At 69.4% G+C, this 56,588-nt stretch carries 52 protein-coding genes, 5 tRNA genes and 1 pseudogene (1 of these 58 running past the window's edge); 43 read left to right on the top strand and 15 right to left on the bottom strand.

The window, feature by feature from the left end; all coding sequences use genetic code 11:
- The 4 genes and pseudogenes from ACFYMC_RS12135 to ACFYMC_RS12150 form a co-directional block, all read right to left on the bottom strand.
- Window positions 1-155, bottom strand: a pseudogene (locus ACFYMC_RS12135) (ATP-binding protein); the annotation flags it as partial.
- Window positions 136-531 carry a DUF742 domain-containing protein gene (locus tag ACFYMC_RS12140; protein ID WP_388522718.1) on the bottom strand — a complete coding sequence of 132 codons (396 nt, stop codon included), beginning with the start codon at window positions 529-531 and terminating at the stop codon, window positions 136-138. The pseudogene ACFYMC_RS12135 and the gene ACFYMC_RS12140, both read right to left, overlap by 20 nt.
- Window positions 532-711: 180 nt before the next feature.
- Window positions 712-1,125 carry a roadblock/LC7 domain-containing protein gene (locus tag ACFYMC_RS12145; protein WP_388523073.1) on the bottom strand — a complete coding sequence of 138 codons (414 nt, stop codon included), beginning with the start codon at window positions 1,123-1,125 and terminating at the stop codon, window positions 712-714.
- Window positions 1,126-1,134: 9 nt separating this feature from the next.
- Entirely contained in the window at window positions 1,135-4,899 is a 3,765-nt protein-coding gene (locus tag ACFYMC_RS12150; RefSeq protein ID WP_388522721.1) for a nitrate- and nitrite sensing domain-containing protein, read from the bottom strand.
- Between the two features lie 573 nt (window positions 4,900-5,472).
- Here ACFYMC_RS12150 and ACFYMC_RS12155 point away from each other — a divergent pair.
- The 9 genes from ACFYMC_RS12155 (at window position 5,473) to ACFYMC_RS12195 (ending at window position 9,400) form a co-directional block, all read left to right on the top strand.
- Window positions 5,473-5,658, top strand: coding sequence for a hypothetical protein (locus ACFYMC_RS12155; protein WP_388522724.1), 186 nt, complete (start codon window positions 5,473-5,475; stop codon window positions 5,656-5,658).
- An 84-nt stretch (window positions 5,659-5,742) separates the two neighbouring features.
- A complete protein-coding gene (locus tag ACFYMC_RS12160) occupies window positions 5,743-6,528 on the top strand; it encodes a fumarylacetoacetate hydrolase family protein (RefSeq protein WP_388522727.1) in 786 nt (261 codons plus the stop codon).
- The gene (gene gltX, locus ACFYMC_RS12165) at window positions 6,521-7,996 is read left to right on the top strand and encodes a glutamate--tRNA ligase (RefSeq protein WP_388522730.1); all 1,476 of its coding nucleotides are present in this window, start codon (window positions 6,521-6,523) and stop codon (window positions 7,994-7,996) included. Before ACFYMC_RS12160 ends, gltX begins: the two co-directional genes overlap by 8 nt.
- A gap of 88 nt (window positions 7,997-8,084) precedes the next feature.
- The gene (locus ACFYMC_RS12170; protein WP_388522732.1) at window positions 8,085-8,819 is read left to right on the top strand and encodes an HAD family hydrolase; all 735 of its coding nucleotides are present in this window, start codon (window positions 8,085-8,087) and stop codon (window positions 8,817-8,819) included.
- An 85-nt stretch (window positions 8,820-8,904) separates the two neighbouring features.
- A tRNA-Gln gene (locus ACFYMC_RS12175) sits at window positions 8,905-8,976 on the top strand.
- A gap of 22 nt (window positions 8,977-8,998) precedes the next feature.
- Window positions 8,999-9,071 (top strand) — tRNA-Glu (locus ACFYMC_RS12180).
- A gap of 61 nt (window positions 9,072-9,132) precedes the next feature.
- Window positions 9,133-9,205 (top strand) — tRNA-Glu (locus ACFYMC_RS12185).
- Window positions 9,206-9,221: 16 nt separating this feature from the next.
- Window positions 9,222-9,293: transfer RNA gene (locus tag ACFYMC_RS12190), tRNA-Gln, on the top strand.
- Between the two features lie 34 nt (window positions 9,294-9,327).
- Window positions 9,328-9,400 (top strand) — tRNA-Glu (locus tag ACFYMC_RS12195).
- Window positions 9,401-9,558: 158 nt separating this feature from the next.
- Here ACFYMC_RS12195 and ndgR read toward each other — a convergent pair.
- Window positions 9,559-10,275 carry an IclR family transcriptional regulator NdgR gene (gene ndgR / locus ACFYMC_RS12200; RefSeq protein WP_388522734.1) on the bottom strand — a complete coding sequence of 239 codons (717 nt, stop codon included), beginning with the start codon at window positions 10,273-10,275 and terminating at the stop codon, window positions 9,559-9,561.
- A gap of 140 nt (window positions 10,276-10,415) precedes the next feature.
- Between ndgR and leuC the strand changes: the two genes are divergently transcribed.
- From leuC to ACFYMC_RS12220, 4 genes are all read left to right on the top strand, one after another.
- The gene (gene leuC / locus ACFYMC_RS12205) at window positions 10,416-11,840 is read left to right on the top strand and encodes a 3-isopropylmalate dehydratase large subunit (RefSeq protein WP_388522737.1); all 1,425 of its coding nucleotides are present in this window, start codon (window positions 10,416-10,418) and stop codon (window positions 11,838-11,840) included.
- A gap of 5 nt (window positions 11,841-11,845) precedes the next feature.
- Entirely contained in the window at window positions 11,846-12,439 is a 594-nt protein-coding gene (gene leuD, locus ACFYMC_RS12210) for a 3-isopropylmalate dehydratase small subunit (protein ID WP_388522740.1), read from the top strand.
- A gap of 125 nt (window positions 12,440-12,564) precedes the next feature.
- A complete protein-coding gene (locus ACFYMC_RS12215; RefSeq protein WP_388522742.1) occupies window positions 12,565-12,792 on the top strand; it encodes a hypothetical protein in 228 nt (75 codons plus the stop codon).
- 142 nt (window positions 12,793-12,934) lie between these two features.
- On the top strand, window positions 12,935-13,585 hold the full coding sequence (locus ACFYMC_RS12220; protein WP_388522745.1) for an HU family DNA-binding protein: 651 nt from the start codon (window positions 12,935-12,937) through the stop codon (window positions 13,583-13,585).
- A gap of 296 nt (window positions 13,586-13,881) precedes the next feature.
- On the opposite strand, the gene ACFYMC_RS12225 is transcribed toward ACFYMC_RS12220, so the two are convergent.
- Window positions 13,882-14,094: a hypothetical protein gene (locus tag ACFYMC_RS12225; RefSeq protein WP_388522748.1), complete on the bottom strand. Its 213-nt coding sequence runs from the start codon at window positions 14,092-14,094 to the stop codon at window positions 13,882-13,884.
- Window positions 14,095-14,201: 107 nt separating this feature from the next.
- A complete protein-coding gene (gene cofC / locus ACFYMC_RS12230) occupies window positions 14,202-14,924 on the bottom strand; it encodes a 2-phospho-L-lactate guanylyltransferase (protein WP_388522750.1) in 723 nt (240 codons plus the stop codon).
- A gap of 178 nt (window positions 14,925-15,102) precedes the next feature.
- On the opposite strand from cofC, the gene ACFYMC_RS12235 reads away from it, so the two are divergent.
- The 3 genes from ACFYMC_RS12235 to ACFYMC_RS12245 all read left to right on the top strand — a co-directional run bounded on the left by ACFYMC_RS12235 (window position 15,103) and on the right by ACFYMC_RS12245 (window position 18,331).
- On the top strand, window positions 15,103-15,855 hold the full coding sequence (locus tag ACFYMC_RS12235) for a lysophospholipid acyltransferase family protein (RefSeq protein WP_388522753.1): 753 nt from the start codon (window positions 15,103-15,105) through the stop codon (window positions 15,853-15,855).
- Window positions 15,852-16,907, top strand: coding sequence for an NAD(P)H-dependent glycerol-3-phosphate dehydrogenase (locus ACFYMC_RS12240; RefSeq protein ID WP_388522756.1), 1,056 nt, complete (start codon window positions 15,852-15,854; stop codon window positions 16,905-16,907). The genes ACFYMC_RS12235 and ACFYMC_RS12240 overlap by 4 nt, the downstream gene beginning before the upstream one ends.
- A gap of 266 nt (window positions 16,908-17,173) precedes the next feature.
- On the top strand, window positions 17,174-18,331 hold the full coding sequence (locus ACFYMC_RS12245) for a D-alanine--D-alanine ligase family protein (protein WP_388522759.1): 1,158 nt from the start codon (window positions 17,174-17,176) through the stop codon (window positions 18,329-18,331).
- 126 nt (window positions 18,332-18,457) lie between these two features.
- On the opposite strand, the gene ACFYMC_RS12250 is transcribed toward ACFYMC_RS12245, so the two are convergent.
- Together ACFYMC_RS12250 and ACFYMC_RS12255 are read right to left on the bottom strand one after the other, a co-directional pair.
- Window positions 18,458-18,949, bottom strand: coding sequence for a DUF3515 domain-containing protein (locus ACFYMC_RS12250; RefSeq protein WP_388522762.1), 492 nt, complete (start codon window positions 18,947-18,949; stop codon window positions 18,458-18,460).
- A 19-nt stretch (window positions 18,950-18,968) separates the two neighbouring features.
- Complete coding sequence (locus tag ACFYMC_RS12255) at window positions 18,969-19,202, bottom strand: Lrp/AsnC family transcriptional regulator (RefSeq protein WP_388522765.1); 234 nt, start codon at window positions 19,200-19,202, stop codon at window positions 18,969-18,971.
- A gap of 296 nt (window positions 19,203-19,498) precedes the next feature.
- Here ACFYMC_RS12255 and ACFYMC_RS12260 point away from each other — a divergent pair, with 296 nt between their 5' ends.
- Together ACFYMC_RS12260 and thiD are read left to right on the top strand one after the other, a co-directional pair.
- Window positions 19,499-20,476 carry a thiamine-phosphate kinase gene (locus ACFYMC_RS12260; protein WP_388522768.1) on the top strand — a complete coding sequence of 326 codons (978 nt, stop codon included), beginning with the start codon at window positions 19,499-19,501 and terminating at the stop codon, window positions 20,474-20,476.
- Window positions 20,473-21,273: a bifunctional hydroxymethylpyrimidine kinase/phosphomethylpyrimidine kinase gene (gene thiD, locus ACFYMC_RS12265; RefSeq protein WP_388522770.1), complete on the top strand. Its 801-nt coding sequence runs from the start codon at window positions 20,473-20,475 to the stop codon at window positions 21,271-21,273. The genes ACFYMC_RS12260 and thiD overlap by 4 nt, the downstream gene beginning before the upstream one ends.
- A 142-nt stretch (window positions 21,274-21,415) precedes the next feature.
- On the opposite strand, the gene rpmB is transcribed toward thiD, so the two are convergent.
- Complete coding sequence (gene rpmB / locus ACFYMC_RS12270; RefSeq protein ID WP_064070327.1) at window positions 21,416-21,601, bottom strand: 50S ribosomal protein L28; 186 nt, start codon at window positions 21,599-21,601, stop codon at window positions 21,416-21,418.
- 145 nt (window positions 21,602-21,746) lie between these two features.
- Here rpmB and ACFYMC_RS12275 point away from each other — a divergent pair, with 145 nt between their 5' ends.
- The 9 genes from ACFYMC_RS12275 to mutM all read left to right on the top strand — a co-directional run bounded on the left by ACFYMC_RS12275 (window position 21,747) and on the right by mutM (window position 30,995).
- Window positions 21,747-23,504: a DAK2 domain-containing protein gene (locus ACFYMC_RS12275; protein WP_388522773.1), complete on the top strand. Its 1,758-nt coding sequence runs from the start codon at window positions 21,747-21,749 to the stop codon at window positions 23,502-23,504.
- A 52-nt stretch (window positions 23,505-23,556) separates the two neighbouring features.
- Complete coding sequence (gene recG / locus ACFYMC_RS12280; RefSeq protein WP_388522776.1) at window positions 23,557-25,764, top strand: ATP-dependent DNA helicase RecG; 2,208 nt, start codon at window positions 23,557-23,559, stop codon at window positions 25,762-25,764.
- A 37-nt stretch (window positions 25,765-25,801) separates the two neighbouring features.
- On the top strand, window positions 25,802-26,419 hold the full coding sequence (rsmD, locus tag ACFYMC_RS12285; protein WP_388522779.1) for a 16S rRNA (guanine(966)-N(2))-methyltransferase RsmD: 618 nt from the start codon (window positions 25,802-25,804) through the stop codon (window positions 26,417-26,419).
- A 29-nt stretch (window positions 26,420-26,448) separates the two neighbouring features.
- Window positions 26,449-26,928, top strand: coding sequence for a pantetheine-phosphate adenylyltransferase (gene coaD / locus ACFYMC_RS12290; RefSeq protein ID WP_388523076.1), 480 nt, complete (start codon window positions 26,449-26,451; stop codon window positions 26,926-26,928).
- Window positions 26,929-27,057: 129 nt separating this feature from the next.
- Entirely contained in the window at window positions 27,058-28,128 is a 1,071-nt protein-coding gene (locus ACFYMC_RS12295; RefSeq protein WP_388523078.1) for a cell division initiation protein, read from the top strand.
- Between the two features lie 171 nt (window positions 28,129-28,299).
- Window positions 28,300-28,938, top strand: coding sequence for a YceD family protein (locus ACFYMC_RS12300; protein WP_388523081.1), 639 nt, complete (start codon window positions 28,300-28,302; stop codon window positions 28,936-28,938).
- Window positions 28,939-28,940: 2 nt separating this feature from the next.
- Window positions 28,941-29,114: a 50S ribosomal protein L32 gene (rpmF, locus tag ACFYMC_RS12305; protein ID WP_003965982.1), complete on the top strand. Its 174-nt coding sequence runs from the start codon at window positions 28,941-28,943 to the stop codon at window positions 29,112-29,114.
- Window positions 29,115-29,133: 19 nt separating this feature from the next.
- On the top strand, window positions 29,134-30,033 hold the full coding sequence (gene rnc / locus ACFYMC_RS12310) for a ribonuclease III (protein WP_388522782.1): 900 nt from the start codon (window positions 29,134-29,136) through the stop codon (window positions 30,031-30,033).
- Window positions 30,034-30,140: 107 nt separating this feature from the next.
- A complete protein-coding gene (gene mutM, locus ACFYMC_RS12315) occupies window positions 30,141-30,995 on the top strand; it encodes a bifunctional DNA-formamidopyrimidine glycosylase/DNA-(apurinic or apyrimidinic site) lyase (protein WP_388522785.1) in 855 nt (284 codons plus the stop codon).
- A 164-nt stretch (window positions 30,996-31,159) separates the two neighbouring features.
- Here mutM and ACFYMC_RS12320 read toward each other — a convergent pair whose 3' ends face one another.
- Window positions 31,160-32,005, bottom strand: a complete 846-nt coding sequence (locus tag ACFYMC_RS12320; protein WP_388522788.1) for a CAP domain-containing protein — start codon at window positions 32,003-32,005, stop codon at window positions 31,160-31,162.
- Window positions 32,006-32,219: 214 nt separating this feature from the next.
- On the opposite strand from ACFYMC_RS12320, the gene ACFYMC_RS12325 reads away from it, so the two are divergent.
- From ACFYMC_RS12325 to ACFYMC_RS12340, 4 genes are all read left to right on the top strand, one after another.
- A complete protein-coding gene (locus ACFYMC_RS12325; RefSeq protein WP_388522790.1) occupies window positions 32,220-32,501 on the top strand; it encodes an acylphosphatase in 282 nt (93 codons plus the stop codon).
- A 328-nt stretch (window positions 32,502-32,829) separates the two neighbouring features.
- Window positions 32,830-33,042 carry a hypothetical protein gene (locus tag ACFYMC_RS12330; RefSeq protein WP_388522792.1) on the top strand — a complete coding sequence of 71 codons (213 nt, stop codon included), beginning with the start codon at window positions 32,830-32,832 and terminating at the stop codon, window positions 33,040-33,042.
- 197 nt (window positions 33,043-33,239) lie between these two features.
- Window positions 33,240-36,914 (top strand): AAA family ATPase, encoded by a 3,675-nt coding sequence (locus ACFYMC_RS12335; protein ID WP_388522795.1) that lies wholly within the window; start codon window positions 33,240-33,242, stop codon window positions 36,912-36,914.
- Window positions 36,915-37,114: 200 nt separating this feature from the next.
- Complete coding sequence (locus ACFYMC_RS12340; protein WP_388522797.1) at window positions 37,115-38,539, top strand: sugar porter family MFS transporter; 1,425 nt, start codon at window positions 37,115-37,117, stop codon at window positions 38,537-38,539.
- Window positions 38,540-38,584: 45 nt separating this feature from the next.
- Here the strand turns inward: ACFYMC_RS12340 and ACFYMC_RS12345 are convergent, their stop codons facing one another.
- Complete coding sequence (locus ACFYMC_RS12345; RefSeq protein ID WP_388522800.1) at window positions 38,585-39,571, bottom strand: LLM class flavin-dependent oxidoreductase; 987 nt, start codon at window positions 39,569-39,571, stop codon at window positions 38,585-38,587.
- A 57-nt stretch (window positions 39,572-39,628) separates the two neighbouring features.
- On the bottom strand, window positions 39,629-41,077 hold the full coding sequence (locus ACFYMC_RS12350) for a cytosine permease (RefSeq protein ID WP_388522803.1): 1,449 nt from the start codon (window positions 41,075-41,077) through the stop codon (window positions 39,629-39,631).
- 142 nt (window positions 41,078-41,219) lie between these two features.
- Here ACFYMC_RS12350 and ftsY point away from each other — a divergent pair, with 142 nt between their 5' ends.
- Window positions 41,220-42,443: a signal recognition particle-docking protein FtsY gene (gene ftsY / locus ACFYMC_RS12355; protein WP_388522807.1), complete on the top strand. Its 1,224-nt coding sequence runs from the start codon at window positions 41,220-41,222 to the stop codon at window positions 42,441-42,443.
- Between the two features lie 157 nt (window positions 42,444-42,600).
- Here the strand turns inward: ftsY and ACFYMC_RS12360 are convergent, their stop codons facing one another.
- Window positions 42,601-43,266 (bottom strand): bifunctional DNA primase/polymerase, encoded by a 666-nt coding sequence (locus ACFYMC_RS12360; RefSeq protein WP_388522810.1) that lies wholly within the window; start codon window positions 43,264-43,266, stop codon window positions 42,601-42,603.
- A gap of 408 nt (window positions 43,267-43,674) precedes the next feature.
- On the opposite strand from ACFYMC_RS12360, the gene ACFYMC_RS12365 reads away from it, so the two are divergent.
- From ACFYMC_RS12365 to ffh, 5 genes are all read left to right on the top strand, one after another.
- A complete protein-coding gene (locus ACFYMC_RS12365) occupies window positions 43,675-45,156 on the top strand; it encodes a hypothetical protein (RefSeq protein WP_388522812.1) in 1,482 nt (493 codons plus the stop codon).
- A gap of 289 nt (window positions 45,157-45,445) precedes the next feature.
- On the top strand, window positions 45,446-46,789 hold the full coding sequence (locus tag ACFYMC_RS12370; protein WP_388522814.1) for an ammonium transporter: 1,344 nt from the start codon (window positions 45,446-45,448) through the stop codon (window positions 46,787-46,789).
- Window positions 46,786-47,124, top strand: coding sequence for a P-II family nitrogen regulator (locus ACFYMC_RS12375; protein WP_388522817.1), 339 nt, complete (start codon window positions 46,786-46,788; stop codon window positions 47,122-47,124). The genes ACFYMC_RS12370 and ACFYMC_RS12375 overlap by 4 nt, the downstream gene beginning before the upstream one ends.
- A gap of 40 nt (window positions 47,125-47,164) precedes the next feature.
- Complete coding sequence (locus ACFYMC_RS12380; RefSeq protein WP_388522820.1) at window positions 47,165-49,615, top strand: [protein-PII] uridylyltransferase; 2,451 nt, start codon at window positions 47,165-47,167, stop codon at window positions 49,613-49,615.
- Between the two features lie 169 nt (window positions 49,616-49,784).
- On the top strand, window positions 49,785-51,347 hold the full coding sequence (ffh, locus tag ACFYMC_RS12385) for a signal recognition particle protein (protein WP_388522823.1): 1,563 nt from the start codon (window positions 49,785-49,787) through the stop codon (window positions 51,345-51,347).
- Between the two features lie 61 nt (window positions 51,348-51,408).
- On the opposite strand, the gene ACFYMC_RS12390 is transcribed toward ffh, so the two are convergent.
- Window positions 51,409-52,131 carry an SAM-dependent methyltransferase gene (locus ACFYMC_RS12390; RefSeq protein WP_388522826.1) on the bottom strand — a complete coding sequence of 241 codons (723 nt, stop codon included), beginning with the start codon at window positions 52,129-52,131 and terminating at the stop codon, window positions 51,409-51,411.
- A 146-nt stretch (window positions 52,132-52,277) separates the two neighbouring features.
- On the opposite strand from ACFYMC_RS12390, the gene proS reads away from it, so the two are divergent.
- The 6 genes from proS to trmD form a co-directional block, all read left to right on the top strand.
- Complete coding sequence (proS, locus tag ACFYMC_RS12395; protein WP_388522829.1) at window positions 52,278-53,690, top strand: proline--tRNA ligase; 1,413 nt, start codon at window positions 52,278-52,280, stop codon at window positions 53,688-53,690.
- A 137-nt stretch (window positions 53,691-53,827) separates the two neighbouring features.
- On the top strand, window positions 53,828-54,424 hold the full coding sequence (locus ACFYMC_RS12400) for a hypothetical protein (RefSeq protein WP_388522832.1): 597 nt from the start codon (window positions 53,828-53,830) through the stop codon (window positions 54,422-54,424).
- A 196-nt stretch (window positions 54,425-54,620) separates the two neighbouring features.
- Window positions 54,621-55,058, top strand: a complete 438-nt coding sequence (gene rpsP / locus ACFYMC_RS12405; RefSeq protein ID WP_388522834.1) for a 30S ribosomal protein S16 — start codon at window positions 54,621-54,623, stop codon at window positions 55,056-55,058.
- 2 nt (window positions 55,059-55,060) lie between these two features.
- The gene (locus ACFYMC_RS12410; RefSeq protein WP_042810017.1) at window positions 55,061-55,300 is read left to right on the top strand and encodes an RNA-binding protein; all 240 of its coding nucleotides are present in this window, start codon (window positions 55,061-55,063) and stop codon (window positions 55,298-55,300) included.
- Between the two features lie 80 nt (window positions 55,301-55,380).
- Entirely contained in the window at window positions 55,381-55,941 is a 561-nt protein-coding gene (rimM, locus tag ACFYMC_RS12415) for a ribosome maturation factor RimM (RefSeq protein ID WP_388522837.1), read from the top strand.
- A protein-coding gene (gene trmD / locus ACFYMC_RS12420; protein ID WP_388522840.1) for a tRNA (guanosine(37)-N1)-methyltransferase TrmD crosses the window boundary here: on the top strand, window positions 55,941-56,588 show its 5' portion. 174 nt of this gene lie beyond the right edge of the window; only the first 648 of its 822 coding nucleotides appear in the window; the start codon lies at window positions 55,941-55,943; the stop codon falls past the right edge of the window. The genes rimM and trmD overlap by 1 nt, the downstream gene beginning before the upstream one ends.

The raw sequence follows: 56,588 nt of genomic DNA on the forward strand, positions 1-56,588 counted from the left end.
GCTTCGGTGCGCAGCGGGTTGATCTCGGACACGGCGCCGACGAATGTGGTCTTGCCGACGCCGAAGCCCCCGGCCACCACGATCTTCGCGGAGGTGGTCTGCGGTCTGTCGACGCCCGACCGGGCGCCTGCGCCGTCAGAGCTTGCGAAGTCCACTGAGCACCCTTTCGAGCAGTGTCACATCCGGCGTACCGCCGGTCTCTCCATTGCCGGGCTGGTGGATCGCCACCATGCCCGCCTCCGCCAGGTCGGCGACGAGGATCCGCGCCACACCGAGCGGCATGGACAGCAGGGCCGATACCTCGGCCACGGACTTGACCTCGCGGCACAGCTGGCAGATCCGCTGGTGCTCGGGAAGCAGGGTCGCCAGGTGGGCGGGGTCGGCGGTGGTGCTGACCAGGGCCTCGATGGCCAGCTGGTAGCGCGGCCGGGTCCGGCCGCCGGTCATCGCGTAGGGACGTACCAGCGGCTGGTCGCCTTCCGAGTACGACTGGTCGCCGTACGAATCGGGGTAGGCGGGGGGCGGGGTCATTGATCCTCCGGGCTGGACAGCAGTGGTCAGTGCCGTCTGATGGGGCCGGTGGGGGGCGGTGGCTCGGCCGGACGGGGGTACTGCTACCTCTCCTGCGGATCCTGACCGGAGGAAAGGGCGGGGACGGGGAACCCCTCGGTCCCCCGGCCCGCAGTACCGGCCGGCCGGGGGAGGTGACGGTTACATGAGAAGACTTCCTTGCAGTTCCGCGCGGAGGTCCGGGGTGAGGACGTTTCCGGCGCGGTCGACGAGGAGGGCCATCTCGTAGCCGACGAGGCCGATGTCGCACTCGGGGTGTGCGAGTACGGCCAGCGAGGATCCGTCGGAGACGGACATGAGGAAGAGGAATCCCCGGTCCATCTCCACCACCGTCTGGTTCACGGGGCCGCCCTCGAAGATGCGGGAGGCTCCCGCGGTCAGCGAGGTCAGTCCGGAGGCCACGGCCGCCAGCTGATCAGCGCGGTCGCGCGGGAAACCCTCGGACATCGCCAGAAGAAGGCCGTCGGCGGAGACCACCACCGTGTGGGACACCCCGGGGGTGTTGTCCACGAAGTTGGTGATCAACCAGTTCAGGTTCTGCGCCGCCTGGCTCATCGGGCTCAACTATCGCTCCTGCTGGTGAGAAGGGCCGCCGATGCGGTAACTACCGGTCGCCGGGCCGCCGTTGCCGGCCTGACGGCCCTGCTGGATGCCGCGACGGAGATTGGTGAGCCGGCCACGTACGTCATCGGGCGCACGCGATACCTGCGGACCTGACTGGGCTGCCTGCTCCTGTGCGGTTCCAGCGACAAGGTTGGCCCGCGGAACCCGCTTGGGCAAACCGGAGGTGGTGATACCGCCAGCTGCGGGCTGGCGGATCCGCTCGGCCTGACGGCCCAGTTCGTCGTTGGGCGACTGGCGCCAACTCACGGTCTGGGTGCTGCCCGTGGCGGTCAGCGCGTCACCAGCGGGCTCCCGGCGGGCCGGGGGCTGTGCAGCCGGTGCCGTGTGGGGCGGCGTCGGCTGTGGTGCGGACGGGGCCTGCGGTGCGTACCCCTGCTGGCCCTGCCGGGCGGCCGGACCACGCTGCTGGGCCGAACCTCCCTGGCCGTGCTGCCAGTCTGACTCCAGGCCGTCGAAGAGCGGCGTGCGGCCGTCTCCGGTGTTCTGGGCCGGCGGTAGTGCCTCCGACTGACGGGCCGGCACGGGAGCGAAGGACGAAGACTCCTGCGGGGAGCGCTGAGGCGCCTGCGGCAGGTCCGGCTGGTTGCCCTGGCCCTGCTGGGGGTAGCCAGCACCCTGGCCCGCCGCGGGGCGCGGGGCTCCGAAGTCCGGCCGGGCGAAGTGCCCGGTGGCCGCCGGGTCCTGGGCTCCGAGGTCCGGCCGGGTGAACTGCCCGCTCGTCGAAGGATCCAGCGGACCGCGTACGTCCGGGCGTTGGAACTGACCGGTGGTGCTGTTGCCCTGCGGGGCGGGCGCCCCGTACTGCGGGCTGGGGAACTGTCCGGTGGTCGAGGGGTCCAGCGGACCGCGTACGTCCGGGCGTTGGAACTGACCGGTGGTGCTGTTGCCCTGCGGCGCCGGGGCGTTGAAGTCCGGACGCGGGAACTCCGCAGTGGCTGCGGCCTCCGGGCGGTCGTCATGGCCGCGCGGAGCGTCTGCCCCAGTGCCCCAGCTGGTGGTCTGCGGAACCTCACCCGGCAGTTCGGCACGCTGGCCGCGCGGCGGCAACTGCCGCTCCTGCGGAGCCTCGGGGGCCGCAGCCTGAGTCGGCACCGGTGCGGCCGGCGCCTGCGGGCGCTGGAAGGCGTTCGGGTTGGGGGCGCCGAAGCCGCCGCCCTGCCCGTCGGGGTGCTTCCCGCCCTGGCCGGACTGACGCCCGCCAGCCGGGGCCGGGGACTGGCGGTCCTGGGGGGCGTTGAGCGGGCTGTCGGCGCCGAAGGCGTTGCCGCCGCCGAACCCGCCCTGGCCGCCGGGTCCCTGCGGACGGGCCCCGCCGTCACGGCCGGGCAGCGCGGCTCGCTGCCCGCCGCTGGGGACCTGGCCGCGTGCGGCGCCCGCGCCGGCGGCGAGCCTGCTGGCCGCCGAACCCTGCGGCGCGCCGCCGGGCCGGGGACCGGCCGGCGCCGGCTGCTGCCCGCCGGGAACGCCGGCAGCCGGGGTTGCGGGACGCTTGCCGCCCTGTGCCACGTCCACGGGGAGCATGACGAGTGCGGTGGTGCCGCCCGAGTCGGAGGGACGCAGCTGGATTCGGATGCCGTGTCGCAGGGACAGGCGGCCGACCACGAACAGGCCCATGCGTCGAGAGACGGACACGTCCACGGTGGGGGGCGAGGCGAGCCGCTCGTTGATCGCGGCGAGGTCCTCGGGGGAGAGGCCGATACCCGTGTCGTGGATCTCCACCAGGACCCGCCCGTCGGGCAGGGCGTGGCCGGTGACGCGCACCTTGGTCTGGGGGGAGGAGAACGAGGTGGCGTTCTCCAGCAGCTCGGCGAGCAGGTGCACGAGGTCGTTGACGACGCGTCCGGCGACCTCGGTCGCGGGGACCGAAGCCAGTTCGATGCGCTCGTACTGCTCCACCTCGGAGGCCGCGGCGCGCAGCACGTCGACGAGCGGCACGGGGCGGGTCCACCGGCGGCCCGGCTCCTCGCCCGCGAGGACGAGGAGGTTCTCGCCGTTACGGCGCATGCGGGTCGCGAGGTGGTCGAGCTTGAAGAGGGACGACAGCTGGTCCGGGTCGGCCTCGCGCGATTCGAGCTCGGAGATGAGCGAGAGCTGACGCTGGATGAGGCCCTGGGAACGCCGCGAGAGGTTGGTGAACATCGCGTTGACGTTGCCCCGGAGCAGGGCCTGCTCGGCGGCCAGTCGGACCGCCTCGCGGTGCACGTCGTCGAAGGCCGCGGCCACCTTGCCGATCTCGTCCCGGGTGTTGATGCCCACGGACTCCACGGAGGTGTCCACGTCCTGCGGGTCTGCCTCGGACAGCGCCTTGACGAGCTCCGGCAGCCGGTCCTGGGCGACCCGGGTAGCGGTGTCCTGGAGACGGCGCAGCGAACGGATCATGGAGCGGGCCACGACGAAGGCACCGACCAGCGAGACGCCGAGGACGAGCAGGATCAGCGCACCGTTGATGAGCGCGTCCTGCTGGGACTCGTTCTTGAGCTTGCGGGCTTCGATCTCCATGTCATCGAGCAGTTGGAGCTCGATCTTCTGCATGGCCCGGATCTTGTTGTCGTCCGCGTCGTACCAGTCCAGCCAGGAGCGGTCCTTCTCGCGAGGCAGCTGGCCGGTGTTGCTGAGGACACGCTTGGCGTACAGCTCGGCGCTGGCGATCTCGGTGTTGCCGCTACCCAACGTGTTGGTGAGGTCCTCGGCCCGGCCCTGATAGACCAGTTCGAAGGTCTGCATCGCCTGCTCTTCGTTCTCGTAGGCCGAGAGACCGTAGAGGCGATCGTTGTCGGAGAGGCTGCCGACCCGCTTGTCGTCCTTGGGAAGGGCGGCGGCGATGACGGCGCGCTGGATGGAGGCGTACTCCTTGGCGGCGGAGAACGCGGCCAACGCTCGGGTCCGCTTGATCATCTCCGGGCTGGAGGTGGCCTGCGCCATGTCCTGGGAGAGGCTGAGCAATGAGGTGATCAGGGAGTTGTACTCGCTGACCGTCCGCTGGGAGCCGCCCACGTAGGCGTTCTTGCGGGTTTCCTCGATGGTGCCGAGCTGGCGGGTGATCTGGACGATGTTTCCGCGGATGGAGTCGAGGGTCTCATCGCTCTCATCGCCGCCGTCGATGCCGTCCGTGGCACTGGTGAAGGAGGAGACAGCATCGTCAGTGGACGTGCGTACGCCCTTGACCAGGCTGGTGGAGGCGTTGCGAGTGTCGTTCGAGAGCGGTCCCGCGGTCCGGTCGCGCTCCTCCTGGAGCGCCGCGGCGAGCGCGGTGGCCTGCTTGGTCATCGTTGTCAACAGCTGCATGTGTTCCAGCTGCTGGATATCGCTCAACGACTCGCTGATACGGAAGCCACCCAACGTGGTGGCCGCCACCACCGGGAGCGCCAGCAGCGACACGAGTCGCGTGCTGATGCGCCAGTTCTGCATGGCCAGCCGGGAGCCGGGCCCTGAGGGGGCCTTGGGTATGGACTCGTCCTTACCCTTCTGCCCCTTCGCCTTGTCGCCGCCCGGCGCCATCTCCTGGGATCCGCCGGCGTTCTTGCCGGATTTTCCCTTGAGCCGGTTCTTGGCCTTGGGCTTCGCGGGTGTGATGTCGCTGTCGTTCGCGCCATTCGCCGCCGGCCCGTGGTTCTGGGCGTGCTGGGGCGAGGAGCCACGGTCGATCCCGCCGCGCGGCTCCTGATCCGCCGCAGCGCTGCCATCCCTCTTAAAACGTCCCTGCACTAGCGTCGCAACCTCTGGACCAGGCGCCTCCGCCGGGGCGGAGACGGAGTCGAGTCGTGGGGCACAGACGGCCCCTGGATGTGGTCGTCGGTGACCGGCGCGTCTCCCCCTGTCATCCGCCGCTTGGCGCGGAATTGCGCCCCCTGCGCGCCGGCTGATTTCCCGCGGCGGTTCCGAGGAATTCCAGCACAGTGCCGGATCTCCAACAAGGTCCGGGTATCGGCCGCGCCGAATTGTGACCGGTTGTGATCGCAAAGCTACCTGGCGTAGAAGGTGATCATGGATAAACCGGACCTTTTCTTACGAATCGCTTATGCGGGGTGGGTGTCCCAGTCGAGATGATCAGGAGCGGAATCGGGCATTCAGTGGCGCATTGTCCCTTTCCTGATGGTCGATCGACTGCCCGAAACGCCCGTAATGCCGGCGACGTCGTGAGCAAACTCACATCACTGGGGCCACTGGTTCCTCCTACCCGTCGGGAATCGGGTGTTTAGCCTGACGCTTTACAGCGACTCCCCATCCGACAACCGGCACCACCCCGGTGCCCGCATCCGACAAGGTCCCACACCTCAGATGAAGACGACGATGATGTTCCGCAACATAGCCAACCCGCGCCGCACCACCCTCGTCCACCTCGCGGACGCCGAGTCGCTGCAGTCGACGGAACAGCGGGATCACTCCGTCGAACTGCCCACCCAGACGGCCAACCCGCGCCGCACCGTGCTGATGCACGCCCCCGCCGCGCCGCAGGCGCAGTAACGGGGGAGCGGGGGCGGCCCCCTCGCCCGGGATAGCCTGGAGCGACCAGACTCCGGCCAGCTCAGTGAGGGGCAGACGCAACCCGTGCGCATCGCCAGGTTCTCCATCGACGGCAATGTCGCGTTCGGCGCGATCGAGGGGCAGGCCCCCGACGACCTCGTCATCGACATCATCAAGGGCATCCCGTTCGCCGACTTCGAGCTCTCCGGCACCAAGGTGCCGCTGAACAAGGTCCGGCTGCTGCCGCCCGTGCTCCCCAGCAAGGTCGTGGCCATTGGCCGCAACTACGCGGAGCACGCGGCGGAGCTCGGCAACGAGGTCCCCGAAGTGCCGGTCGCCTTCTTCAAGCCGTCCACTTCGGTGACTGGCCCCGGTGACCCCATCACCTACCCCAGCTTCTCCGAGGAACTCCACCACGAGGCGGAGCTCGCCGTCGTGATCGGGCGGATGTGCCGGGACGTGCCACGTGACCGGGTCAAGGACGTCATCCTCGGTTTCACCTGCGCCAACGACATCACCGCGCGCGACGTCCAGCGGCGTGAGAAGCAGTGGGCCCGGGCCAAGGGCTTCGACGGTGCCTGCCCGCTCGGCCCCTGGGTCGAAACGGGCATCGACCTGGCCACCGCCAACGACCTGGCCATCCAGTGCACGGTCAACGGCGAGCAGCGCCAACTAGGGCGCACCAGCGAGATGGTGCGACCGATCGAGGACCTGATCGTCCACCTCACCGAGGCCATGACGCTGCTCCCCGGCGATGTGGTCCTCACGGGCACACCGGCCGGAGTCGGGCCCCTCAACGTCGGCGACGAGGTCGCCGTCAGCATCGAAGGCATCGGCACTCTCACCAACAAGGTGATCACGCGTGGTTAACGGACCCGTCCGTGTACGTTTCTGTCCCTCACCGACCGGCAACCCCCATGTGGGCCTGGTCCGCACCGCCCTGTTCAACTGGGCGTTCGCCCGCCACCACGGCGGCACCCTCGTCTTTCGCATCGAGGACACCGACGCGGCCCGTGACTCCGAGGAGTCCTACGGTCAGCTGCTCGAAGCGATGCGCTGGCTCGGCCTGGACTGGGACGAGGGCCCCGAGGTGGGCGGTCCCCACGCCCCGTACCGGCAGTCCCAGCGCATGGACACCTACGCCGAGGTTGCCCGTAAGCTCCTCGACGCCGGTCACGCGTACCACTGCTACTGCACCACCGAGGAGCTCGACGCGCGCCGTGAAGCGGCTCGCGCCGCCGGCAAGCCCTCCGGCTACGACGGTCACTGCCGCGACCTGAGTGCTGAGCAGAAGGCCGGCTACGAGGCCGAGGGGCGGGCCGCGATCGTCCGCTTCCGGATGCCCGACGAGCCGATCACGTTCACCGACCTGGTGCGCGGCGAGCTGACCTTCACCCCGGAGAACGTGCCTGACTACGGCATCGTCCGGGCCAACGGAGCTCCGCTCTACACCCTGGTCAACCCGGTGGACGACGCCCTGATGGAGATCACGCACGTGCTGCGCGGCGAGGACCTGCTGTCCTCCACCCCGCGCCAGGTCGCGCTCTACAAGGCGCTGATCGAGCTCGGCGTGGCCAAGGCGGTACCCGAGTTCGGGCACCTGCCGTACGTCATGGGGGAGGGCAACAAGAAGCTCTCCAAGCGTGACCCCCAGGCCTCGCTCAATCTCTACCGCGAGCGCGGCTTCCTGCGCGAGGGGCTGCTCAACTACCTCTCCCTGCTGGGTTGGTCCTTCTCCGCGGACCAGGACGTCTTCTCCGTCGAGGACATGGTCGCCACGTTCGAGATCGCCGATGTGAACGCCAACCCAGCCCGCTTCGACCTGAAGAAGGCCGAGTCGATCAACGGTGATCACATCCGCATGATGGACGTGAAGGCATTCGCAGATGCCTGCACGCCCTGGCTGCGGGCTCCGCACGCCCCGTGGGCGCCCGCGGACTTCGACCAGGCCGCCTGGGAGGCCATCGCTCCGCACGCCCAGACCCGTCTGACCGTCCTGTCCGACATCACGGCCAACGTCGACTTCCTGTTCCTGCCCGAGCCGGTCTTCGACCAGCCTTCCTGGGACAAGGCGATGAAGGGCGACTCCGCGGCGCTGCTCGCCACCGCCCGCGAGAAGCTCGAAGCCGCGGACTGGAGCAGCGCCGACTCCCTCAAGGAGGCCGTCCTGGCGGCCGGCGAGGTTCACGGGCTCAAGCTGGGCAAGGCGCAGGCTCCGGTCCGGGTAGCCGTCACCGGACGCACGGTCGGCCTGCCGCTCTTCGAGTCCCTGGAAGTCCTGGGCAAGGAGCGCACTCTCGCTCGTATCGACGCCGCCCTCGGACGGCTCTCGGCCTGAGCTCCGAGGGCCCGTCAGCGGTCCCCACCAGCACCGAAGCGCCCGGAAGCCTGCTCGCCTCCGGGCGCTTCGCCGTATCGTCGAGTCCATGGCGATCCGCGCGGTGCTGTGGGACATCGACGACACCCTCTTCGACTACACGGGGGCCGACCGGGCTGGTATGACCGCGCACCTGGCGGCCGAGGGGCTGGCGGAGCGCTTCACCGACGAAGAGCAGGCGTTGGCGCTCTGGAGGGCTCACACCGAGGTGCACTGGGCCCGGTTCGCTGCCGGCGAGGTGTCCTTCGTGGACCAGCGGCGTGAACGGGTGCGGGACTACCTGGACCGCCCGGGCTGGTCGGACGCGGCGGCCGATGCGTGGTTCGACCGTTATATGGCCCGATATCGGGCCTCATGGGCGCTCTTCCCCGATGTGCTGCCCGCCCTCGACAGGCTCTCGCCGCTCTACCGGCACGGTGTGCTGAGCAACTCCAGCGCCACCAACCAGGATCCCAAGCTGCGGGCACTGGGGTTGCGGGAGCGCTTCGAGGTGCTCGTGTGCGCTGCCGAGATCGGCGTGAGCAAACCCGCAGCCGCCGCGTTCCTGGCCGCCTGTGAGGCCCTTGCACTCCCTTGCACGGAGGTGGCCTATGTGGGAGATCGCCTGGAAGTGGACGCACAAGGGGCCAGTGCGGCGGGTTTGACCGGGATCTGGCTCGACCGGGAGGGCGCGGGGGAGCGCGAGGCGGTGCCGGCGGGTGTACTGCGGATCACTGGACTCGCGCAGCTCCCCGGCCTGCTGGCCGGGGATACCCGTTTTGGAGCTCCGTCACCCATCCGGTAATGTTCTTCCTGCGCCGCCGGAGCGGGCCGAGAGGCCGGACGGAGGCGCCGCCCGAATAAGACCCCCGCAGGGGGTTGAATTTTGGTGGGGTATGGTGTAATTGGCAGCACGAGTGATTCTGGTTCACTTAGTCTAGGTTCGAGTCCTGGTACCCCAGCGCAGTGCTTTTGCAGTGCTTTGCCCCCGTTGTGTAGCGGCCTAGCACGCCGCCCTCTCAAGGCGGTAGCGCCGGTTCGAATCCGGTCGGGGGTACAGATCCTTCCCGCGAGATCTCCTGGGTCGCACCCGGATGCCTCGATGCAGGATCGCTAGGGCCCCCGTTGTGTAGCGGCCTAGCACGCCGCCCTCTCAAGGCGGTAGCGCCGGTTCGAATCCGGTCGGGGGTACTGGTCTAAACCACCATGGGCTATGGTGTAATTGGCAGCACGAGTGATTCTGGTTCATTTAGTCTAGGTTCGAGTCCTGGTAGCCCAGCGCAGTCGAGATCCTTTCGATCTGCACCCAGCAAGCCCCCGTTGTGTAGCGGCCTAGCACGCCGCCCTCTCAAGGCGGTAGCGCCGGTTCGAATCCGGTCGGGGGTACGCGTCAAGAAGGCCTTCCGTGATCACCACGGAGGGCCTTCTCGCTTTCCTTATGCGGGAGTTGCGGCCGGGACAGCAGAAGCGGCCAGGGGTGCCTGGGTGGACGGTTGCGGCGTCGAGGCACCCCCGGCCGCTGAACGCGGGCCAAAGGGGTCGGGTCAGCTAGGGCGGCGCAGGGCCTCGCTCAACCGACCGGCCGCGTCGATGACCGCTTGGGCGTGCATCCGTCCCGGGTGCCGGGTCAGGCGCTCGATGGGACCGGACACGGAGACGGCGGCCACCACACGGTTGGAAGGGCCGCGCACCGGAGCGGAGACGGAGGCTACTCCCGGTTCCCGCTCGCCGATCGACTGGGCCCAGCCGCGGCGGCGCACCCCGGACAGGGCGGTCGCGGTGAACCGCGCGCCCTGTAGGCCCCGGTGAAGTCGCTCGGGCTCCTCCCAGGCCATCAGGATCTGGGCGGCTGAGCCCGCCTTCATCGGAAGGGTGGAGCCCACCGGGACGGTGTCCCGTAGGCCCGAGAGTCGCTCGGCCGCTGCCACGCAGATGCGCATGTCGCCCTGGCGCCGGTAGAGCTGGGCGCTCTCGCCGGTGACATCGCGCAGGTGGGTCAGAACCGGTCCCGCCGTGGCCAGCAGTCGGTCCTCGCCTGCCGCGGCGGCGAGCTCCGCCAGCCGCGGGCCGAGGATGAACCTGCCCTGCATGTCCCTCGCCACCATCCGGTGGTGTTCCAGTGCCACAGCCAGTCGGTGGGCCGTGGGTCGTGCGAGCCCTGTCGCCGCGACCAGCCCGGCGAGGGTGGCCGGACCGGACTCCAGTGCGCTCAGTACCAGAGCTGCCTTGTCGAGAACGCCGACGCCGCTAGAGTTGTCCATGAAACGATACTCACGTCTCACTCTGTGAAACGCAAGTTCAATTTTCCCGCGAACTTGCGAACCTGGTGGGGCGGGCGCTGGGCAGCCCGTGAAAAGGGTCTCTAGTTGTGTCGGCAGTGCTGCCGGCCGGAGGGAAAGCGATGGGTAGGACACTCGCGGAGAAGGTCTGGGACGACCATGTCGTCCGGCGCGCCGAAGGCGAGCCCGATCTCCTCTTCATCGATTTGCACCTGCTGCACGAGGTGACCAGCCCGCAGGCCTTCGAGGGGCTGAGGCTCAGCGGACGCAAGGTCCGTCGCCTCGACCTCACCATTGCCACCGAGGACCACAACACCCCCACCCTCGACATCGACAAGCCCATCGCGGACCCGGTCTCACGGGCCCAGTTGGAGACCCTGCGTCGCAACTGCGCCGAGTTCGGGGTCCGGCTGCACCCCCTGGGCGACGTCGAGCAGGGCGTGGTCCACGTGGTGGGACCGCAGCTCGGGCTGACCCAGCCGGGCACCACCGTGGTCTGCGGAGACTCCCACACCTCCACGCACGGTGCCTTCGGCGCACTGGCCTTCGGTATCGGTACGAGCCAGGTCGAGCACGTCCTGGCTACCCAGACGCTGCCGCTGGCCCGCCCCAAGACCATGGCGATCACCGTGACCGGCGCCCTCGCCGAGGGCGTGACGGCCAAGGACCTGATCCTGGCGATCATCACCAAAATCGGTACCGGTGGCGGTCAGGGATACGTCCTGGAATACCGCGGCGAGGCCATCGAGAAGCTGTCGATGGAAGCCCGAATGACCGTCTGCAACATGTCGATCGAGGCCGGTGCCCGCGCCGGCATGATCGCTCCCGATCAGACCACCTTCGACTACCTGCACGGGCGGGACCACGCGCCCAAGGGCGCAGACTGGGACGCCGCCGTCGCCTACTGGTCGACCCTGCGCAGCGACGAGGACGCGGTGTTCGACGCCGAGGTCGTCATCGACGGCTCCGCACTGACCCCGTTCGTCACCTGGGGCACCAACCCCGGCCAGGGCGCACCGCTGTCCGCCAATGTCCCCGACCCTGCTTCGTACGAGGATGCTTCGGAGCGCCACGCTGCCGAAAAGGCCCTGGAGTACATGGGGTTGACTGCTGGCCAGCGGCTGCGTGACATCAAGGTCGACACTGTCTTCGTAGGTTCCTGCACCAACGGCCGCATCGAGGACCTCAGGGCCGTGGCCGAGGTCGTCGGGGGTCGCAAAGTCGCCGATGGCGTACGGATGCTGGTCGTTCCCGGTTCCGTACGGGTCGCCCTGCAGGCCGTGGAGGAGGGGCTGGACAAGGTCTTCAAGGAGGCCGGCGCCGAATGGCGGCACGCGGGTTGCTCGATGTGCCTGGGTATGAACCCGGACCAACTGGCCCCCGGCGAGCGCTCGGCGTCCACCTCCAACCGCAACTTCGAAGGCAGGCAGGGCAAGGGCGGTCGTACCCACCTGGTCTCCCCCCAGGTGGCCGCCGCCACTGCCGTGCTGGGGCACCTGGCTTCCCCCGCCGACCTGTCCGACACCCCTGTCACCGCCGGAGTCTGAGAACCATGGAAGCTTTCACCACGCACGTCGGCCGGGCGGTCCCGCTGCGTCGCAGCAACGTCGACACTGACCAGATCATCCCAGCGCACTGGCTGAAGAAGATCACTCGCGACGGGTTCGAGGACGGCCTGTTCGAGGCTTGGCGCAAGGATGCCGAGTTCGTCCTGAACCACCCCGAGCGCGCGGGTGCCACAGTGCTGGTCGCTGGCCCGGACTTCGGTACCGGATCCTCCCGTGAACACGCGGTCTGGGCACTGCAGAACTACGGCTTCAAGGCGGTCATCTCCTCCCGCTACGCCGACATCTTCCGTGGTAACTCACTCAAGAACGGCCTACTGACGGTGGTCCTGCCGCAGGAGACCGTCGACCGGCTGTGGGAACTGGTCGAGTCCGACCACACTGCGGAGATCACTGTCGACCTGGTGGCGCGACAGGTTCGAGCAGAAGGAATCGAGGCGGAGTTCGAGCTCGATGAGAACGCCCGCTGGCGACTGCTGGAGGGGCTGGACGACATCTCCCTCACCCTTCAGAACGAAGCCGAAATCGCCTCCTACGAAGCCTCCCGACCCGGCTTCAAACCGAGCACGACTCAGGCCTGATCAGCGGTTATCAGCCATTGGCCGACATCTGAACTACCCTGCACCCCCTGCCTTCCGGTAGGGGGTGCAGTCGTTTGTTGAGGCCCCATGAGGCGACAACTCGCCCCAGATGGCACAATCTGTGCATGGACCGCGACAGTCAACTCGACCTATACGAGCTGGTCGCGGACCGGCTGAAAGAAGCACACGCAAGGGTGCGCTCACTGCAAGTCCCGGAGGCGGTAAGGATGGCGCTGTCCCGGAAGCTGTTGGTCGTCACGTCCGCGGCGAAGCACGATCTCGCCGACGCGGCAAGGCGCCTGGACAGGTTGATGAAGGACCTCGATGAGGGTCGATTCCCTGAAGGCGACTGATGCGAAGGAACTGCGCAACGGCCTACGTCGTTGCGGCACTAGGGTGATTAGCCCGTTTCGTATTTGATTTGCGGTATATATCCGCCTAACGTGCGAAAAAGCTTGAACACATTGTTCTGGCAATGTCTCCGAAGGGGAAGACGTGAACAAGGCGCAGCTCGTAGAAGCGATTGCCGACAAGCTCGGTGGCCGTCAGCAGGCCGCAGACGCTGTCGACGCGGTACTCGACGCGATGGTCCGCGCAGTGGTCGCGGGCGACCGGGTCTCGGTCACGGGCTTCGGCTCGTTCGAGAAGGTCGACCGCCCGGCCCGGTACGCCCGGAACCCGCAGACGGGTGAGCGCGTCCGGGTCAAGAAGACCTCGGTACCTCGCTTCCGTGCCGGTCAGGGCTTCAAGGACCTGGTCGCCGGCACGAAGAAGCTCCCCAAGGGCGGCGAGGTCTCCGTCAAGAAGGCCCCCAAGGGCAGCCTTTCCGGTGGTGCTTCCGCCACTCGCACCACCACCAAGGCCGCGGCGAAGAAGGCCACCGCCAAGAAGGCGACCACCGCCAAGAAGGCCACCACCGCCAAGAAGGCGACGGCCAAGAAGACCACGGCGAAGAAGACCACCGCGACGGCCAAGAAGACCACGGCCGCGGCCAAGAAGACGGCGGCGAAGACCACCGCGGCGGCGAAGAAGACCACGGCGAAGAAGACCGCCCCCGCCAAGAAGGCCACCGCGAAGAAGGCGCCGGCGAAGAAGACCACGGCCCGTAAGACCACGGCCAAGAAGACCACCGCCAGGAAGAAGTGAAGAAGTAGCGCGGCCGGACATTCCGGCAGGGCCCCTCACGCGCCGGGCCGGGCTCCCCCTCGAACCACGGGGGTACCCGGCCCGCGGCGTGTGCAAGGCCGTTCTTGGGTACTCCGCCTCAGCTAAGGGCTGTCCCGTAATCCCCGGCGGGCGCACGGCGACAGCTACGGCACTTCGCTGCGTTGTCGGAACGCCCGAATACGCCCAGTATGGGGACGCCCCTCCGCCTTGCGATGCACCGCATCTGACGCCGTGCGCTGATCCACCGGGGATTACGGGACAGCCCTTAGTCGCCCTCACAGCGTCTGCAACGTGATCAGCGTGATCCGACGGTCCGCCGCCCAGGTGCCGGGGCCGTCGAGTTCGATGCGCACGCGCTGGCCGGGCCGCAACAGCCGCAGGCCGCCCGCGTCGAAGGCCGCGGCGTCGAAGGGCACCGGGGTGCCGTCGTCGAGCAGCACGCTGCCGCTGCGGGTCTCGGGATCGTACGTGTACGCGGTCGCCTGCATACCCGCAGCTTAAGGGCTCTTGGGCCCGCTCCGAGGGGCGTACCGTCGCAACGGCGGCGCCGCACCGTGCGACTGGAGCGCGGACCGGGGGGCGCCGTGCCGACGGCTCACCCCTCCGGGGCGACCGGAGCCTTCGGGAGCAGCGGGACGTCCGCGCCGCGGGCCACGGCGATCCGCTCGAACGCCGGGAAGAGGGTCGCGGTATGGGGGCCGAGGCCGAGGCGGGCCGCCGCGCTGAGGTCGCTACCGGTGTCGACGTCCCGGCGCACGCTCGCCACCCCCACACCAGGCAGTTCCACCGCGCCCGAGGCGCCGTGGCGCACCCGGGACGGCCCCCCGAACGAAGGTCCCAATGCGGAGCCGACGGTGGCGCACAGCAGCGTCGTGCCGATTCCCGCCGCATCCGGGAGGAAAGAGCGGCAGAATGTCGCGGCGCCATCGAGTGCGCGCTGCAATTCCGGGGGGCGAAGTGCCGGAAGATCCGCGTTCAGTGCCGCCAGTGCGCTACCCGGGCGCTCTCCCCGGACCCTTTGTGCCCCGTGAGTCAGCGCAGCGTTGAGTCCGGCCCCCGGCGTGTCCGCGAGGATGCGTGCCCCCAGCCGGGAGAGTTCCGACCCAGCCAGCGGATCGTCCGTGACGACCACCACATCCCGCACGCGGTCGCAGGCCAGCGCCGCGCTGACGGTGTCCTGTGCGAACGCCAGGGCCAGCAAGGGGCGGAGACGTTCACCCGCCGCCGCAGTCAGGCGACTCTTGGCCAGAGCGAGCGGCTTGAGCGGGATGACCAGGGTCCATGCGGTGTTCGTAGCGGCTCCCTTCCTCTTGGTCACGCTGCGGGCGCACGGGCCCCATTGTCGCCCCCGTGCTCTCCCGCCCCGTCAGGCCCCCGGTGGTGGCCGAGGCGTACGGTGTTCTCGACAGGGCGCGGGCCTGGGGCGAAACTTGTCCACCTGGTCCGGTCGGCCAGGCGCCCAAGGAGGGCGCCGGTCACAGAGGAAAGGTGTCCGAGTGTCCCGCCGCAGAATCGGCTTCTGGTACCGCCTGGCAGCGGCCATCGCTAAACCGCCGCTCGTGGTTCTGTTCAAGCGGGACTGGCGCGGAATGGAACACATTCCGGCCGACGGGGGGTTTATCACCGCCGTCAATCACAACTCGTATCTGGACCCGCTGTCCTATGCGCACTTCCAGTACAACACCGGTCGTGTTCCGCGTTTCCTCGCCAAGGCAGCCCTCTTCAAGGCGCCTTTCGTGGGCATGGTGCTGCGCGGCACCGGCCAGATCCCGGTCTACCGCGAGTCCACCAACGCGCTGGACGCGTTCCGGGCGGCCGTCCGCGCGATCGAACAGGGGGAGTGCGTCGCCTTCTACCCCGAGGGCACCCTCACGCGTGACCCCGACGTGTGGCCGATGCCGGGCAAGACCGGAGCGGCGCGGGTTGCCCTGATGACCCGCGCACCGGTGGTGCCGGTGGCCCAGTGGGGTGCCAACCTCGCGATGCCCCCCTACGCCCGGGAGAACAAGCTCCAGCTCTTCCCCCGCAAGACCCTGAAGGTGCTCGCCGGGCCCCCGGTGGACCTGTCGGCCTTCTACGACCGTGAGCCGAACGCGGAAGTCCTCAAGGAAGCCACCGAGGTCATCATGACCGCCATCACCGAGCTCCTGGAGGAGTTGCGGGAGGAGAAGGCGCCCGCCGAACCGTACGACCACCGCCGAGCCCGCTCGGAACAGCGACGCAAAGCCGCAGAAGAGGGCACCTCATGAGTAGTTCCCACTCCCCGTCCCGCCCGGTGCGGGCCGCCGTGTACGGAAACGGCTCCTGGGGCACCGCCTTCGGCATGGTGCTGGCGGACGCCGGTTGCCAGGTGACCCTCTGGGGCCGGCGCCCGGAACTCGTCGACGCCATCAACAGCGAGCGGACCAACCCCGACTACCTGCCGGGCCTTGAGCTGCCTGACGGGTTGCGGGCCACCACCGATCCGGCGGAGGCCGCCGAGGGGGCGGACTTCACCGTACTGGCCGTGCCCTCGCAGAGCCTGCGCACCAACCTGGCCAACTGGGCGCCGCTGATCCCGCAGGACAGCGTCCTCGTCTCCCTGATGAAGGGGATCGAGCTCGGCACCGCTAAGCGGATGAGCGAGGTGATCGAGGAGGTCGTAGCGAAGAGTCCGTTGGGCGGCACGCCCGATGAGGTCAGATCGCGGGTCGCCGTCGTCACCGGCCCCAACCTCGCCCGGGAGATCGCGGCCCGGCGCCCGGCGGCGTCGGTGGTCGCCTGCGCCGACGGGGAAGTGGCCCGGCGGCTCCAGGCGGCCTGTCACACCGCCTACTTCCGCCCGTACACCAACACCGACGTCATCGGCTGCGAACTCGGGGGAGCGGTCAAGAACGTCATCGGTCTGGCCGTGGGCATCGCCGACGGCATGGGGCTCGGGGACAACGCCAAGGGCTCTCTCATCACCCGGGGCCTGGCCGAGACCACCCGACTGGGCCTGGCCATGGGCGCCGACCCCTTGACGTTCTCCGGTCTGGCCGGGCTCGGGGACCTCGTGGCCACCTGTTCCTCGCCGTTGTCCCGCAACCACACCTTCGGCACCAACCTCGGTCGCGGCATGACGCTGGAGGAGACCATCGCGGTCACCCGGCAGACCGCCGAGGGCGTCAAGTCCTGCGAGTCGGTGGCGGATCTGGCCCGCAGGCATGGGGTCGACATGCCCATCACCGAAACCGTGGTCGAGATCGTGCACCAGGGCAAGCCGCCCGTGGTGGCGCTGAAGGAGCTGATGTCGCGCAGCGCCAAGGCCGAGCGGCACTGAGGGGCGCCGGCGCGCCCGGCGCCCGGGGTCTGACGCACCGCGTCCAAGGACGGAGGGCCCCTTCGTCCTTGGACGCGTGAAGGCCGCTCCTACGACGTGGCGGGGTGGCGCGGCCGTCGTCGTTGGTCCGCCGTTGAGGAAGGCAGGGCGCTCGGTCCGGGCGGAAGGCACCGCACGCGGTGGGCGGTACGGGCCGCTCCTTAGGCGGAATTCCCCCTTCCGGGAAGTGTCTGATCAGGCGTACGACCCGGTACCCTCGTGGCGATATGAGCAGCGAGAACCTCACCCAGAGCCCTGAGCAGCCGCACCACAAGCCGCGCGTGGCCGTCGTGTTCGGCGGGCGCAGCTCCGAACACGCCATCTCGGTCGTCACCGCCGGTGCCGTGCTGCGGTCCATCGACCGCAGCAAGTACGAGGTGCTGCCCATCGGCATCACGATCGACGGCCGCTGGGCCCTGACCGCCGACGCTCCCGAGCAGATGGCCATCGCCGACCGGCGACTGCCGAGCGTGGAGGACCTCGCCGAATCCGAGGACGGCCGAGTGCTCCTGCCGGTCGACCCGGCCAGTCGGGAGGTCGTCTACACCGAGCCCGGCGCCGTGCCCAAAGCCCTCGGTGACGTGGACGTCGTCTTCCCCGTCCTGCACGGCCCCTACGGCGAGGACGGCACCCTCCAGGGCCTCCTTGAGCTCTCCGGCATCCCCTATGTCGGCGCCGGTGTCCTCTCCTCGGCGGTCGGCCAGGACAAGGAGTACATGAAGCGGATCTTCACCTCCTTCGGCCTGAAGGTCGGGCCCTACCTGGTGATCCGCCCCCGTGAGTGGGAGCACGACGAGGCCGGGGCACGCAGGAGGATCGTGGACTTCGCAGGCGAGCACGGCTGGCCGCTGTTCGTGAAGCCCGCCCGCGGCGGTTCCTCCATGGGCATCTCCAAGGTCGAGGGCCTGTCGGACCTGGACGAGGCCATGGAAGAGGCCCGAGGGCACGACCCCAAGATCCTCATCGAAGCGCTGGTGCGTGGCCGTGAGATCGAGTGCGGGGTGCTGGAGTTCGAGGACGGCCCACGGGCCTCGGTCCCGGCTGAGATCCCGCCGGTCAGCAGCCACGACTTCTATGACTTCGAGGCCAAGTACATCGACTCCGCCACCGGGATCGTGCCGGCGCCGCTCACCGCGGAGCAGACCGCGCAGGTGCGCCGCCTCGCGGTCGAGGCCTTTGAGGCGGCCTCCTGCGAGGGCCTGGTGCGCGCGGACTTCTTCCTCGACGAGGAGGGCGAGTTCGTCATCAACGAGATCAACACGCTCCCGGGGTTCACCCCGATCTCCATGTACCCCCGGATGTGGCAGGAGAGCGGGATCGAGTATCCGGAGCTGGTGGACCTGCTGATCCAGGCGGCGTTGCGGCGTTCCACGGGGCTGCGCTGAGGGGCGCTCCGACGCCGTGACCGCCAGGTGCGTCGCCGATCGCGATGGGCCCGAGCGCGCCTGAGGTCACGGCGCGGCCTCCCCTGCGACCAGGGCGAGGAATCCGGTCCCGTCCAGCCGTTCGTCTCAGAGGCTGGACGGGACCGTCTTCTTGACGGCTTCCGCGAGGTAGGTGAGCGCACCCGCGTCGGTTGACCCCCTTGGCAAGGTGACCTCGACGTACGCCTCGCGATATGTGCTGGTGAAACGGTGTGTGCCGGCCGGCTGCCGCTCGACGAGCCACTCGACCCCGTTGACCGCGACGGCGTCGGCGTTCGGATCGCCCATCTTCTCGGGCCGAGTCACCCCACAACGCAGTACGATCGCCGGATCACCCCACCCGGCGGTGAGGTCGGACACCGGCTCGGGGTCACGCTGCTCCTTGCCGGCAATGCTCCTCGGTAGTTGCTTGTGCAGCGCGGCACAGATCTCGACGATCTCGGCCGGCGGGTCCAACGGAGGCTCCACATGGGCGCGCGCCGCCGTGGTGGTGCCGCCGCCGCAACCCGTGAGGGCGAACAGTGTGCAGACGACGGCAAGGGCAGGCAGCTGGAACGGCCGGCGGCGAGATGGAGTCACCGGCCCAGACTAGACGGGGCTAGAGATGGACGACCGGGCAGGTCAGGGTTCGGGTGATGCCCTCCACCTGCTGCACCCTGGCCACCACCATGCGGCCGAGTTCGTCGACGGTGTCCGCCTGTGCGCGCACGATCACGTCGTACGGTCCGGTGACGTCCTCCGCCTGGATCACCCCGGGGATCTTGGAGATGGTTTCGGCGACGACCGACGCCCTTCCCACCTCCGTCTGAATGAGGATGTACGCCTGTACCACGGAACCTCCAGGGCGGCCACAAGGATCATTTCCCCTACCTTGGTCCCCTACCTTTGGTGGGGGAAACCCAGGCACACCAGGGGATGCCTCCGGGGAAGGAAGGGACGCCACGGTACCGCGTCGCCGAGCTCCTGGGGGAGACCCTTCCCGGCTCCGGGGCGGGGATATGCCACGGGCACGACCCAGGAGGTCGGCCGGGTGTACGGAGAGCAGAAGTTGACTTGTCTGTTGACGGTACCTACAGCAGTGACCGCTCGCGACCGCAAGCGCACTGGGGCAGAAGGGGCACAGCGATCATGAAGGGCACTGTGGGTGAGCTGGGGGAGTTCGGGCTCATCAGGGAGCTCACCTCCAGGCTCACCTCCACGCCGGCGGTGCGGCTGGGACCGGGTGACGACGCCGCGGTCGTGACCGCGCCCGACCGCCGGGTCGTGGCGAGTACCGACATCCTGCTCGAAGGCCGGCACTTCCGCCGGGACTGGTCCACGGCCTACGACGTCGGGCGCAAGGCCGCCGCTCAGAACCTGGCCGACATCGCCGCCATGGGCGCGGTCCCGACCGCCCTGCTGCTCGGCCTCGTCGTACCGGCCGAACTGCCGGTCACCTGGCCCACCGAGCTCATGGACGGGCTCCGCGACGAGTGCCAGGTAGCCGGCGCCGCGGTGGTCGGCGGCGACGTCGTGCGCGGGGACACCATTACCGTGGCCATCACCGCGCTCGGTGACCTGCGTAACCACGAGCCGGTGCTCCGCTCCGGTGCCCAACCCGGCGACGTGGTGGCCGTCACCGGCTGGCTCGGCTGGTCCGCGGCAGGCTTCGCCGTGCTCTCCCGCGGGTTCCGCTCGCCCAGGGCCTTCGTCGAAGCGCACCGCCGGCCGGAACCGCCGTACCACGCCGGCCCCGCCGCCGCCGGCCTCGGAGCCACCGCCATGACCGACGTCAGTGACGGCCTCGTCGCCGACCTCGGACACATCGCGGAGGCCAGCAAGGTGCGGATCGACCTGCGGTCTGCGGCCATCGACATCCCCTCGCAGATGAACGACATCGGCCAAGCCGTCGGAATCGACCCGCTCCAGTGGGTCCTCACCGGAGGCGAGGACCACGCGATCGTGGCCACCTTCCCGCCGGAGGTGAAGCTGCCCGCGCGCTGGAAGGTGATCGGCGAGGTACTCAACCGCTCCGCCCTGCCCCAGGTGACCGTTGACGGCGCACCCTGGACCAGTACCGGAGGCTGGGACCACTTCGGTGAGGAGATCGAGGACGGTAGGACGTGAGCCGGGTCCCCCCGCGGTGCCTGACCGTGGCCGGCTCCGACTCCGGTGGCGGAGCCGGCATCCAGGCCGACCTGAAGACGATGCAGGCCCTTGGTGTGCACGGGATGAGCGTGATCACCGCCGTCACGGCGCAGAACTCGACGGGCGTGTACGGCGTATGGGAACTGCCGACCGAGGCCGTGACCGCCCAGTACCGCGCTGTGGTCGACGACATCGGCGTAGGGGCGGTCAAGACCGGAATGCTCTCCTCCGCCGCGCTCGTGGAAACCGTGGCCGCCCTCGTGGCCGGCACCCAAGCCCCCGCGGTCGTCGATCCGGTGGGGGTGTCCAAACACGGTGATCCGCTGCTCGCGACCTCAGCGGTGGAAGCGGTCCGCGCGCTCCTGCTGCCCGCGGCCACCATCGCCACCCCCAACCTGGACGAGGTGGCGCAGTTGACCGGCGTACGGGTGGATGCCGAATCGGACATGCGGCGGGCAGCCGAGGCGATCCTGGGCCTGGGCCCGCGCTGGGCGCTGATCAAGGGCGGCCACCTCGCCGCTCACCACCAGGCCGTGGACCTGCTCACGGACGGAGACACCGAACACTGGCTGCGAGCCCCCCGCCGGGACAACCGCCACACCCACGGCACGGGCTGCACACTGGCCAGCGCCATCGCTGCCGGACTGGCCAAGGGCAGTTCGGTGCCCGAGGCGGTCGCCGGGGCCAAGGAGTACGTCACCGGCGCCATCGCGGCGGGCTTCCCCCTGGGTTCGGGCATCGGACCCGTCAACCACGCCTGGCAGTGGGAGGCCTGACCCCAGGAGCGGCGCGGAACCCGTAGGTGGAGACTGTGCCCCAATCGCCGCGGACGGTGGGCCGGACAGGAAAAAAGAGCCGGCCCACCGAGGTGGACCGGCTCTTTCGGCAACCGAGAAGGGCTGCGCTACGACGGGAGCGTCAGCGCGAGACCTTGCCGGCCTTGATGCACGAGGTGCAGGCGTTGAGGCGCTTCGGCGTCCCACTGACCACGGCACGAACACGCTGGATGTTGGGGTTCCAGCGACGAGACGTACGGCGGTGCGAGTGCGAGATGTTGTTGCCGAAGCCCGGCCCCTTGCCGCAGACGTCGCAGTTGGCAGCCACGGGTCACTCCAAAGACTTCAGATGCACTTACAGTGAATTCCCGGCACGCCGGGATCGAAATCGGTGGCTTGCCGGGGGTATGACCCGGCGAGAGCCGGGCAACCGGAGCAGCATACAACGCCTGCTCCTGTTACTAAAAACTACCATGGCTCCTCCGGCCCCCGCCCCAGCAGCCAGTCCACCGTCGTTACGCTGCGGTGCAGACCAGCCGACGCGAAGACGTAGAAGTGAGGAACGCCCGGTGCCGCACGCCCTGGACGCCGACGTGGTGCGAGAGTGGACCGCCCTGGCGCTGGTGGCGCTCGGCCGGGCCCGCGGTGAGATCGACGCCATCAACGTCTACCCGGTCGCGGACGCGGACACCGGAACCAACCTCTACCTGACCCTTGAATCGGCCGCAGCCGCCGTCGAGGCCGTCTTCAGCGCCCAGCAAGCCCCGCGTGCACCCGGTGTTCCCTCGCCCGAGGAGGCAGTGGGGGCTCTGGCCCACGGCGCCCTGATCGGCGCCCGCGGGAACTCCGGCACCATCCTCGCCCAACTGCTGCGCGGCATGGCCGAGGAACTCGCCGTCGAGCCCGAGAGCCCCGACCCCGCCCCGCAACTGGCCCGCGCCCTCAGCCGGGCCGCGAAGTCCGCCTACCGGGCGGTCGCCCACCCCGTCGAGGGAACCGTGTTGACCGTCGCCCGGGCCGCCGCCCGGGCCGCCGAGGCCGAGGCGAGCGCGGGTGCCGTCACCCCGGCACAAGTGGCCCGCGCCGCCTTCGACGGCGCTGAAGAAGCCCTGGCCCAAACCCCCTCCCAGCTCGCCGTACTGGGTCGGGCGAACGTGGTGGACGCCGGGGGCTACGGACTTCTCGCGGTGCTCGGCGCCCTCGTGGAGGCGCTCACCGGACAGCCACCGCAACTCCCCTCGCTGGCCGGTGCCCGCACCCGACCCTTGCGCGAGCCCGAGTCCGAGGGCTGTGGGACACAGGAGACCACCGAGCCAGACGGCGGCCCCGCCTTCGAGGTGATCTACCTCCTGGAGGCCGCCGACGAGGCCGTCGACCGGCTCCGCAACCGGCTCGACGACCTCGGCGACTGCTTGGTCATCGTGGGCGGCGACGGGCTGTGGAACGTCCACGTCCATGTTGACGACCCCGGTGCGGCCGTCGAAGCCGGAATCGAGGCGGGTCGGCCGCACCGCATCCGCATCACCCACTTCGGGGCCGCCGCCCGGCTCCGGCCGCCGGCCGAGCGGGTCCAGCGCGCGGTCGTCGCCGTGGTGCGCGGAGAAGGCCTCTCCAGCCTGTGCCGGGAGGCCGGCGCGACCACGGTCCCGGCCCGCCCCGGGGAGCAGCCGGCCAGCGGAGAACTGGTGGACGCGATCCGCCGGGCGCACGCCCGTGAGGTCGTCCTGTTGCCGAACGACCCCGAGCTGCGTCACGCCGCCGCAGCAGCTGCCGAGCAGGCCCGTTCCGAAGGAATACGGGTGGCCCTCATCCCCACCCGGTCCGCCGTACAGGGCCTCGCCGCGCTCGCCGTCCACGATCCCGAGGGCAACTTCGACGAGGACGTGGTCACCATGACCGCCGCCGCCGGCGCCACCCGCTACGCCGAGCTGGCCGTGGCCGAACACCGCTCCTTCACCTCGGCCGGCATCTGCCAGGCCGGCGACGTCCTCGGGCTGATCGACGGTGACGTGGCGGTGATCGGTGCCGGCCTCGCCTCGACCGCCGAGGCCGTACTGTCCCGGATGCTGGGCTCCGGGGGGGAGCTGGTCACCTTGGTGCTGGGTCCCCAGGCCCCGCAATCGCTGGCCGAACGCCTGGAGCGGTACGTACGGGCCGGGCACCTGGCGGTGGACACCGTCACCTACCGGGGCGGACCGCATTCAGCGCCGCTGCTCATCGGCGTCGAGTAGGACCCGGCGGGGCCGCTGGCCGTGGCCCCGCGGCATCCCGATTGTCGGCGTCATGGTGTGGAATGAACCCGTGCCCGCGCTCGACGAACCACTCCACAAGTCGCTCGGCCCCGCTACCGCCAAGGTGCTGGCCGAACACCTCGACCTGCACACGGTCGGTGACCTGTTGCACCACTATCCCCGGCGGTACGCGGAACGCGGTGAGCTGACTCCCTTGTCGGAGCTCCCGCTGGACGAGCACGTGACCGTGGTCGCGCAGGTCGCCGACGCCCGGATCCTCACTTTCAACCAGGGCCGGGGCAAGCGTCTGGAAGTCACCATCACCGACGGCAGCGGTCGCCTCCAACTGGTCTTCTTCGGCAAGGGCATCCACAAACCCCACAAGGACCTGCTGCCCGGCAGCCGGGCGATGTTCGCGGGCAAGGTCTCGAAGTTCAACCACAAGCTCCAGCTCGCCCACCCCGCTTATGAGCCCCTGGGCGCCGAGGCCAGTGCCGCCGATGCCGTGGACGCCTTCGCGGGACGGCTGATCCCCATCTATCCGGCCTGCAAGCAGCTGGAGTCCTGGAAGATCTCCAAAGCCGTCGACGCGGTGCTCGACCGGGCCGGCGAAGCCCTCGATCCGCTGCCGCCGGCTCTGCGGGCCGACCGGGGCCTGGCTCCCCTCCCCGAGGCCCTGCGGAAGATCCACCGGCCGCGCAGTCGGATGGAGGTGGAGGAAGCCCGGCACCGGCTCAAGTGGGATGAGGCCTTCGTCCTACAGGTGGCCCTCGCCCGGCGTCGGTTCGCCGACGGCCAGCTCCCGGCCGTTGCCCGACGCCCGCAGCCCGGTGGGCTGCTCGACTCCTTCGACGCCACGCTGCCTTTCACCCTGACCGAGGGGCAGCTGAAGGTCTCCGGGGAGATCTTCGAAGACCTCGCCACCCCGCACCCGATGCACCGTCTCCTCCAGGGCGAGGTGGGTTCGGGTAAGACGATGGTCGCGCTGCGGGCCATGCTGGCGGTGGTGGACTCCGGCGGGCAGGCAGCCATGCTCGCCCCGACGGAGGTTCTCGCCCAGCAACACCACCGGTCGATCACCGAGATGATGGGCGAGCTCGCCGAGGGAGGCATGCTCGGCGGTAGCGAACAGGGGACCAAGGTCGTCCTGCTCACCGGCTCGATGGGGGCGCCCGCCCGCCGGCAGGCGCTCTTGGACCTGGTCACCGGCGAGGCGGGGATCGTCATCGGCACCCATGCCCTGATCGAGGACAAGGTGCAGTTCCACGACCTCGGCCTGGTGGTCGTCGACGAACAGCACCGCTTCGGCGTGGAACAGCGCGACGCACTGCGGGGCAAGGGCAAACAGCCCCCGCACCTGTTGGTGATGACCGCGACTCCGATCCCGCGCACCGTCGCCATGACGGTCTTCGGAGATCTGGAGACCTCCGTTCTCGACCAGTTGCCTGCCGGACGCTCACCGATCGCCACCCACGTGGTTCCGGCCCAGGACAAGCCGCACTTCCTGGCCCGTGCATGGGAACGGGTCCGCGAGGAGGTGGACAAGGGGCACCAGGCGTACGTGGTCTGCCCCCGCATCGGCGACGGCGAGGACGAGCCGAAGAAGAAGGCGCCTGCCGGAGCCGATGCGGACGAGGGCGAGAAGAGGCCACCCCTGGCCGTGCTGGAGACCGCCGCCCGACTGGCCGGAGGTCCGCTGGCCGGGTTGAGCGTGGAGGTGCTGCACGGTCGGATGGACCCGGCGGACAAGGACGAAGTGATGCGCCGCTTCGCCGCCGGTCAGGTGCAGGTGCTGGTCGCCACCACCGTCATCGAGGTCGGGGTGAACGTCCCGAACTCCACCGTGATGGTGATCATGGACGCGGACCGCTTCGGGGTCTCCCAGTTGCACCAGTTGCGCGGACGGGTGGGGCGCGGTTCCGCGGCTGGCCTGTGCCTCTTGGTCAGCGAGATGCCGGAGGCCAGCCCCGCGCGGGCCCGGCTGGCGGCGGTCGCCGCCACTCTCGACGGCTTCGAGCTCTCCCGGATCGACCTGGAGCAACGCCGTGAGGGAGACGTGTTGGGCCAGGCCCAGTCGGGAGTGCGCTCCTCACTGCGGATGCTCGCCGTCATCGCGGACGAGGAGGTCATCGCCCAGGCCCGGGAGGAGGCCGTGGCCGTGGTAGGCGCCGATCCGGAGCTGGTGCGACTTCCGGGCCTGCGGACGGCACTGGCCGCACTGGTCGACGCCGAGCGAGAGCAGTACTTGGAGAAGGGCTGACGGATACGGCCTATCGTTGACATGCCCGTACTCCTGCGTGCGGTTCCCGACCCCTCAAGCGAAGGACCACCCCATGACCCGCGTGATCGCCGGTGCGGCCGGCGGCCGACGCCTGGCCGTCCCGCCCGGCACCGGCACCCGGCCCACTTCGGACCGGGCCCGCGAGGGGCTGTTCTCCACCTGGGAGTCCCTGTACGGGCCGCTGGGCGGGGCCCGCGTGCTGGACCTGTACGGCGGATCCGGGGCGGTGGCGCTGGAGGCGCTGTCCCGGGGAGCGGGCCACGCGCTGATCGTGGAGGCCGACGCCCGGGCCGGGCGCACGATTCGGGAGAACATCCGCGCCCTCGGCCTGCCGGGGGCGGAGTTCCGGGCCGGCCGAGCCGAACAGGTGGCCAAGGGGCCCGCCGCCGGCGCTCCTTACGACATCGTCTTCCTCGACCCGCCGTACGTGGTCGGCAACGGTGATCTTGGCGAGATACTCCTCACACTCGGCGCTCAGGGCTGGCTCACGGCAGACGCAATCGTCACCGTGGAGCGCAGCACACGAGGCGGCGAGTTCCGGTGGCCCGACGGCTTTGAGCCGCTCAGGTCCCGGCGATACGGCGAGGGGACCCTTTGGTACGGTCGCGCCGCCTTCAGCAGCGAAGACTCATGATGACCGGACCGGAGAGCGAGGGAGTTCAGTTGCGCCGCGCCGTCTGTCCGGGGTCGTTTGACCCCATTACCAACGGACACCTCGACATCATCGCCCGCGCCTCCAAGCTGTACGACGTCGTACATGTGGCCGTGATGATCAACCAGTCGAAGCAGGGACTGTTCACGGTGGAGGAACGGATCGAGTTGATTCGCCAGGCCACTGCCGACTACGGGAACATCGAGGTCGAGGCCTTCCACGGTCTCCTGGTCGATTTCTGCAAGCAGCGGGACATCCCCGCCATCGTCAAGGGCCTGCGGGCCGTCAGCGATTTCGACTACGAGCTCCAGATGGCCCAGATGAACAACGGACTGTCCGGGGTCGAAACGCTGTTCGTCCCCACCAACCCCACGTACAGCTTCCTGTCCTCCTCTCTGGTCAAGGAGGTCGCGGCCTGGGGCGGCGACGTCTCCCACCTGTTGCCCGCGATGGTCCATGAGGCGCTGATCGAACGGCTGGGGCGGAAGTAACGTCCCTGCGCCGACGTGGGAGGAGCGGCGGCGCAACTGACGCTCCTTCAGCTGGTGTCGGGTGGGCAGTCGGAAGCCGTACAGTCGTCCCGTCCGTCTCTTCAACAGCCGAGAGAGTTGCGAGTCCAGGTGGACGTGCAGAAGAAGCTCGACGAGATCGTCAAGACCGTCGGCAGCGCCCGGTCCATGCCCATGTCGGCCTCGTGCGTGGTCAACCGCGCCGAGCTGCTCGCCATGCTCGAAGAGGTGCGCCAGGCCCTGCCCGGCTCCCTGGAGCAGGCACGGGAGCTCATCGGGGGCCGGGAGCAGATGGTCCAGGACGCCCGTGCCGAGGCCGACCGCATCATCGAGTCCGCACACAGCCAGCGCGGCTCGCTGATCTCCGAAACCGAGGTCGTGCGGCAGTCCCGCGGCGAGGCCGACCGGGTCCTCACCGAGGCCCGGGCCGAAGCCGAGGAGATCCGCGCCGAAGCCGATGACTACGTCGACAGCAAGCTGGCGAACTTCGAGGTCGTCCTCACCAAGACCATCGGGTCCGTTGACCGGGGGCGGGAGAAGCTCCTGGGCCGTGGCCCCGGCCTTGACGACCACGGTTTCGCTGACGAGGACGCCCCGGAGCGCAGCCAGGACCCCCAGACCCTGCGCCAGGACGCCGATGCCTATGTGGACGCCAAGCTGGGGGCCTTCGAGGCGGTGCTGAGCAAGACCCTGGAAGCGGTCGGTCGCGGCCGGCAGAAGCTCCTGGGGCGGGTGGCCACCGACGACCTCGGTGCCCATGTGGCGGCCCAGGACGCCGCCGACGGGGGCGGTCGACCCGCCAGCGATGCGGATTTCCTGGCCGGCCTCGCCGAGCCGGCGGCGCCCGTGCCCCCGCAGCAGCCGGACTACCAACGCGATACGTACGCGTACCAGCAGGAGCCGGCGCAGCAGCCCGACCCCTACGCCGGCTACCCGCAGTACACGCAGCCGGAGCCCTATCCCGCTACCGGCGGGGTGGCCGTGTCCGGCGGGTACCAGGGCCAGTACGACCCGCGGCAGTCCGCGGACCCCTACGCCTACCAGCCGCAGCACCAGGACGCCTACGGCTATCCGCAGCAGCAGGCGGTCCACCCGGCGCAGCCCGCCCTGGACGAGACCAGCCTCTTCGACACCAGCATGATCGACCTCGACCAACTCCGGTCCTACGAGCAGGGCCGCTGACTCGGGCACCGGGTCCGCGTCCCGTCCCGGGCCCGGATTGGGCCTGAGGCGGAGCGGCGGGTATCCTGGCTCTTCGGTCGCGCGTGTGCGACGCGATCACTGCTGCCCGTACACGTCTTCTCGCGGAGACGATCCGGCAGCGCCCCAGCGAATCCGAAAGCAGGAACGGCCCTGAGCACCCGCCTCGACCACCGCAAGCCCCTCGTGTTCGAAACGCGCGAGCTGGGTCGGCGTCCTGGTGCGCAGCAGAAGGTGTCCCGCACCGTTCCGGCGCCGGCGGACTTCGGTCTCGCCGGTGTCATCGCAGTGCCGGAAGGCGCCTCGATGCAGATCGGGCTCCGTCTGGAGTCGGTCATGGAAGGGGTGCTTGTCACAGGCATCTCCGTGGCACCGGCTGTGGGCGAATGCGTAAGGTGTCTGGAGCCGCTTGAGCTGGAGCTCAATGCGCGCTTCCAGGAACTGTTCTCGTACCCTGACGCCGATGCCCGGGGCCGCCCGAAGGCGGAGCCGGCCGACGACGCCGAGGACGACGAGGACAGGTACTACGTCGAGGACGACCTGTTCGACCTCGAACCTGTGCTGCGGGACGCGGTGGTGCTCGCACTGCCGTCGCAGCCGGTGTGCCGGGAGAACTGTCTCGGGCTGTGCTCCCAGTGCGGGGCCAACCTGAACGAGGACCCGGACCACCACCACGACGCCGTCGACATCCGTTGGGCGGCACTGCAAGGACTCGTCGTAACCGATCAGGGCGACGAGAAGGACAACATGAGCGGCGCCGAAGCGGGCGTCGACGAGAAGCAGGAGAAGTAGCCGTGGCTGTTCCGAAGCGGAAGATGTCGCGCAGCAACACGCGCCACCGCCGGTCGCAGTGGAAGGCTGCGGTCCCCACCCTGGTTTCGTGTGAGCGTTGCCAGGAGCCGAAGCTGCAGCACATCGCGTGCCCGAGCTGCGGCACCTACAACAAGCGCCAGGTCCTCGAGGTCTGAGCGGTTGGTGAGAGGCGCAATGTCTGAACTGTCCAGCGCCAAGAAGCAGGCGGACAGTAACAACGCGGCCTCGTCCCACACGCTTCTGGAAGGGCGGCTCGGGTATCACCTTGAGTCCGCCCTTCTGGTGCGTGCGCTGACCCATCGTTCGTACGCGTACGAGAACGGCGGTCTACCCACCAACGAGCGCTTGGAGTTCCTCGGGGACTCCGTGCTCGGCCTGGTGGTCACCGACACGCTGTACCGGACCCACCCCGACCTTCCAGAGGGCCAGTTGGCCAAGCTGAGGGCCGCTGTGGTCAACTCTCGTGCGCTCGCGGAGGTGGGTCGCGGTCTCGAACTCGGCTCCTTCATCCGGCTCGGCCGGGGCGAAGAGGGCACGGGCGGCCGGGACAAGGCGTCCATCCTCGCCGACACCCTTGAAGCGGTGATCGGTGCGGTCTACCTCGATCAGGGACTCGACGCGGCCTCGGAGCTGGTTCACCGGCTCTTCGACCCGCTCATCGAGAAGTCCTCGAACCTCGGTGCCGGACTGGACTGGAAGACCAGCCTCCAGGAACTCACCGCGGCCGAAGGCCTTGGCGTACCGGAATACCTGGTCTCCGAGACAGGCCCGGATCACGAAAAGACCTTCACGGCTGCCGCCCGCGTCGGTGGTGTCTCGTACGGCACCGGCACTGGCCGCAGCAAGAAGGAAGCGGAACAGCAAGCGGCGGAGTCCGCATGGCGCGCGATCCGTGCGGCTGCGGACGAGCGGGAAGCCGCGGAAGCGAAGGCGAAGGCTTCGGCCGAAGCCGGTGCGACCAAGGCCGCACCGGTCGACCGCGCCACGGGTGACCCCGCTGGTGAGGACGCCTCCGCGGGCCGGGCCGGTACTGACGGCGGGGCGCCGAAACCCGCCGCCGACACCACCACCTGAACCGTTCCTTCAGGCACTTTCCCGCCCCGGCCCCACACCACTGGGACCGGGGCGGGGCCTTTTGGCACCGAGGTACCCTGCCACCCCCATACCACCGGAGGACTGACGTGCCCGAGCTGCCCGAGGTCGAGGTCGTCCGGCGTGGGCTGGAGCGCTGGGTCGCCGGCCGGACGGTCGAGGGCGTCGAGGTGCTCCACCCCCGCGCGGTGCGTAGGCACCCGGCTGGCGCTGCGGACTTCGCCGCTCGGCTGGTCGGCCAACGGTTCGCAGCGGCATGCCGGCGCGGCAAGTACCTCTGGGTACCTCTGGAGGACAAGGGCGTCTCCGTGCTCGGGCACCTCGGGATGAGCGGACAACTCCTGGTCCAGCCCGAAGGCGCCCCCGACGAGAAGCACCTGCGTGTCCGTATCCGCTTCGCCGATGCCACGGGCACCGAGCTCCGCTTCGTGGACCAACGGACCTTCGGGGGACTGTCCCTCCACGACAACACCTCCGAGGGGCTGCCGGACGTCATCGCGCACATCGCCCGTGATCCCCTGGATCCCGCGTTCGACGAGGCCGCCTACCACCAGGCCCTGCGTGCCAAGCACAGCACTCTCAAACGTGCCCTCCTGGACCAGTCGTTGATCAGCGGAGTCGGAAACATCTACGCCGACGAGGCGCTCTGGCGAGCCCGACTGCACTACGAGCGGCCCACGACCACCTTGCCCAGGGCGCGCAGCGTCGAGCTGCTGGGTCATGTACGCGATGTCATGAACGCCGCTCTCGCGGCCGGCGGCACCAGCTTCGACAGCCTCTACGTCAACGTCAACGGCGAATCCGGCTACTTCGACCGGTCGCTCGACGCCTATGGGCGAGAGGATGAACCGTGCCGCCGCTGCGGTACGCCCATGCGCCGGCGTCCTTGGATGAACCGGTCGAGCTACTACTGCCCGCGCTGCCAGCGAGCGCCGCGCCCGTAGCAGGCTTCCCCCGCCGTGGGACAGGAACCGTCCGGGGCCAGGGCCCCAGTCCCGGCCCCGGACGCGACGGTCGATCCAGCACCGTCGTCCCGTGTCTCCGCCCTCTTAACGCGCGGCACCCGTGGGGGAGTTCCCGCGGGGCCGGGGCTGTGGACCAGGGCGTCTTAGAAACCGAAGTTCTGCGTCCACCAGGGGCCGCCGTCAGCCAGGTAGGCGCCGACGCCCAGGGTGCGGTACTCGCAGTTGAGGATGTTCGCGCGGTGGCCGGGACTGTTCATCCAGGCGGTCATGACGGCTCGGGCATCGGCCTGGCCCCGGGCTATGTTCTCCGCGGCCATACCGGATATCCCCGCCGCCTCGGCCCGGTCCCACGGCGAGCGGCCGTCGGGATCGGTGTGGTCGAAGAAGCCCCGGATGGCCATGTCCTTGCTGTAGGCGCCCGCGAGTTCAGCGAGGGCGGGATCCATGGTCAGCGGCCGGCAACCAGCTGCGGCGCGTTCCTGATTCACCAGCGCCAGGACCGCGGCCTCCTCGTTGGAGGCGGTGTCGCCGCCGGGCGGCTGCACCGGCGGGGGGCTCGGCTTGGCCGTGGTGGGGGCCGGTTTCGGCGGTGAGGGCTTCGGCGCGGGCGGCGAGGTCTTCGGCTTGGGCGCCGTGGTCTTCGGGGGTTGCTCGGTCTTTTCCGTGGTCGGGCTGGGCGCCGCCGAGGGCTTTGCGGACGGCGTCGGGTTCACGGAAGCGGAGGCGGGTGTGTCGGGGGTCGGGCTGCCACCCGTACGGATGGTGCCGGCGCCGTGCCGCTGGCTGGGCTGCTCGGTGGGGAGGCCGTCGGCACCACCCTGTTGGGACAGAGCGGTGCTCGGGGTGGTGACCGCGCGTGCCCGGGTGTCCGGGTCGCCGCTGCTGCCGAGGATGAACTCATCTCCCACGGGCACCAGGCCGGTTGCCACCGCGGTGGCCCCGAGGGCCATGGCCGCGGACACGCCCAGCAGGCCGGTTCGTACCGGCACGGACCTGCGCCCCTGGCGTGGACTTCGATGGCGTCCCATCCGCTGTGCCTTCCTTGACGTGCAGACCGGGGACCAACTCGGCTCAAGATCAACGCTGATGAGGAGATCCACCCGGGCCTCATCCGTTCGGGTGAGGCTGTCGAGCGGCGACTGTAGCCCATGCGGAACCAGGGGTGATGTGCTCGCGCAGGGATTGTCCCGTTAGCGTTCTGACATGAGTGATGACGTCCGGCTGACCGCTTGGGTACGCGGCCGTGTGCAGGGAGTAGGCTTCCGCTGGTTTACCAGGGCAAACGCTCTGGAGATCGGGGGGATCGTCGGGTTCGCGCTGAATCTCGACGACGGCCGGGTACAGGTCGTGGCCGAGGGTCAACGTGAGAATTGCCACCGCCTGCTCGACTGGTTGCGTTCCCCCGCCACCCCGGGGCGCGTCGACGGGGTGACGGAAATATGGGGTGCGCCGCGCGGTGGATACGGAAGCTTCGAAATCCGCTGATTATCCTCCTGGGCCGGTTGCCGGGCGCGGCGACTCGTGGAAGGCTCGGCAGTACGGAGGACCGTTACCGGCGAGTCGTCACCCGAGCGGGCTCTCGCAGGACATTCCCGCCGTGCTGGCGTGGTCATGACCGCCGACGGATACGGGGCGTGATCGTGTTGACCGTCAAACTTTTTGGTGAGACGCTGGAAGCCCCGCGCACCTGAGCTGTTTGGCAGTGTTGGTACGAGAACCGCAGTGACCACGAACACTGCCGGACGCGGCGGGTGCGATTCCCTCACGACCCACACCGCTTCGGTCGGTCACTCAGTGTGGAGGACCATCCATCATGGCAAAGGCGCTTCTCGGTTACGTCGGCGGTTCCGACCCGCGACTCCTCGCCGAGATGCGACGGCTTCAGCAGCGCGTCCAGGACCTTGAGTCCGAGCTCGTACGGATTCAGTCCGAGAACGACGCGCTGACCGCCGCCGCTCATCACGACGACTCGCTGCTGAACAGCATCGACCTCGACGTACCCCAGGCGGAGCCTGCGCTCACCTGACCCAGTCCGTGTGAAGGGCCGGTCGGGCTGCCCTGTCAACCGCTACGAACCATGCGAGCACGCACGTGCAAGGGACGCTTCGGCGTCCCTTCTTGCTTTTGATTCCCAGGCGCGATCACCGCCGGACGATCCTTAACGGCTGATCTGCCCTGCACGTTCATGGGTGAAACCAGACGTGAAAGGTAGAGTCCGGCGGTGTGCACCTCAAGGCCCTGACCCTGCGCGGCTTCAAGTCCTTCGCTTCAGCCACCACCTTGCGGTTCGAGCCCGGGATCACCTGTGTGGTGGGTCCCAACGGCTCGGGCAAGTCCAATGTGGTGGACGCACTCTCCTGGGTCATGGGTGAACAGGGCGCGAAATCCTTGCGCGGCGGCAAGATGGAAGACGTCATCTTCGCCGGAACCACCGGGCGACCGCCGCTCGGTCGCGCCGAGGTGTCCCTTACCATCGACAACTCCGATGGCGCGCTGCCGATCGAGTACGCCGAGGTCACCATCACGCGGATCATGTTCCGCGGGGGCAGCAGTGAGTACCAGATCAACGGTGACACCTGCCGGCTGCTGGACATCCAGGAACTCCTCTCCGACTCCGGCATCGGCCGTGAGATGCACGTCATCGTCGGCCAGGGGCAGCTCGACTCCGTACTGCACGCGGACCCCATGGGGCGCCGCGCCTTCATCGAGGAGGCTGCCGGCGTCCTCAAACACCGCAAGCGCAAGGAGAAAGCGCTGCGGAAGCTGGACGCGATGCAGGCGAACCTCGCCCGGGTCCAGGACCTGACCGAGGAGCTGCGTCGCCAACTCAAACCGCTGGGACGCCAGGCAGCAGTGGCCCGTCGGGCGGCGGTGATCCAGGCGGATCTACGGGATGCGCGGCTCCGACTCCTCGCCGACGACCTGGTCAGGCTCCGCTCCGCCCTCGATGCGGAGATCGCCGACGAGGCGGCGCTGAAGGAACGCAAACAGGTCGCGGAGGCCGACCTCGCGGCGGCCATGCGCCAGGAAGCGCAGCTGGAGGAAGAAGTACGACAACTGGTCCCACGGTTGGACCGTGCCCAGCGGAACTGGGTGGAACTCTCACGCCTGGCGGAACGGGTCCGGGGCACGGTCTCGCTCGCCGACGCCCGGGTCAAGAGCGCCAGCACCGCGCCGGACGAGGAGCGCCGGGGTCGAGATCCGCAGGAGCTGGAGCGAGAGGCGGCCCGTGTCCGGGAACAGGAAGCCGAGCTCGAAGCCGCGCTGGACGCGGCGAGTCGAGCCCTGGAGGACACCGTCGAACACCGGGCCGAACTGGAGCGGGCCCTGGCGGCCGAGGAACGTCGGCTCAAGGACGTGGCGCGGGCGATCGCGGACCGGCGCGAGGGCCTTGCCCGGCTGCACGGCAAGGTCGGCGCCGCCCGCTCGCGGGCAGGCGCCGCCCAGGCTGAGATCGACCGGCTCACAGAGACTCAGGAGGCGGCTGCGGAGCGGGCGGTGCGGGCGCAGGAGGAGTACGAGGAACTGCGGGCGGAGGTCGAGGAACTGGAAGCGGCGGACGCCGCCCTGGCCGAGGAGCACGAGAGCGCCCGCGCGGAACTCGCGGCGGCGGAATCCGCCCTGGGTGTCGTCCGGGAAGCCGTGACCACCGCTGAACGACAACGGGCGGCGGTTGCCGCGCGCCACGAGGCGCTGTCCCTGGGGCTGCGCCGCAAGGACGGCACAGGTGCGATCCTGCAGGCCCGTGACCAGCTCGCCGGGGTGCTCGGCCCCGCCGCCGAGTTGCTCTGTGTGGCGCCGGGCTACGAGGTTCCGGTCGCCGCGGCCCTGGGCACGGCGGCAGACGCGATCGCGATGGCAGGCCCCGCCGCAGCGGCTGAGGCCCTGTCCCTGCTGCGGGCCGAGGACGCCGGGCGGGCGACGCTGCTGCTGGCCGGCCCGACCCAGGAACCTGCCGTGTCAGTACCACCCCAGGCCACCTGCTCGGCGCCGGCCGGGCAGGTCGGCGCCGAGGGTGGGGGCGCAGCACCAGCCTCCGCCGCTCCCGTGCCCCGAGCGGTCAGCGGCCCGGTGCCGGTGGCGGTGGTCCCGCGGAAGCGCACCGCGGTGGCGGAGCTGGTGCAGGGACCGAAGGAACTGCTGGCGGCGGTGCGCTGGGTGCTGCGGGACTACGTGGTGGTGATCGATCTGCTGGAGGCCAGCGCACTCGTCGCCGACAGCCCCGAGCTGGTGGCGGTCACTTCGGACGGCGACGTGTTCGGTGCGCACTTCGCTCGTGGTGGTTCAGCGGGGGCGCCCAGCCTGCTGGAGGTGCAGGCGTCCGTGGACGAGGCGGCAGCGGAGTTGGCCCGGTTGACGGGCCGGTGCGAGGTGTTGGTGGCCGACCAGCAGGCCTCCTCGGAGGCCCGCCTCCAAGCCGCGGCGCGGGCCGAGGAGCTGGACCAGCGCCGGCGGGCCGCGGATCGCGAGCGCTCGGCAACGGCCCAACAGTTGGGGAGACTCGCAGGTCAGGCCCGGGGAGCCGGTGGTGAGGCGGAGCGGAGCGCGGCGGCTTCGGCACGGGCGCAGGAGGCGTTGGATGACGCCTTGGCCGAGGTGGAGGAGCTGACCGAGCGGCTGCTCAGTGCCGAGGAGATGCCGGTCGAGGAGGAACCGGACACGTCCTCCCGGGACCGACTTGCCGCTGACGGGGCGAACGCCCGACAGACCGAGATGGAGGCCCGCCTGCAACTGCGCACCCACGAGGAGCGGGTGAAGGCGCTGGCTGGCCGTGCGGATGCACTCGACCGGGGAGCCCGGGCCGAACGAGAGGCGCGGGCTCGGGCCGAGAGACGACGGTCCCGGCTGTGCCACGAGGTCGCGGTGGCGGGAGCGGTCTCCGCCGGCGCCCGTCAGTTGCTCGCCCATGTCGAGGCCTCCCTGGTGCGGGCCAAGGAGGAGCAGGTGTGCGCGGAGGCCGCGAAGGCCGCTCGCGAGGGGGCACTGGCCACGGCGCGGGTCCGTGGTCGTGACATCAAGGCCGAGCTGGACAAGTTGACCGATTCGGTGCACCGCGGGGAGGTGCTCGGCGCGGAGAAGCGGCTGCGCATCGAGCAGTTGGAAGTCAGGGCACTGGAGGAGCTGGGGGTGGAGCCGGCCGGGCTGATCGCCGAGTACGGTCCGGATCAGCCAGTACCGCCGGCCCTGCCGGCCGAGGGTGAGGAACTTCCGGGCGACCCCGATCACCCGCGCAATCAGCCGGTCGTGTTCAACCGTATGCAGCAGGAGAAGCGACTGAAGGCCGCGGAGCGTGCGTACCAGCAGCTCGGCAAGGTCAATCCGCTGGCCCTGGAGGAGTTCGCGGCCTTGGAGGAGCGCCATCAGTTCCTCGGCGAGCAGCTCGCGGACCTCAAGAAGACCCGTGCTGATCTCCTTCAGGTCGTGAAGGAGGTCGATGAGCGGGTGGAGCAGGTGTTCTCTGAGGCCTGCCGCGATACCGCGCGTGAGTTCGAAGGGGTTTTCTCCCGGCTGTTCCCCGGCGGTGAGGGGCGCCTCGTGCTGACCGACCCCGACAGCATGCTCACCACGGGGGTGGACGTGGAGGCGCGACCCCCGGGGAAGAAGGTCAAACGGCTGTCACTGTTGTCGGGTGGTGAGCGCTCCCTGACGGCGGTTGCCCTTTTGGTCTCCATCTTCAAGGCCAGGCCCAGCCCCTTCTATGTGATGGACGAGGTGGAGGCGGCGCTCGATGACACCAACCTGCAGCGGCTGATCGGCATCATGCGGGAGCTCCAGGAGAGCTCGCAGCTGATCGTCATCACCCATCAGAAGCGGACGATGGAGGTGGCCGACGCCCTCTACGGGGTGTCGATGCAGGGGGACGGTGTCTCGAAGGTGATCAGCCAGCGGCTGCGCTGATCACCCTGGTGCGCAACCCGCCCGAAGCTTGTGTTCAGATTATGTACGCATGGGACCTCTGGCTCGTCCAAAAATGGTGATCAATGAAGTCTTGACTTCGGAAGTTGAATGCATAGGCTCGGGTTGGCCGCGAAGGCCTGGCGAGTGGTGGCCCAACTGGTCCTGTGCACCACTAGAAGGAAAACCATCAGGAGCCCACCTTGACCAGCACCGCGTCAGCAACGCCCGGAGGCCGCGCGTCGCATCCCGACCACCTCGGCCACGTCATCTTCATCGCCGCTGCGGCAGCGATGGGCGGATTCCTCTTCGGTTACGACAGCTCCGTCATCAACGGCGCGGTCGAGGCGATCAGGAGTCGGTTCGACATCGGGTCGGAGGCGCTCGCCCAGGTCATCGCCGCCGCGTTGATCGGCTGTGCGATGGGCGCCGCCACCGCCGGACGGATCGCTGACCGCATCGGCCGCATCCGCTGCATGCAGATCGCCTCGCTGCTCTTCACCGCAAGCGCCGTCGGTTCCGCCCTGCCGTTCGCCCTCTGGGACCTCGCCCTGTGGCGCGTCGTCGGCGGTTTCGCCATCGGCATGGCCTCGGTGATCGGGCCGGCCTACATCGCGGAGGTCTCGCCTGCCGCCTACCGAGGTCGCCTCGCCTCCTTCCAGCAGGCCGCCATCGTCATCGGCATCGCCATCTCACAGCTGGTCAACTGGGCAATCTTGAACCTCGCCGACGGTGAACAGCGCGGCAAGATCGGCGGCCTTGAGGCATGGCAGTGGATGCTGGGCGTGATGGTCATCCCGGCGGCCCTCTACGGGCTGCTGTCCTTCGTCATCCCCGAATCCCCCCGCTTCCTGGTGGCCGTCGGCAAACGCGAGCGGGCCAAGGAGGTGCTGCGCGAGGTCGAAGGCTCCGGGATCGACGCCGACGCCCGGGTCGCCGAGATCGACCTGGCCATGCGCTCCGAGCACAAGTCCACCTTCAAGGACCTGCTCGGCGGTCGGTTCGGGCTGCTGCCCATCGTCTGGGTGGGCATCGGGCTCTCGCTCTTCCAGCAGCTCGTCGGCATCAACGTGATCTTCTACTACAGCTCCTCGCTGTGGCAGTCGGTCGGCATCGATCCGACGACCTCGTTCCTGTACTCGTTCACCACATCCATCATCAACATCGTCGGCACCGTGATCGCGATGATCTTCGTGGACCGCATCGGCCGAAAGCCGCTCGCCCTGATCGGTTCCGCCGGCATGGCGATCTCCCTCGGCCTGGCCGCCTGGGCCTTCTCGTACAAGAGCGAGTTCGACGGCGAGATCACCCTGCCCGACACGCAGGGCACAGTGGCCCTCGTCGCCGCCCACTGCTTCGTGCTCTTCTTCGCGCTCTCCTGGGGCGTGGTGGTCTGGGTGCTGCTCGGGGAGATGTTCCCCAACCGCATCCGTGCCGCCGCCCTCGGCGTGGCCGCCTCCGCCCAGTGGGTGGCCAACTGGGCGATCACGGTCACCTTCCCGACCCTGTCCGACTGGAACCTCTCGGGCGCCTACATGATCTACACCTTCTTCGCCTTGCTCTCGATCCCCTTCGTGCTCAAGTGGGTGCCGGAGACCAAGGGCAAGGCGCTGGAGGAGATGGGCTAACCTCCCCGCCTCGCCCCTCTCCTTCTCGGCAGGTGTTGCCCCGGCTCATTCCCTGAGCCGGGGCAACACCTGTTCGCAGAGCAACTGCAGGCTGCGCCAGCCTTCGTCGACGGGCATGCCCCCGCATAGCGGATGCAGGACGAGGTTCCCCGCTTCTCCGGCCTCACGTGCCCTGGCGACCGCGTCGTCCGGAGTGAGGATGCGGTACACGCCTTCGGCCCGCAGCTCCGACACCCCCCGGGCATTCGAACGGACGGCTGAGCGGATGTCCTTGGACTGCCAGGAGGCGTACGTGCCGGCTTCGTGCAGGAAATGCTGGCCGTAGGTCTTCCAGGCGTGGTCGGGGTCTTCGGCGATGTGGAGGAGCGGCGTCTGGGCGGGGGGCATCAGACAGAAGCCCTCGGTGCCGTGTTCTTCGAGCTGCTCGCGGTAGTACTGCTCCAGTTCCGGAAGGTGGGCACTGGGAAAGAAGGGCAGTCCCAGCCGGGCCGCGCGTCTGGCTGCGGCCTTGGAGCTACCGCCCACCAGTAGCAGGGGGTGTGGTCGGGTGTGGGGGCGGGGGGTGACCTGGACGGTCCGGCCGCGGTAGGCGAACGGTTCGCCCTTCCATGCCTGTAGCAGGGTTTCCAGCAGTTCGTCCTGGAGCCGTCCGCGCCGGCTCCACTCCACCCCGTGCTGCTCGTATTCGGCGCGCCGGTAGCCGATGCCCGCCACCGTCACCAGGCGACCTTTGCCGATCAGGTCGAGTACCGCGATGTCCTCCGCAGCGCGCAGCGGATCGTAGAGCGGGCCGATGATCGCGGAGATGGTGACGGAGATCCGCCGGGTAGCGCCGAGGACCGCGCCGGCGAAGGTGAAGGGGGAGGGGAGCCAGTTGTTCGCGGTGCCGTGGTGTTCCTCGGTCTGCACGGTGTCCACGCCATGGGCGTCCGCGTACCGTGCCATCTCCAGCGCGGCCTGGTAGCGAGCGGCGAGGGTGTCGGGTGTGCCGTCCGGGTCGGTCAGGTTGAAGCGGGCCACGGTGACAGGCATGGCGGAAGTCCCCCTTCGCCGATCGGTACCGGGAGGGGGACCGTAACTGACGTTCCATCAGTTTGGTAGGGCTGCGGCGAGCTCCGGTTCACCCTGCGAGGTCGGCCCGGGCTCCGCGGTCGGCCTCGCCCGTACGAGCGCGGCGTAAAGGCCGGCGGAGGTCAGTACGCCCACCACCCAGCCCAGGCCGTTCTCGCCGATCCAGGTCCCGGCGAGCGGGCCGCTGAACCAGTCCACCCGGGTGAAGGCCAGGCCGGCCAGCAGTGCGAAGCCCCATGCGGTCATCGCCTGCCAGGCGAATCCGCCCCGATACCAGTAGGCGCTGGATCGCGTGGTGTCCAGGAGCGCTTCGGCGTCATAGCTCTTCCGGCGCAGCATGTCCACGCCGAACACTCCGATCCACGCGGAGAACGCCACTGCCAGCAGAGTCAGGAAGGAGATGAAGGCACCGAAGAAGCTGGTCGCGACGACCATGAGCAGGAACCCGCCGACCAGGCTGATGACCGCATTGACGCTCACGGCCCAGGCGCGCGGCACCCGGATGCCCAGGGTCTGCGCCGTGAAGCCGGCCGAGTACATCGACATCGAGTTGATCAGCACCATGCCGACCAGGGCGATCAGCAGGTACGGGACGGCGATCCACAGGGGCAGCAACTCCCCGATGAAGGAAACCGGGTCCTGGGCTGACGCCAGATCGGGGGTGCCCACCGCCATCACCGCTCCCATCAGGACCATGGGCAGGACGACCACCCCGGCCCCGCCGACGGTCGCCCCCACCACACCCGTGGCGGAGGCGGTCTGCGGCAGGTATCGGGTGAAGTCCGGACCGGAGGGTACCCAGCTGATGCCGCCGGCGGCGATGGTGCCGATGCCCGCGATCATCATTGCGGAGGAGCCCGCCGGCCGGCCGAATACGGCGGTCCAGTCCGTGTCGACCACCAGGTAGCCGAGCACCAGCACGCTGAAGGCCCCGAACAGATAGGCCGACCAGGTGCTACAGGCGCGCAGCGCGTTGATGCCGAGGCCGGAGACCAGGAAGGTGCAGCCCACGAAGAACAACAGGGTGAGGACGATCAGGAAGGTGTTGCTGCGCACTTCGAAGAGCAGGTCCAAGACCGTCAGCAGGGCGTAGGCGCCGGTGACGGCGTTGATGGTCTCCCAGCCCCAGCGGGCCACCCAGATGAGGGAGCCGGGCAGCAGGTTCCCCCGTTGGCCGAAGACGGCACGCGACAGCGCCATCCCCGGCGCACCACCTCGTTTGCCGGCGATCGAGATCAACCCCACCAGGCCGTAGGAGACCAGCGGCCCCGCCGACGCCACCACCAGCACCTGCCACAGGTTGAGCCCGCCCGAGACCACCAGCCCGGCCCCCATGGTCAGCAGGAGCACGCTGATGTTGGCGGCGACCCAGGTCGGTACCAGCTCGCGGACCCGGCCGGTGCGCTCCTCATCGGGAACGGGCTCCAGGCCGCGGGTCTCTATCACGCCGTCGGACTCGGCAGGCATGCACACTCCGTGGTACGAGCGGGGGAGGGGGAGTTGTCCATCATCACCGGATTGCCCGCCAAACCACAAATAGCGAAATTGGCGCTGATTGGGGGGTGCAGGTCCAGGGTGCGGGTCACCCGTGGCCGATACTGGACCCGTTATGGACATCGTCATTCTCGCTGTAGTCATCGCCCTGGTCGCGGTCGGTGTCATCAGCGGGCTCGTGGTCGGCAGCCGCCGTAAGAAGCAGCTTCCGCCCCCGCCCCCGCCGAGCACTCCGACCATCACTGCTCCGCCCGCCGAACCGCAGGTCGGCGAGGACGCCGCACCGACGGTGCAGGAGCCGCGCCGCACGATCGAAGAGGTCGTGCTCCCCGATGCGGAGGCCGCCGCAGAAGCGCCGGCCCGTGTCCCGGACGCCATCGTCGAGGCGCCGGCCGCCCCCGAGATCGAGGTGCCCGAGCCCACCGCGGGCCGGCTGATCCGGCTGCGCGCCCGACTCTCCCGCTCCCAGAACTCGCTCGGCAAGGGTCTGCTGACCCTGCTCTCCCGCGAACACCTGGATGAGGACACGTGGGAGGAGATCGAGGACACCCTGCTGACCGCGGACGTCGGTGTGGCCCCCACCCAGGAACTGGTGGAGCGGCTGCGGGAGCGGGTGCGGGTGTTGGGTACCCGCACCCCCGAGGAACTGCGCTCGCTGCTCCGCGAGGAGCTCGTCCAGATCATCGGCCCCGACATGAACCGCGCCGTGAAGACCGAGAGCGGCCTCGACACGCCCGGCGTCGTGATGGTCGTGGGCGTCAACGGCACCGGCAAGACCACCACCACCGGCAAGTTGGCCCGGGTGCTCGTCGCCGACGGGCGTAGCGTCGTGCTGGGCGCGGCCGACACCTTCCGGGCCGCCGCTGCCGATCAGCTCCAGACCTGGGGCGAACGGGTGGGCGCGCGCACCGTACGCGGCCCGGAGGGCGGCGACCCGGCTTCCATCGCCTTCGACGCGGTCAAGGAGGGCATCGCCGAGGGCGCTGACGTGGTGCTGATCGACACCGCCGGCCGGCTGCACACCAAGACCGGCCTGATGGACGAGCTCGGCAAGGTCAAGAGGGTCGTGGAGAAGCACGGACCGCTGGACGAGGTGCTCCTCGTCCTCGACGCCACCACCGGGCAGAACGGGCTCGTGCAGGCGCGGGTCTTCGCCGAGGTCGTGGACATCACCGGGATCGTCCTCACCAAGCTGGACGGAACCGCCAAGGGCGGCATCGTGATCGCCGTTCAGCGTGAGCTCGGCGTCCCGGTGAAACTCGTCGGGCTGGGCGAGGGCGCTGACGACCTCGCGCCCTTCGAGCCGGAGGCGTTCGTGGACGCACTGATCGGCGACTGATCTGTCCCGAAGAAACGCCAAGTGCCCCGCACCTTCCCTTTCAGGAAGTGGCGGGGCACTTGACGCATGGGGGGTGGTGCAGCCTCCTGGGGAAGGGAGGCGTTCGGGGGTGCGCTCGGCGGTGGAGGTCCTTCGGCCCTCCGGCCGTGCGGTGACTCTAGGGGTGCAGTCGGTGGCAGATGTACGCGAGGGTGCCGAGCAACAGGCGGGCCTGCGGGGGGCGTCCGGCCGAGTCGAGGGTGGGTGCCCGCAGCCAACTCACCGGGCCCAGGCCGGCGTGGTCGGAGGGCGGCGCTGTCACGTAGGAACCGGCGCCTAGGGCGCGCAGGTCGAGGTCGGCGTCGTCCCAGCCCATCCGGTACAGCAGCTGCGGCAGTTCGGCTGCTGCCCCCGGGGCCACGAAGAACTGAGCTCGTCCGTCCGGGGTGGCGGCCACGGGGCCCAGCGGCAGGCCCATCCGCTCCAGCCTGACGACGGCGCGCCGGCCCACCGCCTCGCGGACCTCGATCACGTCGAAGCTGCGACCCACCGGAAGGAGTACGGAGGCGCCCGGTAGGGCGGCCCACGCCTGCGTCACCTCGTCCAGCGTCGCGCCGGCCTTGACCTCGTGGACGAAGGGCAGCGGATGCGCACCGGGAGCGGCGCAGTCCTGCTCGCCACAGGAACAGTCCCGGCCGGGCGATGCCGCCCGGGCACCGGGGGCCGTGTCCCATCCCCACAGCCCGGTGTACTCGGCCACCGCGGTGCACTCCGACATTCGGCCGCGACGCCGTGAGCCGGTGCGGATCTCCTTGGTCCGGCTGCTGCCGATCGTGAAGCCCATGCCCCCTCCAACGGGTCGAGCTGGCCGGTGGTTACGACTCCCTTGCGTCCGCGAGCGGATACGGGGGTCGCGCGGTCCCCACGGCGGCTGGGTGGGGTGGGGCCGGCGCCCTGCTGGGGCGCGTGTGGCATCGCACGCGCCCCAGTGCACATCGGTCCGCCCAGTCCCGGCCGTCCGATGTCAAGTGAAGCGCCAACCGTGGGTCGCGAGTTCATTCGAAGGGGTGGCGAATGGTGGCGTTTCCCAAAACCACCTCGCTGTAGGGGTGATCGTAGGATTACTTTCGGTACATGCATCCTTGGGCTCTCGGCGGATATGGGTATGCCGGAGGCAAACAAGGGGTAGGTGTGCGGCCGTTCGGCGGCGCGAGGAGCCCAGCGATGAGGCTGAGCGGATGGGGGCGTTCCAGTGGGCGGCAACGGCGCGAACGGCACTCCGGCTGACAAGCGCCCGAACCAGCAGCTGACGTCCTGGTTCGTCCGCAGTGGCTGGTCCAAAGGGGAACTGGCTCGTCAAGTCAACCGCAGGGCACGCCAGATGGGCGCGCACCACATCTCCACCGACACCTCGCGGGTGCGCCGCTGGCTCGACGGGGAACAACCCAGGGAGCCCATCCCGCGGATCCTCTCCGAGCTCTTCTCCGAACGGTTCGGCACCGTCGTCCCGGTCGAGGGACTCGGCTTGCGCACCGCTCACCAGTCGCCCTCCGCGTCCGGCGTCGACCTGCCGTGGGCGGGCCCGCAAACCGTCGCCCTGCTCAACGAGTTCTCACGAAGCGACCTGATGCTGGCCCGTCGTGGGTTCCTGGGCACCTCCCTGGCCCTGTCCGCCGGTCCCGCCCTCGTCGAGCCCATGCAACGCTGGCTGGTCCCGGCACCCTCGGCCGAGATCTCCCAGGCCCCCGTCGAACTCGTGACCCCCGGCCGTCGCGCCCAGTGCCTCTCCGAACCGGAACTGGACTTCCTCGAAGCCACCAGTGTGATGTTCCGCCAGTGGGACGCCCAATGCGGCGGCGGGTTGCGCCGCAAAGCCGTCGTGGGTCAGCTCCACGAGGTCACCGACCTGCTCCAGGAGCCCCACCCGGCACACATCACCAGACGTCTGTTCAAAGTGGCCGCCGAACTCGCCGAACTCGCCGGTTGGATGAGCTACGACGTGGGCCTGCACCCCACCGCGCAGAAGTACTTCGTACTCGCCCTGCACGCGGCGAAGGAAGCCGGGGACAAGCCCCTCGGCTCGTACATCCTCTCCGGCATGAGCCGTCAGATGATCCACTTGGGGCGGCCCGAGGACGCCCTGGAGCTGATCCACCTCGCCCAGTACGGCAGCCGTGACTGCGCCACCCCGCGCACCCAGGCCATGCTGTATGCGATGGAGGCGCGCGCCTACGCCAACATGGGCCAACCCAGCCGTTGCAAGAGGGCGGTACGGATGGCCGAGGACACCTTCAGCGACGCCGACCTCGCGGCCGACCCGGATCCTGACTGGATCCGCTTCTTCTCGCTTGCTGAGCTCAACGGCGAGAACGCCCATTCCTACCGTGACCTCGCCTATGTCGCGGGCCGCAGTCCCACCTACGCCTCCCTGGCAGCACCCGTCATGGAGCGGGCCGTCGAGCTCTTCGCCCAGGACGGCGAGCACCAGCGCTCCTACGCCCTGAACCTGATCGGAATGGCCACCGTGAACCTGCTCCAGAAAGAGCCGGAGCAAGCGGCCGTCCTGGCCGAAGAGGCCATGAAGGTGGCCCGCCAGGTGCGCTCGGAGCGGGTGAACACCCGACTGCGCAAGACCCTCGACACGGCGGCCCGCGACTACCGTGACGTCGCCGACGTCGTCCGCCTCACCGACAAGCTCGCGGCCCAGCTCCCGGAGGCCGCCGAGGCAGTCTGAGACCTCTGGTCTCCCTCCGTCCCCGGCCGCGGCAGCAGCCCCTTTTTGGCCCGACACGGTTCCCCCACCGCACGTCACCAGGGCGCTCCGCCGCGGCCGGCCGATCATTTCGACCCGTTCATGGGCACGTAACACACCCGACGTCTTCGTCACTGGCGCGAAACATCGTGCGGCACCACTGGAAACCGGCCTCGGCCAACCTCATGGCTCATAACCGGCCGCCCCCAGCCGCTCAGGTATCGCCCCACGATCGCCCGCACGCGAACGTATTGAAGACGAGGAGACGCCGATGCCCCCAGGCATCACGACCCTTGCCGCAGAAGCCCCCGAGCTGTCTGCAGCCAACACCGGGTTCATGCTCATCTGCTCCGCCCTGGTCATGCTGATGACCCCGGGCCTCGCCTTCTTCTACGGAGGCATGGTCCGCGTCAAGAGCACCCTCAACATGCTGATGATGAGCTTCATCAGCCTCGGCATCGTCACCATCCTTTGGGTGCTGTACGGCTTCAGCCTCGCCTTCGGTAACGACATCGGCTCGGTCGTCGGCTGGTCGAGCGACTACCTGGGCCTCAGTGGGATCGGCGTCAACGAACTGTGGGACGGGTACAACATCCCGGTCTACGTCTTCGCCGTCTTCCAGCTGATGTTCGCCATCATCACCCCCGCCCTGATCAGCGGTGCCCTCGCGGACCGCGTCAAGTTCACGGCCTGGGCACTGTTCATCACCCTGTGGGTCACCCTGGTCTACTTCCCCGTCGCCCACTGGGTGTGGGGCTCCGGTGGCTGGCTGTACGAGATGGGCGTTATCGACTTCGCCGGTGGCACCGCGGTCCACATCAACGCCGGAGCTGCGGCGCTCGGTGTGATCCTCGTCATCGGTAAGCGGGTCGGCTTCAAGAAGGACCCGATGCGTCCGCACAGCCTCCCGCTGGTCATGCTCGGCGCGGGCCTGCTCTGGTTTGGCTGGTTCGGCTTCAACGCCGGCTCGTGGCTCGGCAACGACGACGGTGTCGGCGCCGTGATGTTCGTCAACACCCAGGTCGCCACGGCCGCCGCGATGCTCGCCTGGCTCGCCTACGAGAAGCTGCGCCACGGCTCCTTCACCACCCTCGGGGCTGCCTCCGGCGCCGTCGCCGGCCTGGTGGCCATCACCCCCTCCGGTGGCTCCGTCAGCCCCCTGGGCGCCATCGCTGTGGGCGCCGTCGCCGGTGTCGTGTGCGCGATGGCGGTGGGTCTGAAGTACAAGTTCGGCTATGACGACTCGCTCGATGTGGTCGGCGTACACCTGGTCGGCGGTGTGATCGGCTCCCTGCTCGTCGGCTTCTTCGCCACCGGCGGTGTCCAGTCCGACGCCGCGGGCCTGTTCTACGGCGGCGGCCTCGGTCAACTCGGCAAGCAAGCCGTCGGAGTCTTCGCCGTGCTCGCCTACTCTCTGGTCGCGTCCGCGCTGCTCGCCTTCCTGATCGACAAGACGCTCGGGATGCGGGTCACCGAGGACGATGAGGTCTCCGGCATCGACCAGGTCCAGCACGCCGAGACCGCGTACGACTTCAGCGGAGCGGGCGGCGGTGCCTCCTCCCGCAGTACCAGCCCGGTCGCCGTTGCTCAGGAATCCAAGAAGGTGGACGCATGAGGCTCATCACCGCGGTCGTCAAGCCGCACCGGCTCGACGAGATCAAGGAAGCCCTCCAGGCCTTCGGAGTCCAGGGGCTGACCGTCACCGAGGCCAGCGGATACGGGCGCCAGCGCGGGCACACGGAGGTGTACCGCGGCGCCGAGTACACCGTGGACCTGGTGCCGAAGATCCGCATCGAACTCGTCGTCTCCTCCGACGACGCCGAGGACGTCATGAACATCATCATCAAGGCGGCCCGGACGGGGAAGATCGGTGACGGCAAGGTCTGGAGCGTTGCCGTCGAAAGCGTCGCCCGGGTCCGCACCGGCGAACGCGGCGTCGACGCCCTCTGACCCACCCCACCAGCGAAGCGGCAGTGAACGGAGCCTCTGGGTGACGAGCCTCGAAGAGACAACGGACCAGGCCGAATCGGGACCCAGCGGTTACGCGGCGGCCCGGCTGCGACTCCTCCAGGAGGAGTCACAGTCCGGGCCGCCGCGCCGTTGTGCCCTGGCCACCCTCACCGACGGTTGGCTGACGGAGCTGTTCGCCGCCGCCGTTCGAGCCACCGGCGTCCGAGGAGCGGCCCTGGTCGCCGTCGGGGGGTACGGACGCGGCGAACTCTCACCGCGCAGCGATCTCGACCTGCTGCTCCTGCACGACGGGAAGGCCGAAGCGGGCGCTCTCGCCGCCCTGGCGGACCGGATCTGGTACCCCATCTGGGACCTCGGCCTCGCCCTGGACCATTCGGTCCGCACCCCAGCCCAGGCCCGCAAGACCGCGGGCGAGGACCTCAAGGTGCAGCTCGGCCTCCTCGACGCCCGCGCCGTCACCGGCGAACTCGGTCTCGTGGCCGCCCTGCGCACCTCCGTGCTGGCCGACTGGCGCAACCAGGCTCCCAAACGGCTCCCACTCCTGCACGAACTGTGCCGGGAGCGCGCCGAGCGTGCCGGAGAACTCCAGTTCCTCCTCGAACCCGACCTCAAGGAAGCCCGCGGCGGACTGCGCGACGCCACCGCCCTGCGCGCCGTAGCAGCCTCCTGGCTCGCGGACGCGCCCCGCGAGGGACTCGCCGACGCCCGCTGTCGTCTCCTCGACACCCGTGACGCCCTCCACCTCACCACCGGACGGGCCACCGACCGGCTGTCCCTCCAGGAACAGGACCAGGTCGCCGCCCGACTCGGGCTCCTGGACGCTGACGCGCTGCTACGCCAGGTGTACGAGGCCGCCCGCACCGTCTCCTACGCAGGCGACGTCACCTGGCGCGAGGTGGGGCGCGTCCTGCGGGCCCGCTCCGCCCGCCCGCGCCTGCGCGGGCTGCTCGGCTCGCGCGGCGCCACCGCCGAGCGGGTTCCGCTCGCCGAGGGGGTCGTGGAACAGGACGGTGAGGCCGTGCTGGCCCTGACGGCCAAGCCGGACCGCGATCCGGTGCTGCCGCTGCGGCTTGCCGCCGCCGCGGCGCAGGCGGGGCTGCCGGTCTCACTGCACGCCGTGCGCCGTCTCGCCGGCAGCGCCCGGGCCCTGCCGGTGCCGTGGCCGGCGGAGGCCCGGGAGCAACTCGTCACCCTCCTCGGCGCCGGTGAGCCCACGGTCTCGGTCTGGGAGGCCCTGGAGGCCGAAGGCCTGATCAGTCGACTACTCCCGGACTGGGAACGGGTCCGTTGCCGCCCCCAGCGCAACCCGGTGCACACCTGGACCGTCGACCGGCACCTGGTGGAGACGGCGGTCCGGGCCTGCGCCCTCACCCGTCGCGTGCACCGCCCCGACCTCCTGCTGGTCGCAGCCCTGCTCCACGACTTCGGCAAGGGGTGGCCCGGTGACCACAGCGTCGCCGGCGAGACGATCGCCCGGGACGTCGCCACCAGGATCGGCTTCGATGCGACGGACGTCGACGTACTCGCCGCCCTGGTGCGTCACCACCTGTTGCTGGTCGACACCGCCACCCGGCGCGACCTGGACGACCCGGCCACTGTCCGGCTGGTCGCCGATGCGGTCGGCTCCGCCGGAACCCTGGAGCTCCTGCACGCCCTGACCGAAGCCGACGCCCTCGCCACCGGGCCGGCTGCCTGGAGCGCCTGGCGTGCCTCTCTCGTCCGGGACCTGGTGGGGCGGGTCGCCGGGCTCCTCGCCGGTGATGCGCCGGGACCGGCACAGGGTCCCGGCGTCCCCAGTGCCGAACAGGAACGTCTGGCCGTCGAGGCCATGCGGACCGGCGAACCCGTGCTCTCGCTGCGGGCCCGCACCGAGTCCGAGCCCCGGGCAGACGAACCGGTGGGCGTCGAACTCCTCATCGCGGTCCCGGACCAGCCCGGGGTGCTGCCCGCCGCGGCCGGAGTGCTCGCCCTGCACCGGCTGACCGTGCGCGCCGCAGACCTGCGCTCGGTTGACCTTCCCGGCGAACTGGACCGCCCCGATCGTGCCGTCCTGGTACTGAGCTGGCGGGTCGCCGCCGAATTCGGCTCGCTCCCGCAGGCCGCTCGACTCCGCTCCGACCTGGTGCGGGCCCTGGAGGGTTCCTTGGACATCGCCGCCAAGCTGGCCGAGCGTGAAGCCGCCTATCCGCGGCGCCGCGGGGTCGAGCCGCCACCGCCCCGGGTCACCGTCGCCCCGACCGGCTCGAACCGGGCCACGGTGATCGAGGTGCGGGCCCAGGACGCACCCGGGTTGCTGCACCGGATCGGTCGGGCCTTGGAGGGCGCCGGCGTGCGGGTGCGCAGTGCCCACGTGTCCACGCTCGGAGCCAACGCCGTCGACACCGTCTACGTCGTTGGAAAGGACGGTGTCCCCCTTCCCGCCGCGGACGCGGACGAGCTGGCCCGAGCTCTGCAGGAGGCCTTGAGCTGAGCGTCGAAAGAGCCCCTGCCGTCGGCCGTGGTGACACTCTTTGGCAGGTCGGTGGGGGTGCCGCGGCCCGCTGCCCGAGCCCGGTCCGCACCGGCAGGGGCGTTCCCCTTCCGGGGCCCGATACCCTGGGTGCGACCACCTGCCACCGACCCGAGGATCCGCGACCACCGTGTTCGATACGCTCTCCGACCGCCTCAGCGTAACTTTCAAGAACCTCAGGGGCCGAGGCCGCCTCAGTGAGGCCGACATCGACGCCACGGCACGTGAGATCCGTATCGCGCTGCTTGAGGCCGATGTCGCGCTGCCCGTGGTCCGTGCCTTCATCGCGAACGTCAAGGAGCGTGCCCGTGGTGAGGAGGTCTCCAAGTCCCTGAACCCGGCGCAGCAAGTCGTCAAGATCGTCAATGATGAGCTGGTCGGCATCCTCGGTGGCGAGACCCGTCGACTGCGGTACGCCAAGACGGCGCCGACCGTGATCATGCTGGCCGGCCTCCAGGGCGCCGGTAAGACCACCCTGGCCGGAAAGCTCGGCCTCTGGCTCAAGGGGCAGGGCCACTCCCCGCTGCTGGTCGCCTGCGACCTCCAGCGCCCCAACGCCGTCAACCAGCTCAGCGTCGTGGCGGACCGCGCCGGTGTCGGCGTCTACGCACCGCAACCGGGCAACGGCGTCGGTGACCCGGTCCAGGTGGCCAAGGACTCCATCGAGTACGCCCGCACCAAGCAGTACGACATCGTGGTCGTCGACACCGCCGGTCGCCTCGGCATCGACGCCGAGATGATGCAGCAGGCCGCCGACATCCGCGACGCGGTCACCCCCGACGAGATCCTCTTCGTCGTCGACGCCATGATCGGTCAGGACGCGGTCAACACCGCCGAGGCGTTCCGTGACGGCGTCGGCTTCGACGGAGTGGTGCTCTCCAAGCTCGACGGTGACGCCCGCGGTGGCGCGGCGCTGTCCATCGCCCATGTCACGGGCAAGCAGATCATGTTCGCCTCGAACGGCGAGAAGCTCGACGAGTTCGACGCGTTCCACCCCGACCGGATGGCCTCCCGCATCCTCGACATGGGTGACGTGCTCACCCTGATCGAGCAGGCGGAGAAGACGTTCAGCCAGGCCGAGGCCGAGAAGATGGCGGCCAAGCTGGCGAAGGGGCCCAAGGAGTTCACCCTCGACGACTTCCTGGCCCAGATGGAGCAGGTCCGCAAGATGGGCTCCATCTCCAAGCTGCTCGGCATGCTTCCCGGCATGGGGCAGATCAAGGACCAGATCAACAACATCGACGAGCGCGATGTGGACCGCACAGCCGCGATCATCAAGTCGATGACCCCGGGGGAGCGCCAGGACCCGACGATCATCAACGGTTCGCGCCGCGCCCGTATCGCCAAGGGTTCCGGCGTGGACGTCAGCGCCGTCAAGAACCTGGTGGAGCGGTTCTTCGAGGCCCGCAAGATGATGTCCAGGATGGCTCAGGGCGGCGGAATGCCGGGGATGCCCGGTGTCCCTGGCATGGGTGGGGGCCCGGGCCGTCAGAAGAAGCAGGTCAAGCAGGCCAAGGGCAAGCGCAAGAGCGGCAACCCGATGAAGCGCAAGGCTGAGGAGGCCGCAGCCGCTGCCCGTCGCGAGCAGGGTGCCCAGCCGGGCGCGCTACCGGGAGGTGCCTTCGGTCTTCCGGCCGGGCAGCCGGGCGAGGACTTCGAGTTGCCCGACGAGTTCAAGAAGTTCATGAAGTAGTAGCAGCAGCGGTGAAGTGGGGGTACGCCGTTCAGCGGCGTACCCCCTTCGCGCCTGCTCCTCAGGGCACCCGGGCGATCAGGTAGCGGAACACGTTGGGCATCCAAACGGTTCCGTCCGGCCGGACGTGCGGGTGCAGGCACTCGGCCAGTTCCTTCTCGGCCTGCGGAGGCTCCGAGCCTCGCAGCGCGGCATCGAACAGCCCGGTCGAGAGCAGTCCCCGTACCGCGCTGTCCAGATCCGCGTAGCCGAACGGACACAGCACCCGCCCGGAGCCGTCCGGCACCAGCCCCGCCTGCTGCGCGACCTTCTCCAGGACGTCCCGGCCCCGCGGACGCAGTGCCGGCGGGAGGAGCGCCAAGGTGGTGCAGCGTTCAGGCGGTCCCCAACCGGTGAGGACCACGGCGGCGCCCCGCTCCAGCAGGGGCAGGGCGGCGCTCAGGTCCGGTGGTCCCCCTTCGGTGCCGAAGGCAGTCAGCAGGGTGAAGGGCCTTCGGCTTCCGGCGGGCAGTGCCGGCCGGTCCCTCACGTCGAGCCGGCGTTCGCGCGCCAGGGCGCGCCGGTCAGGGTCGTTCTCGACGCCGCTCACCAGGGCGCCGCGGCCAGCGGCCAGTACCAGGGCGAGGCCGGAGCCACAGCCCAGGCCCAGGAGCCGGGTGCGTGGTGAGACATCGAGCCGGTCGTACACCGTTTCGTACAGGGGTACGAGCATGCGTTCCTGGATCTCCGCCCAGTCGCGGGCCCTCGCGGCGGCCTCGGGACTGCCTGCGAGCGTGGCTGTCATGGTCAAAGCGCTCCTGTCCGTCCAGCAGTTGCCCCCGTGCGATTCGCTGTGCCCCCGATGCCAGAGAACTGCTCATCCGCCGCGGCGTCCAGGGGTCGGTGGACCCGATTCACGCTCGGGTCCCTGCGCGCCGTACCATTCGCGCCATGGCAAAGGCTCCCGTTCTCACCCCCCAGGCGGAGGACTTCCCCCGCTGGTACCAGGATCTGATCAACAAGGCCGAGCTGGCCGACAACGGCCCAGTGCGCGGCACCATGGTCATCCGGCCGTACGGCTACGGCCTGTGGGAGCGGATGCAGCAGGAGATGGACGCGCGCATCAAGGAAGCGGGCGCCCAGAACGCCTACTTCCCGCTGTTCATTCCGCAGTCTTACCTGACGAAGGAAGCTGAGCACGTCGAGGGCTTCGCGCCCGAGCTCGCGGTCGTCACGCACGGTGGCGGCAAGGAGCTGGAAGAGCCGGTCGTGGTGCGGCCGACCTCTGAGACGATCATCAACGACTACTTTTCCAAGTGGGTTCAGAGCTACCGTGACCTGCCCCTTCTGATCAACCAGTGGGCCAATGTGGTGCGCTGGGAAATGCGTCCTCGGGTCTTCCTGCGTACGAGTGAATTCCTCTGGCAGGAGGGGCACACCGCGCACGCCACCTATGAAGACGCCCGTGAGTACGCCTCGCGCATCCACCGGGACGTCTACGGCGACTTCATGACCAACGTCCTCGGCATCGACGTGGTCCTGGGGCGCAAGACCGCGAAGGAGCGTTTCGCGGGCGCCATCAACACGCTCACCCTCGAAGCGATGATGGGTGACGGCAAGGCCCTCCAGATGGGTACGAGCCACGAGCTCGGTACCAACTTCGCCAAGGCCTTCAACACCCAGTACCTGTCCAAGGAGAGCAAACAGGAGCTCGTCTGGCAGACCTCCTGGGGAGTCTCCACCCGGATGGTGGGCGGTCTGATCATGTCGCACGGCGATGACAACGGCCTGCGGGTGCCGCCGCGTCTGGCCCACGTCCAGGTCGTGGTCATGGCGATCAAGGGTGACGAGGCCGTGGCGAAGGTCCGGGAGCTCGGCGACCGGCTGAAGAGCGCGGGCATCCGCGTCCAGGTCGACGACCGGGTCGACACCCCCTTCGGGCGTCGCGCCGTCGACTGGGAGCTCAAGGGCGTACCGGTGCGTGTCGAGATCGGACCGCGGGACCTGGAGAACGGCACCGCGATGCTGGCCCGCAGGATCCCCGGCGGCAAGGAGCCGGTGCAGATCGATGCCCTTGCTGATCTGCTGCCCAAGGTGCTCGACGAGGACCAGGCCCAGTTGCTGCGCGAATCCCGTGAGCGTCGGGAGTCCCGAACCAGCGATGTGCGGACGATCGAACAAGCTGCCGAGGCCGCCGTCGCCGGTGGCTGGGCGCGCATTCCGTGGGACGTCCTGGGCCCGAAGGGTGAGGCGGACCTTGCCGAGCAGGCGGTATCGGTGCGCTGCTTGGTCGCGGAGGACGGATCGGTGCCCGCGTCGGACGACGCCCCGGGGACCGTGGCGATCGTGGCCCGCTCGTACTGAGCAGGCTTCAGCGTGAGCGCCCCGACGTGCGGATGCCCTCCGCGTGCCGGGGCGCGCGCACAACTGACGAGTACGTGCAAATTATTTGGGATGCCCCGGAATCGGAACACCAGGGCACCCGGGCTCGTTATCACGACGTGAGCACGACACCACCTGTACTCGCCGCAGAGCTGGCACAGGCGTGGGCCGACATTCAGCGGTACCACCCCGAGCTGCCGGACCTTGCCGCGCCCGAGTCCCTGATCGGAGAGTCTTCGTCCGCATGCGGCGCGGAGCTCTCCTTCGAGCGACTGCTCCACGAGGCAGTCCATGGCATCGCAGCGGCCCGCGGCGTGCGCGACACCTCGCGCGCCGGTCGCTACCACAACCGCAGATTCCTGGCGATCGCCGAGGAGATGGGCCTCGACCACTCCGACGAACCGCACGCCAGCAGCGGTTTTTCCCTGGTCACGCTCAACCCCGAAGCGAAGAAGCGCTACCGACCCACCATGGAGCGGCTACAGCGGGCGCTGAAGGCCCACACGGCAGCCACGGCCGCCGACACCAAGCGCTCCTTCCGAGGCCCCGCCGCACGCCACGGTTCCTCCGGCGGTGGCGTCCGGGTGAAGGCGGTTTGCGACTGCGGGCGCAACGTTCGCGTGGTGCCCTCGGTCCTCGCCCAGGCGCCCATCGTGTGCGGCGGCTGCATGAAGCCCTTCCGGATCCCGGAGGCGGTGGTCGCCGCCACCTCCTGATCGGGTCGGTCCGGCGCTTGGGCGGATCCGGCGGCGGAGCGGTGTTGCGGCGTATGGCACAATGGCTAGCTGTACTCGACAGTCGCATAGGACCCCTCTCTCCTCCGGCTGACGCGTCCATCGGGCACCCGAGTACCGCAACCCCACGTGGCATCTCATGTGCCCAACCACGTCAAGTTCAGGAGACACCACTCCAGTGGCAGTCAAGATCAAGCTCAAGCGCCTCGGCAAGATTCGCCAGCCGCACTACCGCATCGTCGTCGCCGACTCGCGCACCCGCCGCGATGGTCGTGCGATCGAGGAGATCGGTCTGTACCACCCGACGTACAACCCGTCGCGCATCGAGGTCGACTCGGACCGCGCCCAGTACTGGCTGTCCGTCGGCGCCCAGCCGACCGAGCCGGTCCTCGCGATCCTGAAGCTCACCGGCGACTGGCAGAAGCACAAGGGCCTGCCGGCCCCGGCGCCGCTGCTGCAGCCGGCGACGAAGGAGGACAAGCGTCGCTCCTTCGACGAGTTCGCCAAGACCCTTGAGGGTGGCGACAGCAAGGGCGAGGCCATCACCCAGAAGGCGAAGAAGGCCGACAAGAAGGCGGACGAGGCTGAGGCCGCCGCCGAGTCGACCGAGGCCTGAGCATGCTCGAGGAGGCTCTTGAGCACCTCGTGAAGGGCATCGTCGACAACCCCGACGATGTGCAGGTCGCCTCGCGCAACCTGCGCCGTGGGCAGGTGCTGGAGGTCCGGGTCCACCCCGAGGACCTCGGCAAGGTGATCGGTCGCAACGGTCGCACCGCACGTGCCCTGCGTACCGTCGTGGGCGCCATCGGCGGTCGGGGCATCCGCGTCGACCTCGTCGACGTGGACCAGGTCCGCTGAGAAGTTGAACCACCGGCACGGGCCGGGGAGGGCTTTGCGCCCGCCCCGGCCCGTCGTCGTCTGACAGGAGAAGGACAAGAGTGCAGCTCGTAGTCGCGCGCATCGGCCGCGCCCATGGCATCAAGGGAGAGGTCACGGTCGAGGTACGGACCGACGAGCCGGAACTGCGGCTCGGCCCCGGCGCCGTGCTCCTCACCGAACCCGCTGCAACCGGACCCCTGACCATCGAGTCCGGACGGGTGCACAGCGGCCGGCTGCTGCTGCGCTTCGAGGGAGTGCGGGACCGGACGGCCGCCGAAGCGCTGCGCAATACCCTCCTGATCGCCGATGTGGACCCGGCCGAGCTGCCGGAGGAGCCCGACGAGTTCTACGACCACCAGCTGATCGACCTGGACGTGGTCCTGGCCGACGGCACCGAGGTGGGGCGGATCACCGAGATCTCCCACCTCCCCTCCCAGGACCTGTTCATCGTCGAACGCGAGGACGGCAGCGAGGTGATGATCCCGTTCGTCTCGGAGATCGTCACCGACATCGATCTGGAGGAGCAACGGGCGGTCATCGATCCGCCGCCCGGGCTGATCGACGACCGCGCGGAGATCGCCTCCGTCCGTGAGGCCGACGCCGGCGAGGGCGAAGCCTGATGCGGTTGGACGTCGTCACGATCTTCCCCGAGTACCTGGAGCCACTCAACGTCTCCCTGGTCGGCAAGGCGCGGGCCCGCGGTCAGTTGGACGTGCACGTCCACGACCTGCGCCAGTGGGCCCACGATCGCCACAACACGGTCGATGACACCCCCTACGGTGGCGGACCCGGCATGGTCATGAAAACGGAGCCGTGGGGCGAGGCGCTCGACGAGGCGCTGGCGCACGGGTACGAGACGGGCGCCCACGACCCGGCCCTGGTGGTGCCTACGCCCAGCGGCCGGCCCTTCACCCAGGAACTCGCCGTCGAACTCTCCGAACGCCCCTGGCTGATCTTCACGCCGGCCCGCTACGAGGGCATCGATCGCCGAGTGACGGACGAGTACGCCACGCGGATGCCGGTGTACGAGGTCTCCATCGGCGACTACGTGCTGGCCGGTGGTGAAGCAGCGGTGCTCGTCGTCACCGAAGCGGTGGCGCGCCTGCTCCCCGGTGTCCTCGGTAACGCCGAGTCCCATCGGGACGACTCCTTCGCGCCCGGTGCGATGGCGAACCTGTTGGAGGGGCCGGTGTACACCAAGCCCCCTCTGTGGCGCGGGCGGGACATCCCCGAGGTCCTGCTCAGCGGGCACCACGGCAAGATCGCT

Origin of the sequence: Streptomyces sp. NPDC006879 (assembly GCF_042869595.1) — a bacterium.
Taxonomy (GTDB): domain Bacteria; phylum Actinomycetota; class Actinomycetes; order Streptomycetales; family Streptomycetaceae; genus Streptomyces.

Bases quoted from the DNA above. Each gene is read 5' to 3' on its own strand.
- ACFYMC_RS12140 (WP_388522718.1), bottom strand. From the start codon at position 531: ATGACCCCGCCCCCCGCCTACCCCGATTCGTACGGCGACCAGTCGTAC.
- ACFYMC_RS12145 (WP_388523073.1), bottom strand. From the start codon at position 1,125: ATGAGCCAGGCGGCGCAGAACCTGAACTGGTTGATCACCAACTTCGTG.
- ACFYMC_RS12155 (WP_388522724.1), top strand. From the start codon at position 5,473: ATGAAGACGACGATGATGTTCCGCAACATAGCCAACCCGCGCCGCACC.
- ACFYMC_RS12170 (WP_388522732.1), top strand. From the start codon at position 8,085: ATGGCGATCCGCGCGGTGCTGTGGGACATCGACGACACCCTCTTCGAC.
- ndgR (WP_388522734.1), bottom strand. From the start codon at position 10,275: ATGGACAACTCTAGCGGCGTCGGCGTTCTCGACAAGGCAGCTCTGGTA.
- leuC (WP_388522737.1), top strand. From the start codon at position 10,416: ATGGGTAGGACACTCGCGGAGAAGGTCTGGGACGACCATGTCGTCCGG.
- leuD (WP_388522740.1), top strand. From the start codon at position 11,846: ATGGAAGCTTTCACCACGCACGTCGGCCGGGCGGTCCCGCTGCGTCGC.
- ACFYMC_RS12215 (WP_388522742.1), top strand. From the start codon at position 12,565: ATGGACCGCGACAGTCAACTCGACCTATACGAGCTGGTCGCGGACCGG.
- ACFYMC_RS12225 (WP_388522748.1), bottom strand. From the start codon at position 14,094: ATGCAGGCGACCGCGTACACGTACGATCCCGAGACCCGCAGCGGCAGC.
- ACFYMC_RS12240 (WP_388522756.1), top strand. From the start codon at position 15,852: ATGAGTAGTTCCCACTCCCCGTCCCGCCCGGTGCGGGCCGCCGTGTAC.
- ACFYMC_RS12245 (WP_388522759.1), top strand. From the start codon at position 17,174: ATGAGCAGCGAGAACCTCACCCAGAGCCCTGAGCAGCCGCACCACAAG.
- ACFYMC_RS12260 (WP_388522768.1), top strand. From the start codon at position 19,499: ATGAAGGGCACTGTGGGTGAGCTGGGGGAGTTCGGGCTCATCAGGGAG.
- ACFYMC_RS12275 (WP_388522773.1), top strand. From the start codon at position 21,747: ATGGCTCCTCCGGCCCCCGCCCCAGCAGCCAGTCCACCGTCGTTACGC.
- recG (WP_388522776.1), top strand. From the start codon at position 23,557: ATGGTGTGGAATGAACCCGTGCCCGCGCTCGACGAACCACTCCACAAG.
- rnc (WP_388522782.1), top strand. From the start codon at position 29,134: ATGTCTGAACTGTCCAGCGCCAAGAAGCAGGCGGACAGTAACAACGCG.
- ACFYMC_RS12325 (WP_388522790.1), top strand. From the start codon at position 32,220: ATGAGTGATGACGTCCGGCTGACCGCTTGGGTACGCGGCCGTGTGCAG.
- ACFYMC_RS12330 (WP_388522792.1), top strand. From the start codon at position 32,830: ATGGCAAAGGCGCTTCTCGGTTACGTCGGCGGTTCCGACCCGCGACTC.
- ACFYMC_RS12345 (WP_388522800.1), bottom strand. From the start codon at position 39,571: ATGCCTGTCACCGTGGCCCGCTTCAACCTGACCGACCCGGACGGCACA.
- ACFYMC_RS12350 (WP_388522803.1), bottom strand. From the start codon at position 41,077: ATGCCTGCCGAGTCCGACGGCGTGATAGAGACCCGCGGCCTGGAGCCC.
- ftsY (WP_388522807.1), top strand. From the start codon at position 41,220: ATGGACATCGTCATTCTCGCTGTAGTCATCGCCCTGGTCGCGGTCGGT.
- ACFYMC_RS12360 (WP_388522810.1), bottom strand. From the start codon at position 43,266: ATGGGCTTCACGATCGGCAGCAGCCGGACCAAGGAGATCCGCACCGGC.
- ACFYMC_RS12370 (WP_388522814.1), top strand. From the start codon at position 45,446: ATGCCCCCAGGCATCACGACCCTTGCCGCAGAAGCCCCCGAGCTGTCT.
- ACFYMC_RS12375 (WP_388522817.1), top strand. From the start codon at position 46,786: ATGAGGCTCATCACCGCGGTCGTCAAGCCGCACCGGCTCGACGAGATC.
- ACFYMC_RS12390 (WP_388522826.1), bottom strand. From the start codon at position 52,131: ATGACAGCCACGCTCGCAGGCAGTCCCGAGGCCGCCGCGAGGGCCCGC.
- proS (WP_388522829.1), top strand. From the start codon at position 52,278: ATGGCAAAGGCTCCCGTTCTCACCCCCCAGGCGGAGGACTTCCCCCGC.
- ACFYMC_RS12410 (WP_042810017.1), top strand. From the start codon at position 55,061: ATGCTCGAGGAGGCTCTTGAGCACCTCGTGAAGGGCATCGTCGACAAC.